Origin of the sequence: Chryseobacterium lathyri, assembly GCF_003290185.1 — a bacterium.
GTDB lineage: Bacteria > Bacteroidota > Bacteroidia > Flavobacteriales > Weeksellaceae > Chryseobacterium > Chryseobacterium lathyri.
In genome coordinates, this window is the sequence record NZ_QNFY01000019.1 from 1 (window position 1) to 57,671 (window position 57,671).

Below are 57,671 nucleotides of genomic sequence, written 5' to 3' on the forward strand. Positions count from 1 at the left end.
TTTCCATCAGATACTCAATCAATTTTAAGTATCAATTATTACGACACATACCCTTCCTACAGCTTCAATCCTGCTTTTCCTTCCACCATATTGGGAGAGCCAGTGATTACCGATACACAAAATGCTCCGGTGAACACCCAGGCAATGCCTACCCTGAGCCTTGTAAAGAATATAGAAGATGATAACTGGACTAAAAATTATGTCTACTACGATAAAAAAGGAAGAGCATTAGGCACGTACAGCATTAATCATTTGGGTGGAACCACCAGAACAGAATCAGAACTGGATTTTGTGGGGGTAGCAAAACAATCTAAAGTATACCATAAAAGACTCAGTACCGATACCGAAAAGGTAATTTCCCAAAGCTTTGATTACGATAATCAATACCGGGTCTTAAAACATCGCCATCAGGTAGACAGCGGTCCTGTGGAACTGTTAACGGAAAATACCTATAATGAGCTTTCACAGCTTTCCAACAAGAAAGTAGGGGGCGGACTTCAAAGCATCGATTACCAGTATGACATCCGTGGTGCGCTTATCAAAATCAATGATCCGGCTGCACTCGGAACCAAACTTTTCGGCTATGAACTAAAGTATTTTAATCCTCTGAATACAACTGTTTCTGGGGGGAAATACGATGGCAATATTACAGAAGTGACATGGAAAACGGCTTTAGACCAGGTTTTAAGACAGTATAATTACCAGTATGATGGACTGAACAGGCTTAAAAAGGGAATTTATTCTGAACCGGGGGCTTCTGTTCCACAGAACGATTTCTTTAATGAAACTTTAGCTTATGATCTGAACGGAAATATGACTTCATTGCAGAGAAATGGGAAAAGTAGTTCAGGAACAGCGCAGCTTATTGATGATCTTACCTATAATTATACAGGGAATAAGCTTAATACGGTTACTGACACTTCAGGAAACTACAGTGGCTATCCTGATACCTCCGGGGCTATCATTTCTTATGATGATAATGGGAATATGACGGATCATAAAGATAAAGGAATCTTACAGATCTATTACAATCATCTTGATCTTCCTAATTATCTAAAGTTTGATAAGGGGTTATCAACACGAACAGGAATGATTAATGAAAATACATCTTATACCTATCGTGCAGATGGAACTAAACTTAAGAAAATTTATAACTATACTCCTCCTATTGTTGATCCTTTAGGTACTACCACCACGCTATTAACCCAAATTACAGAATATGTAGATGGGTTTCAGTATGAAACTCCTACAGGAAAAAAGGGAGGGACAAATCTTATCTTAAAATTTGTTCCTACCGCTGAGGGCTATTACAATTTTGAAAATAATAAGTATATTTACAGCTATACAGACCATTTGGGAAGTGTGCGTTTAAGCTACTCCAAGAACCTGAATGGCGGCGCAGAAGTTCTTGAAGAAAACAACTACTATCCTTTTGGATTAAAGCATGAAGGTTACAATGTTTTAGTTGGGAATCCTGCTTATAATTACCAGTATAACGGTAAAGAGCTACAGAAAGAAACAGGCTGGAGTGATTACGGCGCTAGAATGTACATGGCTGACATTGGCCGATGGGGGGTAATAGACCCGCTGGCTGAAATGATGAGAAGGTATTCGCCTTATAACTATGTCTTTAATAACCCCATAAGCTTTACCGATCCTGATGGAATGGCTCCGATGCATCAGCTGAAGATTGCCGATGAAAGCGAAGGAGGAGGTGGTGGTTCAAGCTGGACCAATCCAAACTGGCTGGGCTTAGGAGGTGGAAACCTTGGGGATAGTTATGGCTTTGGTTCTCTAAGCCCATCAGGAGGTGAAGGAAACAGTGGTGGCTCTGCCCAGGGATTAATTAACACCGCGTTTGGCGTAGGCGGAAGTTGGGGTAATACGGGATCTGGTTTTGCAAATGGAAATAATGTAAGCTTAGGGTATGACGGAAGTTATCAAAGTCTTAATACCAATTATGCTGAGGGAGGTATTGGAGATGCCTTTGTTAATATTCCTGAAATTAAGCTCTCCGGAAGCAGTTTCTTTTGGGCATCACGAATCCGAAGCCATGTTAATAAGTACATGGAAGCATGGAACTTGAATAATGAATCTGTTGATGTTTATAGTTTCCAAAATAGAATTGGTGATCAGGTATTACCTGCTAAGGAAAGCTTTTTAGGTAAAATTTGGTCATTTATGAGCCCCCGAGAATGGTCGGATTCTAATGGACTATCTTATCAGGTAAATTCTGATGGTAGAATTACAAATGTTGCTCCTTTAATGGGAGATGTTCCTCTCGGTTTAAGTGGTGTTAAAGGTATAGTAAAAGTAGAAGCTAGTATTGGAGGACGTTTAGGGAATTCCGCAACTAGAGCTCAGATCGCTAAAATTGCAGCTCGATTAGAAAGTAAAGGATATACTATTACAGGTGGTGGTGGACAAAGAGCCGAAGAATTTTTAAGACCATTAGGCGGGGGCAGAAAAGGTGGCTCTTATTTGGATTTGACAGCAAGCCATCCGAAATATCCAACATTAAGAATAAATACAGTTGACGTATTACGAAACGGAATTACGCCAAGTACTAGAGAGCTTAGAAATGCTATAAGAATCAGAACTCAAATTGGATCGGGAGAACATTTATTATTAATTCCTAAAAAATAAAAATATGAAAAGTAAACAAACGATGTTTTTTATAGTGTTGGATGATATTAAGCAAATACTTCATGAGATTGAATCAGATGTCGATATTTGTTATTACAAGGCAGGACTTCTTGATAGCAGAGAGGTACCTAAATACAATTCCATATTTGATACGCCAAATGTAGGAATTGCATTATCAGGAGATTGGAATAGAATTGATACTTATATGATTTTAAAATCAAGTACAGAACTGAATATTAGAGAAGTACCACAAATAAAAGGAGGGATGAAATTTGCTGTTGATCAAATGGTTAATCGTAAATCAATTGAATTGAAGCTTGGTGGTATTTTTCAGGAAAAGGGCAATATAATAGTTGCTGGTAGAGTCGCGAGCATTTCTGACGATCGTGATTCAAAGGAATTATACAATCTCTTCTCTTCCAAAATAAAAAAGAATTTTAAAAAGATAGACGTTTTTTATGTTGGTAACATAGCAGAAAAGAAATTACAAGAAGGTTGGCGTTTGGTAACAAATGAAAATTCTCCGAAAGAATATGATTTAACTCTAAGTTGAACGGAAATACCATAATTTTCCAGGTGTATTAATGATGATTTAGGGTATTGAAAATCAATGCCCTAAATTTTAAAATCAAATAGAAATTCTAATTTGAAATGATTTTATAGATAGGCTTGTTAAAAGAAATGCAGCATTGTATATCTGACAGATTTGCAACTTGTCACTAGAGCGGCACAGAAAGCAGAAAATGCAATTGGTGGTACAGGGAGATTTGCAGGAACTGCGAAACATACTTACACAAATAATTTAATAAACAGATACCAGAAAATGTTTGGGGACAGAGGGCTTGAAACAAATTTTTACTTTAGGAAAGACGCAGGAAGAGGTTATTTAGATGTTGTTCAACATAATACGTGGGAGTTTCGGCAAAACTGACCCCTTCATTCCGCAATTAAACTGCCGCTCCATTCCGCCCCAAGTTGACCCCCTCATTTCGGGACAAAGTGACCCCTTTTACCTCTCAGGCCACTTTTTTCAATCCAAATGATTCCACTGGTCTTTAAATTTTGAGGCTAAATAATAGCCGCTAGGAGCTGATGTGCCCTGCGGACATGGTGTTAGTCCAGATTGAGAGTTGAGTCGCTTATAGGGGCTTATTTGTGGTGGTCTTGAAATCCCTGTCAGATCGGTCTGATCTAAAAGTCTGTTGAGTTCCAAAAAGGCGGGTGAAAGGAATGATAGTTAGGTTAAGCTACTTTTGCTCGGTGAGAGATCGTGGGATTTTGAGAATTAATTATCTTTGGTAAGACTTCGTGGGGCATTCGCTACCACGCTCGGCAGCTAGTCAGGCGGTCAGTTTGAGCCGAAACAGAGGGGTCACTTTCATTGAAATACGCAATTTTGCCATACTTTGAGGGTAATTCATGTATGTTATGTTCTGCAAGAGGTATAAGTTTCCTATAGATTCCATCCCAAAATTATATGATGAAATTTAGCCGAAATCCGGCCATTTCAAAACTTTGGTACTATTTTCAATGTACTGAGTACTTTCTTCAATGTTTTTTATACTTTTTGACATGTTTTTAGTACTATTTTCAATCTTTTATATTTTTTTATTGGTCAGCTTTACTTCAGGAAAACGAACAAAGCTCCAATGAGAAAACTCATCCAAATATTGCCGGCTATTTTTGCTTACTTTTTTGTCTTGCTATTCTGTTATGCCAGTGTAAGCAAGGTGCTGGATTTTGAGAATTTTCAAGTACAGCTGGCGCAGTCACCATTGCTGAGTGCCTATGCCGGATTTATCTCTTACGCAGTAATTGTTACCGAGCTCATCATTGCAGCCTTACTCTGTATCAAAGCAAGCAGACTACTTGGATTGTATCTGTCACTGGCAATCATGGTAAGTTTCACTGTTTACATTTATCTCATTTTAAATTACAGTGATTTCGTACCCTGCTCATGTGGTGGTATCTTAGAAAAGCTTGGTTGGACAGAGCATTTGATTTTTAATATTGGCTGTATCCTTACCTCAGTTATCGGTATTTTCATTTTAGGTGATTCGAATTCAATTTCCAAATTCACAACGAGTATCAACGCATTGGGCATAGGTCTTGTTTCTGCGGGATTGGTGATCTGTCTATTTCTGCTTTCCGAGAATATTATTAAAAAAGAAAACAACTTTACGCGGAGATATCTTAACCATCCAATTATAGAAGATAAAAGTTATGATCTTAAGGTCAATTCCTATTATTTCGCAGGTTCAGCAGATGGGAAAATATTTCTGGGCAATTATACCGCTCCTTTGACACTCGTTACCTTAGATACAAGTATTCATGCCGTGACGATTTTAAAAGTCGAGCCCGACCAGATAACCCACATTTTTCGTGCATTAAAGTTCCGGGTGAAGGCCCCTTACTATTATCTCTATGATGGCTCTATTCCGGTAATATATCAGGGTAGACTGAGTGAATCCAAAGCAAAAACGATCAGCTACCATGATGGCTATTTTGATGAAATGGTAGTTCTCGACAGCAGCCGTTTTGCCATCCGAACCCAGAGCAGCGCTGCCAGAAATCACGTATTGGGAACTATAAATTCCGCTGCTCAGCCCAGACTATCAATAAATGACCAATTATTAGAAAAACAGCAGGACGGCATTTTTGATACAGATGGTCAATTGCTGAGCGATGATAAGAACGTGAATAATTTTTATTACATCTATTCCTATCGTAACCAAGTTTTGAGCATCGATAAAAACCTGAGTTTGTTGCATAGACAAAACACGATCGATACCAATTCAAAGGCAAAAATCAAAGTAGTCTTACTGTCAGATGGCAAACGCACTATGAACGCTCCACCGCTTACTGTCAATAAGAAAACTGTTGTTCATCAAAATCTTCTTTTCAACGAATCCGGGGTGATCGGAAAATATGAACCGAAAAAGCAATGGAAAAACTCATCGATTATCGATGTTTATAATGTGGACAAGCCGTCTTATGTAGGCAGCTTTTATTTGCCGGATAACGGAAAAAATAAGATTTCCAACATGTTGGTCACAGATAGGTACCTGTTTGTACTCTCCGGAACCATGCTTACAAGATATCACTTTACAAAAAACATGATACAAAACTTCAAGAACCGGGGGAAGCCGAAAACCCGTTGATAGAGAGTAGGCATTAACTTTAAAACTTTAAATTATGAAAAGGTTTAAAAAAATGGTGTTACCAGTTGCTATTGTCATGATTGCCGCTGTAGGTGCTTTTGCAACCAACTCAACCAAAAAAACAGCAATGCATGACGGATACCGTTATGATGAGCTGAGTGAAACCTGTGTTAACACAGAAATTCAATGTAGTGATGTGCAAACCTCGTTTATTTGTACCGATGGTTCTGCAAATCAACTGCGCCAGATCAACGGCACAGGTTGTCCTGATTTCTTGTACAAACCTTAAAAAAGAAAGGTGTCCGAAATTTTCGGACACCTTTCTTATCAATTAAACCAGGGCGGGCGCTTATAATCTTTGAGATAATAATCAAACCATTGTATAAACCTTATTGTTGCCTCTTTCTGGTTTTCTTTTTTCAGGAGCACATGAACCTCTTTTGGAAACAATAATAATTTAGAATCTTTTTTTAGGCTTTGCAGTGCAATAAACATCGAAACACTCTGGTTCCAGTTGACATGATAATCTTCTTTGCCTGCCCAAAGCAGTAAGGGAGTATTAATTTTGTCTGCATGGAAAATCGGATTTGTTTCATAGTATACGTCTTTAATATCATAAAAGGAACCTGTGAACCTGAAACTCTGATCAGTATATCGATAGATATCAGGACGGAGCGAATTCTGATTCATCGAGAAGTACGAGGCAGTGATGTCTGATATGGATGCCCCGCTGATGGCAGCTTTGAAAATATTGGAGTGGGATACAAGATAATTTACCTCAAATCCCCCGAAGGAATGTCCTATGATTCCGATCCGGTTCAGATCAATATTATAGATTGAAGCCATCTTGCTGATTGCTGTTTCTATACCCGATAATGCAGACTGGCCAGGTTCATTTTGCTTATAAATTATACGGGGCAATAGGATAATGTAACCGTTCATGGCAAAAAGGGAACGGTTGAAACCGTTCTGGTTATAGTAGCTTGGATAAACAAAATCCTTGTAACCTTTGGCCTCATTCTCATAAATCCTAACGATGACCGGGTACTTTTTTGACGTGTTGTAATCCGGAGGCAGTACCACCGAGCAATAATTGGATTCCTCATCCTTGCCTTTCCAAAAGTGTACTTTTGTACGGGGGAAAAGTGAAGGTTCAAAAATCTCTTTATTGCTGAGATATACAGTACTCTTTTTTTTGGAATTAAAATTGTACAACTTCAGGACATACGGCTCATTTCCATTTTCGGTTACATAGGTAACTGCGTTTTCTGAATATACCAATTGGCTGATCGTATTTGCATTCAGAGCCTCGATGATATCAATTTTCTGATCTCGGTAGACCGCAAGAGCTTGTGCAGAGCCATCGTCTTTGCTAATATCAAGTAATAGAAAATTCTCGTCTATTTCGCTGGATTTGGTTCCTGCTAATCTTTGAACTGGCTCATTGAAGCTGTTATTAAGTATCCGGTAGGAAATATGCTTATCAACAGAATGGGTGAGCCTAATTGCTTTATTGGTTGTCAGGTCATACTTCCAGATATCATTTTCATCTGTCAAAAATACTTTTTTGTTGTCTTTACTTAGAAACAACCTACTTATTGCAATAGTAACTTTTTCGTTTAGCCTGTTGAACTGATAAAAATTTGTACCGAGATCAACTGTTAAGTTTACTGCTTTTCTTTTATCGTAATCGTACATCCACCAATCTTTGTTCTTAAAATAAAACAATTGGTTAAACTTTTTGGCGACATGAAAATACTGACCGTCTATACGGTCCACAGAAAAAATAGTTTTACCGGACTTTATATCCCGGAGCCTGAAAGTAGGGGGTGTGATCTCTTCCATGAAATCATCATTTTCAAGGTCGTAAAAATCTAAAATTACGTTATTGCCAAAAATGAGCGAACTGCGGGTTGCCCCAAAAATATATGGATTATCGTATTGTTTGCCTGTATTCAGATCTAATATCAAATCAGTATAAGCTTGGGCCTTGTATTTCATAATCTTTGGCTTTAACCCCATGTCCTGCGAAGACCAGACTTCAAGGGTATCAATATTCTTTAGCTGCTCTTTAAAAGGTTGCTTTGAAGCAGTTAGGTGGCTCGATGCAAAGTTATATATCGGATAATTCGCTATTACTGATGGAAGGTTCTTCTCCAATTGAAGGTGCCCATCAAAATCATAGAACCTTGTAAGGAATATACTGTCCTTTTTCAATAGCAATTTTATTAGTTTTTCTTCCGGGCTCACCGTTTCCTTCAGTACGGTCCAGATTTGAAAATTATCTGTAATGATTTTTTCTTTAAGATTTTTTAAATTAAGAAGTGATATTACATTTTTCTTTCTAATCCATAAATTACCTTTTGCAATCACAGTCTTTTCAATCGCAGTTGATTTATAACGGATGGAACCTGTATTGTCTACAATCGAAATATCCTTTCCAGGTGTTGTTAATATAGTATTTCCGGTATCTGGATCATAGGTGAAATCCGAAATATTCTGAAATTGAAGTTCCTCCTGTTTTTTCAAGTTTCTGATAAAAACAGTATTATCGTTATTCCGTAGTATGAAAACTTTATCATCAAGGTAAACGTTGTTCGGATTTTCAAAGACCATCATTTTCAATGTTGAACCATTCTGCAAAACACCTTCCTGTTTCCCATTCTCGTAATATTTTACAAAATATAGCCACTTCCCATTTTTGGTTACTGTTTTATTGAAAACCTGATACCACTGTGAGTTGGTGTTTTGTCCATATAGAAAAAGGGGGAACACTAAATAAAAAACAGCAAAAAATAATTTAGTAGCCTTCATTTTGTGGTTTAAGATTTTGATTAATTAAGATTTCCTGTTCTGGCAAGGGTAGGTTTTTGAAATAGGTTTTCCAATGAGGTTTTTCGGGTAACATCTTCTGGTCTAAAAGCTCATTCCTTTTCAGATCAAAAAAGCGGTGTCCAAATTCAGTGAAAAGTTCATGTCGTCTTTCATCGAGGATGGCTAAGCGCAACTGAGTCTGAGATGATGAACCATCACCCTGCAAGCCTGCTTTTGACCGAATAACATTGAGGTATATCTTGGACTGCGCCACGTTGCCCATCTCGTTTTCTGCTTCCGCCAATATCAGGTAAGCTTCTTCAATACGGAAAACAACGGTATATTCTACAGAAGCAGCCGTTTTGTTATTTTGCTTGTATTTGAAGGGATGGTAAAAAGTACTTTGGCTGTTAGACACTTCTTTAGTCCATTTAACTTTCCGTAAATCTCCATTCTCAAATGAGTTCATGAAATTTGAAGAGAGTACAGCATTAGCCGGTGGCAGGGTTTGAAAAATAAAATATTGTCCTTCTAAGGTATTTGCACCTGTCTCAACAGGCATAAACTGAAGTACAGCACTTTTGGAGTCCTTCAGAAAGGCTAGGTCCAAATTTTGAACAACAGCATAATCCGGATTTGCGATTACCTTTAAAGCATATTCTTTTGCCAACGCCCAATTATTTTGATAAAGGTAGGCTCTGGAAAGAAGCAATTGTGCCGTGGATCTGTTGGCTCTTGTCCGTCCGGTTCCCGGATAGCTATTACCGAGCTTTGCCTCAGCTGCCAGTAAATCCTGAATCAAAAGACTGTAAACTTCCGGAACTGTTTTTTTTGAAATATGTTGGTTAACAATATAGCTGGTTGACTGTACATAGGGAATTTGGCCGTATAGGTTCACAAGATAAAAATGCAGAAGAGCTCTGATAAAGAAAGCTTCGCCCAAAAGTTGGTTTACGGTAGCGGTATCAAGATAAGAGCTGTTTTCCTGTACACCTTCAATGATATTATTTACAGCATATATCTGCTGATAGGCATTGGTCCAAAATCCGTTGACCGCCAAATTATTGGGTTGTATGCCTAATTCGTAAAAAGTCCTAAAGTCTGTCTGCTGGGCGGTGACTGATGTCAGCTCATCGGTGTAGCATCCCAGTAAATAATTCATCCCCGAGGTATCTCCTGTAAGGATGCCCTTGAATCTTAAATTGGTGTATACATCGGTCAGGGCAGCAGTTGCTGTTTCTTTGTTTCTGAATACCGAAGTTTGGGATATTTGGTTTTTGGGGGCATCAACCTCCAGAAAATTTTCACAACTGGCCGTCATTGAAAGGGCAGTAAGCACCAAAAGTACGTAGTAATGTATATAGTTTTTCATGATCAGAATTTTAGTGTAATATTGAATGAATATGTTTTGATAAATGGAAGATAGATTCCTTCAGCTTCAGGCGATAACCCTTTGTAACCCGTTATGGTAAACAGGTTTTGGCCCTGAAGTGTGAGTATCATAGATAATTCCTTTAGGGGAACTGCATATGATAACTGTATATTGTTAAGTCTTACAAACGAAGCATCCACGATTGCCGCATCGCTATTTTGATATAGGGTTTGTGCCTTAACAGCATCAGAATTGAGTCCCGTCGTCGGTAATTGGTAGCTGCCATTGGTATGCTCTGGAGTCCAGTAATCCAACATATAGGTCGGTATATTTCTCATCGTTCCAATTCCGGGCAATGAGTAATCAAGACTATAGAGATTTTGTTTTGCAAACTGCAAAAGGAAGCCTAACGATATTTTTTTGTAAGAAAACTGGCCAGTAAGTCCACCATAAAGTCTGGTGCCATATTTTACCGTTTTTGTTCGGTCGTTGATATCAATTTTTCCATCACCGTTAAGATCGGTAAATTGGTAGATGCCTGTAGTTGGATTTATGCCTTTAAATTCATAGACTTTCTTAATATTCATAGACGCTCCTACGATATATGAATTTGCATAAGTGGTAGAAGCAATATTGTCAAAAGCCAATAATTTACTTTTTGGTATACTGAGGTTTAACGATGTACTCCATTTAAAAGGTGTTTTTTGAACAGGTGAAAAACCAAGATCGAATTCAAACCCCGAATTTTGTACTGTCGCCGGAAAATTACTCAGTATTGTAGGAAATCCTGTGGTAGATGGTAAAGGAATACCTACCAACTGATTAGAAGAACGGTTTCGGTACCAGGATGCCGTAATAGATATTTTATCTTGAAGCAGTCCCAGTTCTAAAGCAGTTTCTAATTTTTTTGTTTTTTCCCAACTAAAATTGGGATTGTACAAACGGGATGGGTATAATCCCGTATTTCCGTCATAAAACGTAGATGAAATGGTATAGGTATTAAGGAATTGGTAGTCTCCAATAAGATCACTGCCTGCAATCCCATAGCTTCCCCTTAACTTGCCAAAACTTACGATCGGATTGTCTTTTAAAAATTCTTCTTTTGAAAATATCCAGGCAGTACCTACTGCCCCAAAATTTGCAAAACGGTTATTTGAACCAAACCTGCTGGAGCCGTCTCTTCTCGCGGTCAGATTAACGAAGTACCGGCCTAAAAAGCCATAATTGAACCTTCCGAAAATGGCCATATACCGATAAGCTGTTTCGGTGTCCTCGTTCACTTTTTGGATCTTTGCATTGGAAAGGTTATAAATCAGGTCATTGGAAGTGAAATCACTGCCTTGTACCCTGAATAGTTCTTCGTTTTTTGATTCAAATGTAGAACCAAGCAACGCATTAAACTGATGTCTTTTCCATTTTTTTGTCCAATGAAGCTGTGGCTCTAAAATCCAGCTGTATCTATTCACATTTCCAAAATAAATTACCGAATTCCGGCTTGTCCTGCCCAGGCTTGGATTAGAGGCTGTGGAAGGATTTGTTCGGACTTCTTTTTGGTCCGTATTGGTAAACCCGCCGCTGAGTTTGAGCATGAAATCTTTTGAGATCTTGTATTCGGTTGTTAATTGAACATACAGGGTATATATTTTATTTTTATATTCATTGTTCAGTTTGGCGAGCGGATTGGCAAATGTATTGTTTGCCCAGTTAAGGGTGCCGTCAGGCAGGTAAATCGCAGGTGCATTTGGCGTAAGGAATACTTGATTGGTAAGATCGGCTTCAAAAAGATTGTTTCTTTGATAAGAATACAAAATAGTCGGACTGATCGTGAATTTTTTGTCTTTTGATTGATGGGTGGCGCTAAAATCGATACCCATCTTTTGATAGCGAAAGCCATTTCCGTAGGCGGTAGACTGTTCCAGATGGTTAACGCTCATGAAAAAGCGGGTAAGCTCGTTACCACCACTGACAGACAATTGTGCCTGTTGGTTAAGAAACGTTTTTCCTATAAATTCTTTATACCAATCAGTATAGCGGTTCCGGTCCCATGTTCCGTTTAGGTCAAAGGTATTGGCCGGATAATTAGTAATACCATCATTTTTGTAGGCATCTTTTCGCATCTGTAGATATTGTTCAGTATTAGCCAGTTCTAAAAAACGGCTCGTTTTGCTTACAGAGGTGTTAAGATCCAACACATAGGAGGTGACTTGATTTTTCCCTTTCTTTGTCGTGATCAATACCACCCCGTTTGCACCCCTTGAACCGTATATAGCCGTGGCATCGGCATCTTTTAGGACTTCAATGCTTTCGATATCGTTCATGTTCAGAGCATTTAAGGGGCTGGCTTCTCCCTTTGGGATAATTCCGTTGGATAAGGAGCCTATGGCATTGGATTGACTATTGGCAGGGACACCATCTATAACGATTAACGGAAAACTCCCGTCATAGCGCAAGCTGTTTTTTCCCCTGATCTGAATATCAAAGCCACCACCCGGCACGCCTGAATTTTGGGTAATGCTGACTCCTGCCATACGTCCCTGTAAGGTAGACAGTACATTGTTTACAGGCTGGTTTTCGATGTCTTTAGCCGTAACTTTGGCAATACTTCCGGTACGCTCTTTATCCTTTACCGAATAATAACCGGCATTGAGCGTAATTTCTTCGATCTTGGTTTCCCTGTTGCTCAAAGCCGTAGTATCCTCTTCTTTTTGATCTATTGCTAAAAGTGGCGTGACTTCCTCTTTATTTGAATCAGCAGATACTTTCTGGGGTTTCTGTCGGATAATAACCGTGTTTTGATAAATAAGAGCCTCGAAAGGTAAGCCTTTGAGTATCTTTCTAAGGCAGTCTAATACGCTTTCATTGTTGCATTTGACACCTTGTATTCTGTAATTTTTTAGGTGATCTGTGGAATAAGCATATGCATTGATTTTGTTTTCCATCAGAAAACCTTTAACGGCATCTATGGCAGAAATTTTCCCTGCTTCGTAATTAACCCTCATTTGTGAGTGGTTTTTTTGCTGTCCGCTTACAAGCGTAATTCCTAATAGAAGGAATAGGACAAGCGTGCAAATATTTTTCATATTTTTGCATGGTATTTAAATTATTAACTCGGTGAAGATTTTGTTATTAGTTTAGTACGTGACCGACGGTTGCCTCCGTCGGTCGTTTTGTACAAACTTTTCCTATCTATCAGGAATCATGGCGGGGGTCATCAGGCACCATAGCCTATTTTTCCAGTTCAAATGTTGAATCATTGCTTTGTCTGGTATTTAGATTAAGCTGTATTCCCAGCGTTTGGATAAATGCATCTGCGGTAGCGTTTGGCACCGTGATCGTAATTTTCGTGTTCTTCAGTTCTGTGCTATATTGTACTTTTATGCCATATGTCTTCTCAATAACCTGTACTGCATCGTTTATTGGGCATTCATTGAATGTTAAGCTTGCAGATTTATCTTTTGATACAGTAGCACTTTTATCCTCAGTTTCACTGACAGAGGTTGCCCCTGAAATCCCATAATTGGTAAATGTTTGTTTGGGTGCCAATGGAACGGGATCTTTGGGACGACCTGTTTTATATACCAAAACCTTTCCCTCAAAGAGATCTACTTTGAAAGTCTTGCCACTTTGAGAGACTTTAAAAATGGTTCCTAATACTTTAGTTTCATATCCCTTTCCGTGAACAATGAAAGGATGTACTTTGGATTTTGCGACATTGAATACGGCATCGCCTTCGAGCAATACTTCTCTTGTATTGGAGGGAAAGGATTTTTCCACCGTTAGTTTAGCTCCTTTAGATAAAGTAACCCGTGAGCCATCGCTCAACAATACATTTTCAAGCCCGGATTGGGCAAAATATACGTCAGGTTTTATGACGGCGTTGTATCCGATTGTACTTCCAATGGATAGGATGATAATAATAGCAGATGCCGAAATTATCTTGATCCGTTGTTGTCTGCGATGCCATATTTCGACTTTCTCCAACAGCAAACGGTCCTCTTGGGGAGTGAGCGGCTGTAAGCGGGGTGGTTTTTCTTCCATGATGAGAGGTCCTTTATATATATTAGGACAGAACTCACAAAAACACACCCCCTTGCAAGTGGAAATTAACTATTTTTAGGAAAGTTTAACTATTTTTAACAGTTTGAATGGTATTTTTTCAGGAAAATCATGGCTTTGGCAATTTGATTTTCGACTGCACCTTTTGACATATCAAGCTGCGTTGCAATCTGCTCATGCGGTATTCCCTGTAATTTACTCATCTTAAAAATTGTCTTGCGCAGCGGAGGGATAATGAGCTCGATGCTTTTTTCGAGGGCTACTAATTGATGTTCTTTCTTTTTTACTGCTTTAAATTCCTGTGCAGAACTATCTTCAAGATCATAAAACAGTTCCTCCGAATATAGTTTCTTATTAGTTCTTCGATAAAATTTTGAGATTTCCTGTTTACAGGTATTAAAAATAATAGCTTCTGCATTTCCGGAAAAAATCTTATCTCTTGATTTCCATAAATGGATACAAACTTCCTGCATTACATCCAATACATCATCCCTGTTTTCCACTTTACGTGTGATACAGGCAAAAATATCATGTTTGTAACGAAAATAAAGTCCTTCATAGGCACTTTTTTCACTGGTCTGTCTGCGGAAAAAAGTCATAAGACCGATTTGGTTAGAACAGCAAATTTAAGTCTTTTTTCAATACCACATGAGTTAAGAGCTTATAAATGTATGCACTGTCATCTAACATTTTTGTATATTTGCCAGTGAGTCAATGGAAACACATTGAAATACAAAGCAATAAGCACCGTTACCAAATCGTTACCCGACAATCTTTGATAACCCTATAAAAGCCTTGTTACTACACAGTTAGGTGTTTTCCTGAAAATTTTAAAATAAAATATCCGTAACTATTTTCTTTATACGCCGACTTATTTGTTAGCATAATTATTACATTTGTAATCAATAAAAAGTTTTATGAAAAAATTAGCACTATTTTCTTCTTTATTTATAGGAGCTCTGGCATTGGCGCAGGGAATTAAATTTGAAGACAGCAATTTTGCGGCTATCCTGGCAAAAGCAAAAAAAGAGAATAAACTGGTATTTGTTGATGCTTATGCATCATGGTGTGGGCCTTGCAAATTGATGGTAAAGAATATTTTTCCGCTTCAGACGGTTGGAGATTTTTATAATTCCCACTTCGTGAATGCAAAAATAGATATGGAAAAAGGTGAAGGAATAGGTCTTGCCAAGAAATACAATGTAAAGGCATTCCCAACTTATCTTTTCATCAACGGTGACGGGGAGGAAGTACACAGAACACTAGGCTATGTAGAGGAAAAAGATTTTATCCAGTTCGCTAAGGACGCTGAAGATCCGAATAAAAGGCTTACCGCATTGAAGCAAAAGTTTGAAAATGGAGAAAAAGACCCTGAGTTTTTAAAAAATCTTGCAGGATTGACAATCTATAATGATTCTGAATTTGCAGGAAAGGTACTTGACCGTTATTTTCAGCAGAAAACAACACTTGACCAGGAAGATGTACAAATGCTTCTTTCAGGAACACAAAGCACAGAAAGCCCACTATATAAAATATTCCAGGCAAAAAAATCTGAAATTATCAAGATTTTCCCGGAAGAAAAGTATGCAAAATTCGACAAAAATATTAAACTTAATACCGTTCTTAAGAAGTCTTACAATGCAGATACAAAATCCTGGAACGACAACTATTTTCTAGCTGAATCTCAAAAATTCATGACGAAAGATGAAGCTGAGAAAATATTAAAAAGAGCAAAAGCAAGCAGAGCTTTAAAGAATAAAGACATTCCGACCTACGAGAAATTAATGCTGGAGCTGTATAAGGATTCTTCTGCAGCCAGTTCTGAAGAATTAAATTCCCTGGCATGGAACTTTTTTGAAAACGTGAGCAACAAAGCTTCTCTGGAAAAAGCGGTAGCCTGGGCTCAGGAATCTGTAAAGAAAGATGAAAATTATGCGAATACAGATACTTTAGCTAATCTTTACAACAAAATCGGAGATAAGAAAAATGCTAAAATCTGGGCTGAAAAATCTGTTCAGCTGGCTAAAAGTACAGGACAGGATTCTTCGGATACTGAAAAATTATTGAAAAGCCTTTAATACAAAAAAAATCGCCAGTAAAAACTGGCGATTCTTTTTTTGTCCTATACTGTTTAGTTAGTTATTGTATACTAAAATCTGCATTTTGGTAAGCATCGCTTCCGTATCGCCGTTATATCCTGCATAAGTGGTAGGGTCAACATTAACTCTTGCAGTATTAGCCCATGCTGTATATTGTACTTTAAATGTATATGTCCCAGCTGGAAGCGTCACCGATTTTAAAAAAGTTACCGGGACAGGGAGATCATTTAATCCGCCACCTGCAGATCCTATTTTAGTTGTATAAGCCGATGATATTTTAACATTATTTTGTAATAAGCTAAATACACCTTGCGAACTAACTCCTCCACTAGGAAAATTAGTTGCATACCCCAAAATCGTAAATAAGAAAGTCTGGGTCATACCTGCCGGAACAGTCAATGTCAATGTAACTCCTGGTACATCTGCTGTATTTCCCGCAGTAATTGTTGCTTCAGTAGTTCCCTGTACATAGTTTGCAGAAGAAATAGTTCCACTTGATGTATTAAGAGTTTTCCAGGTAGGTGCCGCTCCAGCTCCGCTTGATGTGAGAATCTGGCCTGTAGTCCCTGCACTTCCTGTGGTGCTTGCAGTTCCGCCCACATTCAATTCGTTTGTAATCTGTAGTGCTCCGTTAACATGCAGTTTTTTTTGCGGAGTTTGAGTTCCGATTCCTACATCACCAGCTCCGGTTACAACCATTCTATTCGCACCATTGGTAAGCAGGTTGATAGGAGTTGCAGAAGCCGTAGTCAAATTCATGCCTGTACTATTTCCTGATGTAGTAATCTGAGCTGTTAAAGCATTATCCACAAACATACTTAAAATACCTGATCCTCCAGTCGCCTGAAATGCTCCTCTTGAAGAACCTGTTGCCGAAACAATTCCCTGAGTACCCGAAGTCCCTATGGTAATATCATTTGCACCATTCACAAAATTAAGCACATTGCCTGCAGTCGTAACAGTCCTGTTTCCTGCAAGGGTACCATTAGAAGTATAAATATTAACAGGAGCATTTAGTTTGGTCCAGACCGTACCATTGTAATAGTAATATCCTACAGCATCAATATTTACAGCAGTTCCCGTTTGTGTTCCGGTAGCAATACTGTTCACATAAATTAACGTAGAAACAGGAGTTCCCGTCATACTTTGCGCTCTTTGCCTGTCAACTCTCGGAACCAGTAATCCATCCACGTCAGCAGTGGTACCGGTAGCATTTTTGGCTGTTATATCGAGGGTTGAAGCAGGATTTGGGGTATTTATCCCCACTTGAGCATAGATAAATAAAGGGAACAGTAAAGTCCCAAGTAATAAATTCTTTTTCATTTGTTTTTTGTTTATAATTAAGCATCTCAAAGTTAATAAAAAAAAATCATTTTTTCTTATTTTTCAAACAAAACCAACATTATATTACTAAAAACAAAAAGCAGATAGAAAACCACCTGCTTTTATTCACTTATAATTGAAAAACATTAATATTCAAACAATACGCTTCCCCACGTAAATCCGCTTCCGAAAGCTGAAAGAAGGACAAGATCTCCTCTTTTGATTTTTCCTTCTTCAATTGCTTCACTTAATGCAATAGGAATAGAAGCTGCCGTTGTATTTCCGTATTTCTGAATATTATTATGAATTCTCTCATCCGGAAGTCCGAATTTCTGCTGTACAAACTGTGCAATTCTAAGATTGGCCTGGTGAGGAATGAACATATCAAGATCCTCTATTGTTTTTCCGGCTTTATTCAGAGCCTCCATCATAGTTTCAGGGAATCTTGTCACCGCATGCTTGAATACAAAATTACCGTTCATGATAGGATAAACCTCTTTATCGGTCACATTTTCAGGTTCTTTTCTCATTCTGTCGCTCCATCCGAATTTGGAACCCGGGAACTGTGTACACAGTTCATCTGCATATTTACCTTCAGAATGCATATTTACCGCTAAAATATCTCCCGCATTTTCATCTTCCGTTGCTGAAAGTATGATGGCTCCTGCCCCATCTCCAAAGATCACCGAAACACCTCTTCCCTCATCAGAGAAATCAAGTCCGAAAGAATGGATCTCCGCACCTACTACAAGGATATTTTTATAGGTTCCTGATTTAATAAAAGCATTGGCAACACTCACCGCATACACAAATCCGGAACATTGGTTTCTTACGTCCAAAGCACCTATGGTGTCACAGCCCAGCATATCCTGAAGCAAAACACCACAACCCGGGAAATAATAGTCCGGAGAAAGCGTTGCAAAAACAATATAATCTATATCCTGAGCAATGAGGTTTGCTTTTTCAAGGGCTTTTTGAGAAGCTTTGAAAGCTAAATAAGCAGTGGTTTCCTGAGAATCATTTCTGTTTTGTCTGTGTCTTCTTTCTTTGATGCCTGTTCTTTCTGTAATCCATTCATCATTGGTGGTCATCAGTTTTGCTAAATCATCATTCGTAACAACATTATCTGGAACATAAAATCCAATCCCTTTTATTGTACTTTTAATCATATAGTTTTTTTAATTTTGGCAAAGATAAAATTATTTAACACATAGTTTTTCAAAATATTAGTATTTTTATTGTATGCCAATCGACACGATATACAGAGACTCCCAATGTGAATGGGTAGATGTAGAGGCTCCCACTGCGGAAGACCTGAAATTTCTTCACGAAAGATATGAAATCAACAATCTTCTCCTGGAAGATACGATGGATCCTAACCACCTTCCGAAATATGAAGAGGATGGCAATATAAGATTCTTTCTCCTCCGGGAAAGTACAGAGCTGGAGCGTAAAAATCTCAATACCATAAGCGATATCAGCACCAAGATTGGGATTTTTCTCCTGGAAAATACTATTATCACCATTCACAGGATGAAGACCAAAAGTATTTCGGAGACGAAGAAGCAGATTGCCGGTATGCAGACAGAAGTCCCGCCTTCAAAAATAGCATTAATGATCAGCCTCCTGATCATGAAAAGTTTCGATGACGAATCGGTAAGCCTCCTGGAAACTATGGACAACATCGAAAACGAAATTTTCCTTAAAAACACCAACCATACCAATCAGATCAGAAGACTGTATAAGCTGAAAAGAAAATCAGGACTGAATTCAAGGGTACTGACTATTTCCACAGATGCTGTAGATAAGTTTAAATTATTAAACCTTCAGGATTCCGAGATCGTCGATTTAAAAGACAAGCATAAAGATGTAGTGGCAGATTTCGACCATTTGAATATCCAGATCACCAACCTTATTTCGATGTTCCTCGCATTATCGGATCAGAAGGCCAACCAGGTTATGAAAGTCTTGGCTATTTATTCAGTGTATTTCTTGCCGATCACCTTTATTGCCGGTGTTTATGGGATGAATTTCGATAATATGCCTGAGCTGCACCATAAGTATGGGTATTTTATAACCATAGGGATTATGGCATTGGTGGTGATCTGTACATTTATTTATGCGAGGAGAAAACAATGGTAATGGAATTAAAAAAAATCAAATAAATGAAAACACTCAAGGAAAAAATGAAAGATTGGACGGATATTGACATTGCAATGCATGAGATTGCATTGAAATTAGAGCTCATACCTGAAGACAATTTTCCCAAATTTAAATCATATTATTGGTCAGGGACAGAAAAAAGCAAAGCTTTAAAAAATATATTATATGAATTAACAAATATTGGATTTCTGGACTTTAATTCAGATGAAAATATTGTCAAAGTAAATCAAGAGTTTTGTTTTGAAAAATAGTTTATAAGCTTATCAAGAAATGTTTTTTCGTTGTGTAGAAGAAACTTTTTCAAGATTGACTGTTCAGTCACAATAAACACCAAACCACCATGAAAACTGAAATTCTAAATAAAATCCTCACGGAAAATGTACTTTCCCGGGAATCTAAAGAGAAGCTCTCTGCTCTGCATGAGAATATATCTTCCAGGGAATTTTCTGACCTTCTGGATGCTCAGGGAAACCAATATGTAGAGTTTGTTCAGGAAGGAGGTGGTGTCTGGGGCAGTGCTCTGGTTGGTTATCTTTATGGTCTGGAAATTTTTGGAGTCCGTTTTCTGAAAGTAGCAGGAACCAGTGCCGGAGCAATCAATACCATGCTTATTGCCGCCTGTAAAACCAAAGAAGAGGCTAAAAGTGAAGTGATTAAGGATATTCTCTTCAGCTGGAATTTTGCAGATTTTATGGATGGAAAAACCTACGTTAAAACAACCATTCATGCCATCCTGAACAACAAAGATTTTTTTAAGATCAATGCTATTATTGCAGCAGTTGTTATGATTATCCTTGTTATCATCCCTTTTGCAGCTCAACCTGCAACAACCCTTAATACCAAACTGCTTTTCCTGATTCCTTTGATTCCTGTAATTATTACTTTTTTTTGCATTAAAAAGTTCTATAATGATTTCCGGAAACAGAACAGCGGATTTAATCCGGGCAATACATTCTTAAACACCATGCAAAATGTTCTGGACGGTTTCGGAATTAAAACAGTAGCTAATCTTAATGAAAAATTTATCCAAAAAGAACTGGATCTCAATCTTAAGTACCGTTACGGAAATGGCCAGGAATATTATACGATTGCGCTGAAAAGCATAGAAGCCATTAAAGACAAAAATCTTGAACATATTGACCAGACGCGTTACAGAATATTCTATGAAAGTGCCGTCAGCAACGATTATTATAAGAACAATCCCTTCTATCAGCTCCGCTCAGAATATGTTGTGATTACTACCGATATTAATGCAAAAATAAAAGTAGAGCTTCCTACAATGGCCAATTTATACTGGTCGGAAGAGGAGCTGAAGCATGTAAGTCCTGCTGAGTTTGTACGGGCATCCATGTCTGTCCCGTTCTTTTTTGAACCCTTCCAGAAAAGAATCAACAAGGATGATGATTCCGTGAAATATGCCTGGAAATTCTGGATGAATACGAAACCGGAAGGCATCTACCCTGCCGGGCTGTTCATTGATGGGGGAAGCATTTCCAATTTTCCCATTGATATTTTCCACGCCAGTGATGTATTTTATCCGAGAATGCCGCTTTTCGGGGTACAGCTTACAAGTGATTCTGATCTTCTTTCTGAAAAAGGAAAAACCAGTGAGGAAATCCTCAAAACTCCTTTTTCTTATGCGGGAAACATTATCAGCACATTAAAAGGGTTTAACGACAAATCATTTTTAACCAAGCACAGTTTTTACCGTCTTTACAGCATCCAGTCCGTTAATTGTGGCACAAGCAGCTGGCTGAATTTCTTCATGAAAAGAGAGGAAAAAGAGGATCTTTTCAACAGAGGTTTTCAAGCTGCACTTGATTTTCTGAATCAATTCGACTGGGAAAAATACAAATACGAAAGAATGATGCTTTCGATGAAGGAGGAAAAAATATTGAAGGAAGAGGATACGAAGACGGTGGGGTAAGGAAATTGGGGGGCTTTAACGCATATTTTGGGGTTCGGAACCCCAAAATATACGTTGTGAAATCCTCCGGTGGGGTTCCGTAACCATCTTACGGGGTTGCTTTACCTAAACAACGGGGTTCTGTACCGCTTTAGTGAGGTTATTTTAAGGGTCATTTAGGTTGCTGAACCTAAAAATAAGGGTAAAATACTCCATGGGAGCAGTGAATAACCCCGTGAGATGATTTCGGAACCTTAACCGATCTATACATAACTGGATCGCTTCATAAAAACCCTTTAAATATTATGTATAAAGGGGACTTTTATTATCTATTTTTTAAGCAAATTCTCTATAAGCTTGCCTTGTAATTCTATCAGTTTTGTAATTTGTTCTTGGTTTTTTAATATGCTCTCTATCAATTCTGGTGATTGCATATTCACAGTACCATTAACTAGATTAATTCCTCCTTCAATCTTTTCTATTTGATTATAATTTGTAAACTTTTCTTCAAATAATTGATTCATATCTATTCCTAATTCCTTTGCAATTCTACTAAGCAACATCGAATTGGGAATGCTTTTATCAGATTCAATATTAGAAATAGTGCTTTGTGTAACATCTAATCGAAAAGCTAAATCGTCCTGTGACCAGCTTTTTGCTTCACGATATTGTCTTACTTTAGTGCCTAAACTCATTTTATTAATATTTTAATCAAAAATATTAAAATATTAATGATATAGAAAATAAATATGTTTTAGTTTTGTTCAAGTTCTCCATGAGGTGAGAATTATTTTATTATATTTAGCAACTTAAAAAACACAACCAATTTATGAGAAAAAATTTATTTCTCCGGCTGTTTCTATTAATAGCCCTCGGCACTTTGCTGTACTCCTGCCGGACAGAAGAGGAGCTGAACCCCAAAAACAGTGAAGCCGGAAATTTGCAGTATGGCATATCCAAAGAGGCCTTTATGGGCAGCCTGTTTGTAACAGGCCTGAAAAGCAGCAGCTCTAAAAACGTGGCCTCTGCCCTCACAGCAGAAGAACTGGTAGAAAGACTGGACCTGGAAAAAGCCCATCTGAATTCGGGTAACGGGAAAGAAGTTTTTCATGTGCCTGTAAGAACATTCGGCAGCTACAAAAGATCGCTCCTATCTATATCTGGAAACGGAAATTCCATAGCTGTTCTATTAACCTATCCCAATCCGGAAGATTACAGACTTTTTTATATAACGGATCTCAACGGAAACCTTCTGAAGGAAGTGAAGATAGGGGACAATGGGAAAGAGCTTCCAACTTCTCCCAATTCAAAAGAATCCGGTATGGCAAGTAAAAGCGGAGATGTATGCGAGGAAGTGGTGTATGAAACATGTAGTTCAGGGCAGCACAGTTTTGAAACAGGAAATGCATATCAGTGCGAGTTTTGGAATAACCTTCAGGGAGGCACGCCCCCAAAATTATTTAAAATAAACGGCATATGTGGCGACACAGGAAGTGGCGGGGGTGGCACTACAATAGGCGGGGATGGATCTTCCGGCGGGCATTCAGCCGGTGGAAGCGGCACTTCTCCTGTAGGGGGCGGAGGCCCTCCCAAATATGATTTTTCCTCAGCTGATTGTGTGCAAAATCTTGATTGTGAAAACTGTAATATCCCGGGGGATACTAACAATGACTGTAAGCTGAGTTATGATGAAGCAATAGCCTTTAATAATAATCCCTGTGAGAAAACAAAGAGTATGCTTACCAAACCTAATGTGCAGCAAGGCATTAATAATATAAAAGCACAAGCATTGGCAACACTTAGTAACGTGAATGCTGGAGAAATTGGCTTTAAGGAAAAAAAAGATGGTACTTTGGCTCCGGCAGATGTCAACTCTGCGCATCAGGTAGTGTTTAATGATGTTACAGATTCTTATGGTGGTTATCATAATCATACAGCAACAGGAACGCATATGTTTTCTCCGCCGGATATTGTGGATGCATTATTTGGGTTTGCTACTGCACAAAACATACAGGATGGCGTAGGAAATGCATATCTTGGTATGATAGCTGGAGAATGGTGTAATACTTGCCCTAATAATGTTCAGTATATACATTATGTAATACAGTATACAGGAGCTGCTGCAGAATTGGGAGGCTATGTTTATACAGAAGCACAAATGAAACAATTTGAAAAAGATTATCGAAAAAAAGTCAATAAATTATTAAAAGATCCTCTAAATTCGAACAATAATGGAGCAACTCTTAATAATGTTGGATTAGAAAAATTATTCTTTGATACTTTAAAAAATATAGGAATAGATGGAAAAGTAAATTTACAGCGTATAGAGAGTAATGGAACGATAAATAATGTAACTTTAAATAGCAATGGTAGTATAAATGCTAACCCGTGCCCATAGATATTAATTAAATAATAAATAAAATATGAAAACAATATATTTAAGAATAGTAATTTTCACTTTAATTACAAATTTTATTTCTTGCAAAGCACAACAAGTCTATCCATTAAATGCAGACTATGAAGAAGTTCCTCAAAATTCATATTTAAAAGATTTAGATAATGAACTCACGCCTTATATAGGAATTTACAAAACAAATTTTAATGGAAATGAGGTCACTCTTTACATTACTAAGCAAGAACAAAAATTAGAAAAAACGGGACAGAAAACTTATTATATGGATGCTTTAGTAATAAAGTATATTGTAAAAAGTTCTACAGGAGCTGTTTTACAGGACACTAAAAATGATGTTAATAATCCAAACATAGAATTTTATAGCATAGGAACGAAACCAACACAAAATACCATAGTATTTTATTATAGTGGAACTAATTGTAGTGTGGGTTGGGGAGATATTTTCTTAAAGAAAATCAACTCAACTCAACTATCTTGGGAATACCGTCCGGATGATATTGTTACAACAGCAGCTAAATGCCCTCCAACATTGGACACAAAAATCTATCTTCCAGAGACAAAAGATTTAATTTTTACTAAGCAATAATAGCAAAGCCTCTTCGGAGGCTTTTCCCAAATGATGAAATATGAATATAATGCAATCAAAAATGCTATTAGCATTGACATTAATTATAAGTTTAATGTCTTGTAAAGCTCAAACCTTGCCTCTCAACACTGCTTTATTAGATATTCCGAATGGTTCTTATATAAAAGATACAAATAATGAATTAGCTCCATATGTAGGAACTTATAAAACTAACTTCAATGGGAATGAAATTACTTTGTTTATTACCAAACAGGAAGACAAATTAGAAAAAAGCGCTCATAAAAATTATTATATGGATGCATTAATTGTAAAATATATAGTTAAAAATTCTTTAGGTGCTACACTACAAGATACACAAAATAATAATATATATAATATTGAATTTTACAGTATTGATATACCATCTCCAAATACAATAGGTTTTCTATATAGTGGAACTAATTGTAGTGTGGGTTGGGGCGAAATTAATTTAAAAAAGATTAGTTCAACTCAAATCTCATGGGAATACCGTCCTAATGATATCGTTACAACAGCAAGTAAATGCCCTCCTAATTTGGACACAAAAATTTATCTTCCAGAAACAAAGGATTTGATTTTTACTAAACAATAAGTAAAGAGGTTGTCTCACTTTTGAGGCAACCTCTTACTTTTTTAGTAAAAAATCACAAGTTATCCAAAAACTCCAGATACATCGGCACACTCCTTTCCACCCATTCTTCGGAAGGATCGTTTTCGATTCCGTAATAGACGAAAGGCTCTTTATATTCTGCTCTGATATAATCAAAAGTGAGTTCATACGGACGGAAAAGCTCATTCATGGTATATTTATATTTTCCGGATGCGCTGTAGCCTTGTTCATCAATCCCAGCTGTAACCGCCAGGGTTATCTTCTTCCCTCCTAATTTATAGCCGCTTTTGCTCCCGTAGGCCCAACCGTAAAGAAGCACCTCATCGAACCATTTTTTCAGAAGTGGCGGACTGCTGAACCAGTAAAATGGAAACTGAAAAACGATTCTGTCATAAGATTCTATCAGCTGCTGTTCTTTGGCTACGTCAATTTTTTCGTCCGGATAAGCACCATACAGTGAACGAACAGTATATTTTTCCGGATGTTTTTTCAATTCCTCTATCCATCTTTTATTGATCGCTGATTTTTCTATATCCGGGTGAATGACTATTATTAATGTTTTCATTTCTATTTAAATTTCTTCAGCAAAAATAATATACGTAACTTACATTTTCAATAGTAGTGCCCAATTGTACGGTACTATAAAAAATGTAAGTAATGACTAAAATAAAGGAAACATCCACCAATTTTGCCAATAAAAAAGCCCTTTCCGATGAATGTCCCGAGATCTATGCATCCAATACTATCGGCGGACAGTGGGCGCTTGCCATCTGCTGCTACCTCATCAACGGAAAACTAAGATTCGGAGAGCTTAGGAAAAAGCTAAACAATATTACAGAACGTATGCTCACGCTGCAGCTCCGCAGACTGGAGGAAGACCGTATCATCACCAGAACTGTCTATGCTGAAGTCCCGCCACGCGTAGAATATGAACTGACCGAGATCGGATATAAGCTGAAACCGATCATCCTGGAATTTGAAAAATGGGGGAAAGAGCATAAGGAAATTATGAATGATAAGCATTCTGTCTCTGAATCTGAAAAGGCATAGACATTGACGAATTTAAATTTTAAGCAAAGTCATTCCTCTGAATTTTCATTAAACGGTTAAGGCCCTTTTCTATTGAGAAAACAAATTTACCCCTTTCAGAAATGTAATGATGACTTAATGAATACGAGAAGGGTATTGATTTCGACTATTTTTATAAGGAAGGTGAAGAAAATAATTTTCTCATTTACTTCAGTATACAGGGATAATAATTATTAAATTTAATCCGCCTTAAATCACCAAAAACTAAACTATGAAAAACTTAACCTTTTTAATCAGCTTATTAGCAGTACTCTTTTTTGGAATTTCAGTAAAAGGACAGAAAATCTCCGATGGCCAGACCATAGAGGTCAACGGAATGAGTGTCACATTTAATATTTTAAACAAAGAAAGTGTTGAAGCAGGCGGAAAGCCATATGACCGTTATAAGGTTTCGGCATCTGTAAAAAATACCTCAGATAAAGCGTACAACATCCGTTTGGCTTCTTATCCTCAGATTGTTACCAATACTGGTCTTGTAGAATTAGACTGTATCAATGCAACCGGTGCAAAACTGACCTCTAAAAAGATCGAGCTTAAAATGAAAGCGCAGATGATCAACGTGACCTACTCAGCATATGACAAATCCGGAAAATTTGCAACCAGCACTATTCCCGTAATAGGAAGCTATTATTTCGATCAGGGAGATACCATCAGTGACAATGCTATTTTTATTGTTCCACAAGGCGAAAAACCAGATGTTTCAGTAAGAAGTCTGAGATAATCTCATAAAATCCCGGAACTCTCAAGCTCCTTTAACCCCTACTCCTTCCAAAGCGGCTTCTGTTCCAGTATCTGATGATAAACAGGGCAGCTTTCGGTATGAGCACCTTTCAGATATCCTGTACTCATTAAAAATTCATTAACAATTTCTCCGCCCGTAAACTTGAATGTTTTTTTGAACAGCTTCATCCATTCCGGAAGGGTTTTCGGATGATGATGTTCCAGCCATTTTTCAAATGATCCAAATTCTTCCTGTAAAGTCAAAATGGTTTTAGCATTTTCAATGGCAGCATTCACTTTCAGCCGGTTTCTAATAATTCCGGGATCATTCAGCAATCTTTCCCTGTCCTTTTCGGTATATGCTGCAATAGCCTGAATATCAAAATTGTTATAAGCTTTTCTAAAGCTTTCCTCTTTCTTTAAAACGGTCTCCCAGCTCAGTCCTGCCTGGTTGATCTCCAGGATCAGTCTTCCGAAAAGTTCGTTGTCATCATGAATCGGGAATCCATAATAATGGTCGTGGTAGTTTTTATGCAGTTCTTTTCTGCTTTCGGGCTGCATCCCTTCTATGGCTAAACAATAACTCATTTAAATAAATTTTCTGTCTTGGTTAAAAATTGCTCTAAAGCTACTTTAATATCAATTCCCGTACGATCTGCCAACACGATCAGCCACCAGATATTTTCCCCTAGTTTATGTTCCAGCTCTGCAGCAGAATCTTTTTTCAACCATCTTTTCTGATGCGACATAATATCTCTTCCTACCAATCCGGCATCCGTAAGGTAAGCAAGCGCATCTTCTTCTAAGGTCCATTCTGTACCGTTGTGCTGACGTTCCAGCTCATGATACTTCTCCCTGATAGCCAAAGAACGTTTGATGATTTCGTCAAGATTATTTTGATCCATTGTTTTGTTTTCTTGAAATTGATGATTCTGAACAATTCAGGCAATAAAGATAAGGCAGGTTTGTGACAACTGTTTGTCAGTGGCATTTTAATTTTGAAATTAATGATATAAAATTTTAAAGAAACATCATAAATTAGAGACTCCAAAAAACAATCTATGAAATATCTTCTATCTCTGCTTTTTACCCTGCTTTTCCTTTCCTTTAATGCCCAGAAAATCTATTCCAAGGCTTACGGCAATTCAAAAAACACACCCATTATTTTTATCCACGGCGGACCGAGTGGAAATGCCACTTTATTTGAAGGAACTACAGCTCAAAAACTGGCAGAGAAAGGTTTTTATGTTATCGTATACGACAGACGCGGAGAAGGCAGATCTAAAGACGAGAATGCCTCTATGACTTTTAAAGAAAGTTTTGAAGATCTTAGTCAGATTTATAAAACCTATGGAATTAAAAAAGCAAACATCCTCGCCCACAGCTTCGGAGGAATCGTTGGAACACTCTTTACAAAACAGTTTCCTGAAAAGGTAAGCTCATTGACGTTAATCGGAGCTTTATTTTCCCAGCAGGAAACCTACGACCATATTTTAAAACAGGCTAAGAAAAAATTTAAAAACAATCCTTCTAAACTGAAAGAGATCTCTGAGATTGAACATTTGAGTAAAAACTCTGCAGATTACAGGAAAAGATGCTACAATCTAGCAAGTGATATGAATTTTTTCACCATGCCTTTCCCTACATCTGAAAGTCAGCAATTAAGGAAGGAATATGAATCCGGTGAGTTTTACGCAGTCAATTTCAGAAACCCGGAATCGCCTTTGAAATTTTATAAAAATGAAGTTCAGAACAATCTCGACAATACTGCCATTTTGAAAAGAATAAAAAAACATGGAATTCCCATTTTTGCTATTTATGGAAAAGATGATGGCATATTTTCAGAGAAGCAGCTCAACGATATGAAAACGATTGCCGGAGAAAATCATTTTAAGGTTATTGACAACTGTTCGCACTACTTATTTGTAGACCAACAGGATGAATTTCTGCAATTCATAAGCTTACATCTAAAATAAAGTGTAGTTTTGTGAAAATGCCCATACCAGGAACCCATATGAAAAATTACAAAGCACTCATCATGATGCTTATTTTGGTGTTTTCATTATCACCGTGTTCCGTAAAAAGAGATTTTCTAGGTATTTTTGATATCCAGCACATCAGTGGTTTAAATAAAATAAAAATAACAGCCGGGTCAGTATCTACATGTGATCTTTCTGCAAGCGCTTCATCTGCCCGAAGCATCTTTTCAAAAGCTGGTGTAAAACGTAAATGGGAAGGGACTCTTTTCAATTCAAATACAGTTCTCAGTTTTAGAGGGACAAAAAATACTTTCAACAAATATTCCGGACAAGCTTCCGGGAACAGTCCTCCGAAATATATTCTATTTAAAAGGTTGAAATTAAATCTGGCTTAAGTTTTAACCGGATCAAATTTTAATTAACAATCTTTTAATACTATACAATTTCAATGAAACATATTTCAGACAGCCGGTCTTATGACCTGGCCGGACTCTATACATTATCACTCCGCCTCGTTATCGGATGGACCTATTTTTCAGCTTTCTGGCGAAGGCTGATTCTCGAAAACAAACTTATTCCGGATGAAGCCGGATATATCGGGGAGAAATTCAATCATTTCCTGCCAAATGCTTTAGGAATAAAACCTCTTATAGAGTATCTGGTTACTCATCCGGATGCTCTGCACACTTCCATGGTTATTTTTACTATCGTTGAAGCTGTTGTAGGGCTCTTTATTATTCTGGGATTATTTACAAGATTAATGAGCATCGGGATTTTTGGCCTTGCAATGGGCATCTTATTAGGCTCCGGCTGGATCGGAACAACCTGTCTTGATGAATGGCAGATCGGTATCCTGGGAATTGCAGGAGGATTTGTTTTGTTCCTTACCGGGAGCGGGCCTTTTTCCTTCGATCATTACTTCATTAAGAATAATAAAAATTTCACCCGCAAAAAATGGTTTCCATGGCTGGGATCAGGTATCCTTCCTCTATCGAAGCCAAAAACAATTGTACTCGCAGGGTCAGTGTTCATTTTTGGACTTACGCTGTATACCAACCAGTATTTTCATGGTGGGGTCTGGGGAACGCTGCACAATAAATCTGTAAAACCTAAGATTGAAATTTCAAATATTTCCTTAGTCAACAGAGATCTATCATTTGAGATTTACAGAACAGAAGGTGTGGATGTTTACGGCTCTTTCCTGATCGGCATCCATATTCTGGATAAAAACGGAAATATTGTGAAAGCTTTAAACCATGCAGAACTTTCAAAATTCCCAAAAGAAAACATCAGGAATCATTATGTAGCTAAAGTAAAGCCGGGAAAGCACAGCCTGGTTATTCCTCTTGGCTCAAAGGCTGATCTTACCCTGAATCTTAATGATATTTTAGTGGAAAAAGAAGAAATCCATACGGTAAAACTGATCGACATTAGTGGTATAGAGTGGACGGCGAGGATTATAACTTTTAACCATTAAGGGTTTTTAAGTTTTTAAGAATAATAAGTGAGATGCTTCGAACTCTGCTCAGCATGACAATGTTAAAAGAGATTGTTAAAAAAAGTTCATATTTGAAATATCATGCTGAGCATAAACTGAAAGTTTACGAACGTAGTTCACGAAGCATCTTTAGTAAGAATATTTGTATTATTTCCACAAAAAACCTCCGGAATATCCGGAGGTTTTGTATTGAATTCGATTTAGTGCATGGCTTCACTTAAATCTATTTTTTCTTTACTTTTCCTTTCTTTAATGAAAAGGATAAACGGTATACATACGAGGAATATGACTCCTAAATAAAGGAAGACATCCATATACGAAAGCACGGTAGCCTGTTTTGTGACTGACATATCCAGCATTTTATAAGCAGCATTCATGGCTGCGTCGGGAGTCATTCCTTTTGCGACAAAACTGGCTTTTAATGCGTTCAGGCGTTGCTGTACATCAAAACTGTTTTCATCCAGATGGGAAATCAGATTGAGCCTGTACTTCTGGCCTGCATTGGCAATAAACGTAGTGATCGCCGCAATCCCGAATGAACCTCCGAGCTGCCTCATCATTCCTGTAAATGCTGCTCCCTGACCAATCTCCTGTCCTTTCAGTGTACTTAATGACAGTGAAGTGATCGGGATAAACAGAAGTCCTAACCCGGCTCCCCTTACAATCAGCATCCAGAAAAAGGCGTCTTTACTCGTATCTGGCGTCAGGATCTTGTAACCCCAGAAGCTATAGACAAAGAAGATGAAGAGTCCTAAAGATACCAAGATCTGCTGTTTTGCCCCTTTTGAAAGGAGCCTTCCGATAATTGGCATCATAAAGGCCGTCGTCAGGGCTGCAGGAATCATCAAAGCTCCCGACTGCAAAGCCGTCCAACCTAAAATACTCTGCGTATACAGCGGTACAATAAATGTAGAGCCATACAGTCCGAATCCTAAAACGAACGACATCACCGTTCCGATTCTTAAGTTCCCGTTTTTCAGTACCCTGAGTTCCACAATGGGATATTTGAAGGTAAGTTCCCGCCATAGGAAAAGGATGAAACCTAAGATGGCCGATACGGTAAATGTTACAATCATTCCACTTTCAAACCAGTCTTCTTCGTGTCCCCTTTCCAGGATAAACTGTAAAGACCCAACGGTAACAGCCAGCAAGGCAATTCCGATCCAGTCTACATCCGAAGCTTTCCGTTTTTCAGCATATTTCGGACTTTTTACAAACTGTAAAGTCATCAGCGTTGCTGCAATCCCAATCGGAATATTAATATAGAAAATATATGGCCAGCTGAAATTATCTACGATATATCCTCCCAAAGGCGGACCTAAAGTTGGGCCAATAATTACCCCCAAACCATAAATCGCCTGTGCCATACTTCTTTTCTCAATAGGATACGATTCTGTAATAATCGTCTGTGAGGTTACCAAGAGTGCTCCCCCGCCTATTCCCTGCATCAGCCTGAAAAATACAAGCTCCCAGATATTGGTGGCATTTCCGCATAAGAACGAAAATATGGTAAATATAATGATGGAAGCCGCGAAGTAATTTCTACGTCCAAACTGCTGTGACAGCCAGCTCGTCATTGGCACCACAATTACGTTACCAATTGCATAAGCTGTAATCACCCAGCCTACTTCAGAAAGTGTGGCTCCAAGGTTACCCTTCATCTCATTCAGGGCAACGTTCACAATCGTGGAATCCACAATTTCAAGCAGAGCACAAAGGATTGCCGTGATCGTGATGATCACTCTCCGGGCTCCATATTCTACTAATGAATCTTGCATAGTTTTTTACGATGTAAAAAGGTGAATTGTCAATAATTAATCATCTTCGTTGTCAATTTTCAACTTCATATTATCCTCATTCATTGACTTGCATCAGCAAAATTGACAATTCACTTATTTCACAGTTTTAATATTATTTAAGCGATACTTCTGCCTTCACGTTCATTCCTGTTCTCAGTCTTTTTGCAATATTCTTATCAAGATTTACAAAATCGATTTTTACAGGAAGTCTCTGAACCACTTTTACAAAGTTACCGCTGGCATTATCCGGAGGCAGGATTGAAAAAGTAGCTCCTGTTGCCGGAGAGAATGAGCTTACAACTCCATCAAATTCCTGGTCAGGGAAAGCATCAATCTCAATTTTCACTTTCTGACCTTCTACCATTTTATCTACCTGTGTTTCCTTGAAATTGGCTACTACCCATTTCTGGTCGTTTTTAACCAAAGCAAAAAGTTGTGATCCGGCCTGCAAGTACTGACCTGCCTGAGTGGAAACTTTTCCTACATATCCGTCTTCCGGAGCAAGAATCACTGTGTATGATAAGTTTAATTTAGCATTTTCCACATCTACTTCTCTCTGTTTTGCTACTGATCCTGCAACACTGATCTGTTGGGAGCTCGCTGCAGTCTGAGAAGACGCAATAGTAGTCTGCTGTGCAATCTGGTTTCTCTGATCCACCAAAACCTGAAGCTGTCTGTCCGCAGACTGTTTAGCCGCTAAAGCCTGTTCGTACTGCTGTTCTGTAATAGAATGGTCTTTTACCAGATTGGCATATCTTTTCAGATCCTGTGATGTTTTCCAGACGTTTACTTTTGCCGCTTCTATCTGGGCATTGGCCGTTGTTACCGCTGCTTGGGAAGAACTTATATTTTTTGAAGTTGCTGTAGTAGTTGCTTCCGCATTTGAAATGTTACTTTTAGCTGTTGATAAAGCAGCCTGAGCCTGCTCAAGGGCCATCTTCTGATCTCTGTTATCCAGAATCACCAAAGTATCTCCTTTTTTTACGAACTGATTGTCTTTTACTTTTACCTCTGCTACATATCCGGAAATTTTGGAAATTACCGGCGCCATATTGGATGTAATCTGTGCATCATCTGTTTCTTCGTGATACTGTCCGTAAGTAAAGGCTCTGTATCCATAGATCCCTCCACCGATTACTACAGCGGCTAAGATGATAGGAAAAACAAAATTTTTTTTCTTTTTAGGTTCAAGTTCAACGGTTGGTTTATTATTATTTTCCATTTTGGTTTCAGTCTGATTATTTAATTGTTAAAGTTCCTGTTGTCTGTAATAGTTTTCTGTACGCTAAAGCGGCATCTGCTTTCGCATTGATCACGCCTACGTTAGCTGATATCTGAGCTGCGTCCGCATCCAGAAGCTCTGTCATGGTTGCAAGACCGTTGTCGTATTTATTTTTGGTAATTCTGTAGTTTTCGTTAGCCTGTTCAGCAGCTTTTTCATATACTGCGATTCTCTTTTTAGAGTAATCCGTATTCTGATATTCTCTGTTAACGTCAAGCTTAATGTTATCATTCAGTAATTCATCGTTTGCTGCTAACTGCTTTTCTCTTGCCTGAGACTGTCTCAATGAAGAGTTTTCTTTCCAGATATTGGATAAATTGTAAGAAATTCCAACTCCTACGTTTACAGCATTGTATATGGTAAGGAATTTTGGAATGTCTGCGGCTACATATCCTCCGGTAAATGCTATGGAAGGAAGGTTTTCAGCTTTTGCGGATTTTGTTCCCAGTTCTGCCGCTTTTCTTTGCTGAGCCAAAGCCTGCAAATCTTTACGGTTTTCTTTAGCTTCATTTACATAGTAATCAACTGTTTTTACTTCAGAACCTTCATCAATATAATTCTGGTCTACTTCAATTTCTGTAGTTTCCGGAATACCCAGCAGCAGATCCATATTGATGTTGGCAATATTGTAGTTGTTTTTAGCTTCCAATAGCTGCAGCTCGATATTTGAGGTCTGAAGATTTGCTTTTAAACGGTCATTTCTAGCAATAACCCCGTTATTTTCAAGTTTAAGAAAAGTCTCATCCCTTTTTTGAGAAGCTGTAAGATTTTCTTCTAAAACTTTGATGGATTGGTTGGCTTTAAATAAATTATTATAAGCCTGAGCAACATTATAAGCGATGGCTATTTTATCATTTTCGGTGCTTAGTTTTGATGCTTCCACCAAATATTTTGCAGACTGGATACCGTATTTGATTCTTCCGCCACTGTAAATCGGTACACTAAGGTTAACCGATCCATAAGCAACCTGATGCACTTCCGGGCCTCCTGCTCCTGCTTCCGAAGCACTGGAAAGCTTTAGATCAACAGTGGGCTTAGTGGGTAGGTACATATAGCTCCCCGAAACTTTCAGTTCCGGAAGCTGCCTGTTTTTGGCTTCCAAAAGATCTGCCGTAGCTTCTTCGATCTTGGCGGCATCGATCTTAAGATTTTTACTGTTCTGGATTCCCAGCTGCACGGCTTCATCGAGAGTGAGCTGTTTTTTCTCCTGAGCATTTATGGCTGCAACTCCCATAAACAGGGATAATGCCAACACCGAGTTATTTATTCTCTTCATAACCTAAAAGGTCTTTTAGTAAATATTTTATATGTTTATTAAGTTCTGTGTAGTACTTTTCATCAAAAACTTCCTCATCATTTGTATCGTTGAGGAATTCTTTGTACATCTCTTTAGCATTGGATGCATAAAATAAAGTCCCGCTTACGGTAGCATGAAGTAAATAAATCGGAGGGTTTTTAGTGAAAATTCCTTTTTCCAGTCCGCTTTCAAGGACCTGCGAATACATGGAGATAAAGCCCATCTTGGTCTGCTTCAGAAATTCCACGATCTGCGGGCTTTCCGTGTGAAGCTGCTCACGCTGCATGATTCTGTAAAAACATTTTTGATGTCTTACTCTTCCGGAAAACTGGTCTACGATCTTTTCTATCTTCTGCCATTCATTGATATCTGTTCTTTCGAGAATATCTTTAGCAAAGAACTGACCTTCATTCATTCTGTATTCCACTAATTTCTCATACAGCTTTTCCTTGGATCCGAAATAATAAGAAATCATAGAGATATTTACATTCGCCGCTTTGGAAATCTCCCTCGTGGAAGTCCCTTCGAAGCCTTTTTCAGCAAAAAGCTTCTCTGCAGCAAATAATATATTTTCTTCTTTTGAAACCATAGCAATTCTATTTTTCAGGGCGCAAATTTACATAACATTTTGAATAAATCAAACGATTGATTGATTTTTTAATCAATATTTAATATTTGCTAATATAAACAGCTGAATATTAATTTCTTTTAAACAAAAATATTTTAAAGAAACTTAGGCCGCTATAAAATTCCATACACTATAAAGTCCGGAAAGGATCGGGACTTTATCATGTTATTTAAAATTTCAGAATGAATCTGTCTTAATTATGAGTTTTTGTGAATGTAACGGGATAGTTTGATTCCAAGGTCTGTCCATACAATTTTAGGATTTCCATTTCGGGTGAGGTGCAGATCCGCAGTGCTGATCTCTTCCAGAATACTTTCAATATTGGCCCCGCTGATGAATTTTGAGAATCCTGCCCAGTTGAAGCCGTCTGCATCAATCTTTTTATACACCAGATTTTCGGACTGGTAGTTTTGAAGCAGGGCAAGTCTGAAGATCTCGGAGCAGTAGTTCAGAAAGTTTTTCTGCTTTTCACGATTCCAGCCTGCAATTTCTCTGGCCCAGAGGATAATACTTTTCAGAAACTGAGGCTTCTTTTTTACCATGAATGCATCTCTTACCCATTGTATAAAAAGCTTTTCAAATTCATCGCTTTTATGTCCGGAATTTAAAATCTTCAGGGCTTCATTGAGATCTCCCTGTGCTTCATGAACAATTTCCCTAATCTTTTCTTCTGAAATTTGAAAATTCTTCTTAAAATAGTTTTCAAGATCTTCATCACTGATTCTTGGAACTTCCACAATCTGTGTCCTGGAAAGAATGGTGGGAAGAATATCATTGGCCGTTTCAGCAGTAAGAAGAATGAGCGTTTTTGCCGGTGGTTCTTCCAAAAATTTCAGAAACTTATTCGCGGCAGCTATATTCATTTTATCAGCTCTCCAAACGATCAGGATTTTGGTTCCGCCTTCAAAACTCTTTAAAGCGAACTTCTGGTTCTGGTCATCAATTTCATCTGCAGAGATAAAAAGCTGTTTGTTTTCAGATTCCAGAAAAGCGGTCCAGTCGTCATAGCTTGCATAGGGAGAAGCCATAATCATTTCCCTGAAATCCTCAAATTTATTTTTACTTAAAGAATTTTTGTTATCGGTAAAAACGGGGAAACTAAAGTGCAGATCAAGATGATTCAAGTGTTCCACTTTCGAAGCAGCATGCTCATTTTCCTGGCTGAAGATCTCTTTGGCATACGCCAAAACCATAGGAAATGTCCCATATCCTTCTTTTCCTAAAAAAAGTTGGGCATGGCTTACCCTGTTTTCAGCAATGCTTTCACGAAGAAGTTTTTTCAGATTTTCCTGTCCGGCGATGTTCTCCCAATTCATGGCTCAAAGATAAAGAATTTTTGGAACGGATGATTTGTGAGATGTGAATTTTGCTTCGCAAGTGAATGGCGGATTTTAGTAATATAATTTATAAATAAGACATAAAAATCATGAACAAAGCGGATTCACAATTGACAATTCATCATAATTATGGCTATTCATCCCCCTTAACAAACTTTAACCACATATAATTTTTACAATTCATTAATATTTAAGATATTTGCGCATTGTTTTAAAAATAAAGAATGAAAAAAATCTTTGCCGTATCATTCATATCAGTTGGATACTTCCTAAATGCACAGAGTATCAGTAACTCTCCGTATGCAGCTTATGGAATTGGAGATGTAAAATATGATAATACGATTGAAACTGCCTCTATGGGTGGTATATCTACTGCTTATATCAGTGATTTCACGAGCAGCTTCAATTTCGCAAACCCTGCGAATAACTCTAATTTCGAGCTTACAAGCATCAGGCTGGAAGCTACCAACGAAAACAATTACTTCAAAACCGATTATAACGATACGAAGTCTACCAAGCACTCTACGTATCTTTCTAATATTGCATTGGCATTTCCATTGTCTCCAAAGGTAAAGATGGGATTTTCTTATCAGCCGTACAGTTCTAAGAGCTATGACATTGTAAATACTATTAAAACCTACGAAACTGTAGATGGAGTTCAAGTATTAAACGGATATTATACTAACCGTTTTAAAGGTAGTGGAACCTTGAATACTGCGCAGGCTGCGATTTCATACAAAATCGACCAAAACTTTGCGGTAGGTTTGAGAGCTAATCTTTATTTTGGAAATCTTTATGATCTGAACGAGCTTAGATCTTATGATAAAGACGGAGCTTCCAACGCTGAATACATCAACGGTTATGAAACCAAAAACAAGATCAAAAACTTTAACTTCACTCTTGGGGGTAGCTATCAAAGTCTGAATACCCGTACAGACAGAAAATTAACCATAGGGGCTACAGCTACATTTGGTAATACCAGCAATATGACTACTGATTACACCAACAGTACTTATGTATATGCTGATGCAGCACAAACGGTTAAAGCTTTGGAAACGATTATAGATCAGAAAAGCACAAGCTCTAAAAATCTTCTTCCATTACAGGCATCCTTAGGAGTTGGATATGGGAGTGAAAACCACTGGTTCTTTTCAGGACAGCTGGATTATAAAAAAGGAGAAGACATTTCTTATTTTGGAAAAACTTTTGACTTCCAGGATACCTACAGAATTTCTGCCGGGGGATGGTATCTGCCGAATTATAACAACTTCAGAAGCTATTTCTCAAGAGTAACCTACAGATACGGGGCGTTCTATGAAAGAGGAAATCTTAAAATAAACGGTACCAGCATCAATAAGTTCGGAGTATCTGCGGGAGTATTGCTTCCATTCAAAACCAGCAGTATTACAAGAATGAGCGGTCTTGAACTTGGCTTGGAAGTTGGAAAAAGAGGAACTCTTAATAACAACCTGATCAACCAGAATTTCATCAACTTAAAAGTCGGCTTCAACTTTGCTGACAGATGGTTCAGAAAGACTCTGTACAACTAAAATGAATTTTTCAATAAAAATATCATATAAAAATATAGCATGCCTTTTTAGTTGTGCTATATTTTTTATACTGACATCCTGTGAAGAAGATCTCACCAAAGCCAATGGAAACAAAAGCAAGAACTTCCCATCGCAGATCATCAATAACGCTAATATTATACAGAGGGATTCAGGTTTTATATCTTTAAAGGCCAAGGCTCCGATCATTGAAAAATACGAGCTGATCGACAGCCCATATGTTGTGGCTAAAAGAGGGATCAACATAGAGTTTTATGATAAAAAAAAGCCAAAGGTACCTGGTAAAATTACCGCTAAATATGCCCGTATTTTTGAATATAAAAGATTTTACGAAGCTAAAGGCGATGTAAGGATTACGACCAATGAAGGGCAGCGATTTGCGATGCAGAGTATTTATTGGGATCAGAAAAAGAAAAGGATCTATACAAAAGATACGGTATATGTCACTATGGAAGACGGCTCTACCCTGGTTGGTGCCAATGGGATGACAGCCAAAGATGATTTCTCCGAATATACTTTCTTCAACAATTCAGGGGATTTCAGTACAAAAAGACTTGAAGAAAAAAAAACACCGCAGTAATATGAAAGTTCAGGCTATTGGACTCATGTCCGGAACCAGTCTGGATGGTCTGGATATCTGTTTTGCCGCTTTTGAAAAAAAGAAGGATTGGAATTTTCAGATCATAAAGGCTGAAACCCTTCCCTATTCTCAAAACTGGGAAGAAAAACTCAGAAATTCGATTCATTTACCTTCGGAAGAATTACTGGAACTTCATTCGGAATATGGTTTTTATCTAGGACAGAGTGTCAGGGAGTTTATTGACCGTAATCATCTTGAAAATATTGATCTGATCGCCTCTCATGGCCACACTGTTTTTCACCAGCCTAAAAAGAAATTCACCCTCCAGATTGGAGATGGAAGAGCCATCAAAATAGAAACAGGGCTTCCTGTTATTTATGATTTCAGAAGCCAGGACGTGTTGATGGGAGGAAACGGAGCACCTTTAGTTCCCATCGGGGACGAACTTCTTTTCTCTGAATATGATGCCTGCCTGAATCTTGGCGGATTTTCCAATATTTCTCTAAAGCAGGAAGGCAAAAGAATAGCTTTTGATATTGCTCCTGTCAATATTGTCCTGAACAGGCTTGCTCAGAAATTCAATAAAAACTTTGACGAAAATGGTGATTTTGCAAGAAAAGGCAAGCTCCACGATGATCTTTTAGCCAAGCTTAATTCCTTAGATTTTTACAAGCTGTATCATCCTAAATCTTTAGGAGTTGAATGGTGCAATGAGACTATCTTCCCACTTTTGGAAGGCATTAAAACTGAAGATGCCATAGCTACTTTCACTGAGCATGTGGCCCAGCAGATCTCAAATGTTATTAACTTAAACCATTTACAAAACGTCCTATGCACCGGTGGAGGCAGCTATAATATCTGTCTTATCGAAAAGATCAGGGAAAAAACAGAATTTACGGTTATCATTCCGGAAAGGCAGATCATTGACCACAAAGAAGCGCTGATCTTTGCCTTTATGGGAGTTTTAAGGATGAACAATGAAATCAATGTCCTTTCTTCTGCAACCGGCAGTACCAGAGATCACAGCTCAGGTGTGTGGGCATAAAAAAACCTCCATTGCTGAAGGTCTTCATATTATTTGTAAGCTTCGATTTTATCTGTCAGTGTATTGATAAAGTTTTGAAGCGGTTTTTCTACCATCATTTTTATAAAAGGATTAAATTTCCCTTCAAAAAGCATCTGAACTTCAGTTTGACTTTCATTGATAGAGTTTAAAGCCGCTGTTAAGGTAAAATCCAGACTTGAGCTTGCAGACTTTAAAACGGCTTTCTGCTCATTCACTTCATCTATTTTCAGAGCAATTTCAGGCATTCCCTGAAGACCGAATTTGAATCCATTATCTCTGGTTTCAAATTTCTGAAGACCGTCCGGCATAAAATCTTTATAGTTTTCAGGCGATTTCAATATTTCAGACAAGTCTTTAGATGATTTATTGACAATAATCTTTCGTCCTTCTAAATTCATTTTTTATTTTTGTATTTAAATTCTTAATTCTTACAAATATATGTATAAAGTTTTTGTGAACGAAAAAAAATTATTAGTGTCTAAGCATCCCGAGCCTCTTGAAAAAGAACTTAGGTACGAAAGTTTCACAACTTTAGAGATTGCATTGGATCTTTTGGAAAATACTTCTGTGAAAGAACTTAATGTTTTCGGTGAGAATATTGAAGAAATCTGGAGCGAATTCCAGAAGCTTTTCAGAATCATAGAAGCGGCAGGTGGCCTGGTCAGCAACCCTGATGGAAAGCTACTTTTTATTAAGAGGTTAGGTAAATGGGATCTACCCAAGGGTAAAATGGAAAAAGGTGAATCCCGAGAAGAGTCGGCGGTAAGAGAGATTGAAGAAGAAACCGGACTAAAAGATGTGGAGCTGGTAAAATTCATCAATACAACTTACCACATCTATATTGAAAGAAACGGTGAAAAAATCCTTAAATGCACGCATTGGTTTGAAATGAACTTCAAGGGTGAAGACACCTCAAAACCTCAGATAGAAGAAGGAATTACAGAAGTTGCCTGGAAAAACACCACTCAGATCGAAAATGAAGTTTTCCCAAGCACTTTCCAAAATATTAAGCTGATCGTAAAAGAATTCTGGAATTCAAAGCTTAAATAAATTCGATAGACTTTTCAAGAGCAATTCCCCTTGAACCTTTTAACAGAATATTTTCAGCGTGGATTTTATTCTGTTTAAGGTATTCTATCAATTCTGCCGTATTTTCGAAAGACAGCGATGAAGAATTGACTGCTTTAAAATGCTTTCCTACCGTAATGATTTGGTCAAAAGCTAATTCCTGGGCAAGCTTTAAGATATTTCGATGTTCTTTTTCACTCTCCTCACCCAATTCAAGCATATCACCAATAATGATGGTCTTACTGCCTTCAAAAGTTACAAAATTATGCAGTGAGGCAGTCATAGAGCTTGGATTGGCATTGTAGGTATCCAGAACTAATGTTGTATTTTCTTTTTTTACAACCTGCGAACGCATATTGGTCGGAGTATAGTTTTCAACAGCATGTTTTATTCTTTCAAAGCTGATCTCAAAATAAAGACCAAGACTGGCTGCTGCACATAAATTGGTAAAATTATATTCTCCAGTCAGTTTAGAAACAGCTTTCATACCCTGATAGTCTAGCCCTACAAAGTGTTCTTCGGAAAACAACCCGAACTGATAATCAGAAGTACCTTTCCCAAAGGTAATTTTGGGTGTATAGTTTTCTGTTTTTTCTGCCTGTATCGGATCATTTTCATTGACAACAATAGTCTGATTATGATTTTTCAAATAATCATACAGCTCAGATTTCCCTTTGATCACGCCATCAAATCCACCGAAGCCTTCCAGATGGGCTTTTCCAAAGTTGGTAATATATCCAAAATCCGGCTGTGCAATGGTACATAAAAGCTCAATCTCTTTCTGGTGATTGGCTCCCATTTCTACCACTGCCATCTCATGCTCAGGCTTAATGGAAAGAATCGTTAACGGAACTCCAATGTGGTTATTTAAATTTCCGGAAGTATACTGTACATTGAACTTCTCAGAAAGCACTGCATGGATAATCTCCTTGGTCGTTGTTTTTCCATTACTTCCCGTAAGTCCGATAACAGGGATTTTAAGCTGATTTCTATGGTGAACTGCAAGCTGCTGCAGAAACTCCAGCGTAGAAGGAACATAGAAAATATTTCTATCCTTATTTTCAAATTCCTGTTTCTCCACAATCACTGCCAGAGCTCCGTCATCAGCAGCTTTTTCTGCCAGGGTTGCAGCATTGAAATTTTCACCGGAAAAGGCAAAGAAAATATCATTCTTGCTGACTTTTCTACTGTCAATCGTCACTTTATCTGACTGTAAAAATAAAGGATAAAACTGTTCTATATTCATAGTTCAAAAATAAAAAAACCTTCCGGAAATCCGGAAGGTTTTTTATAAGTATTTTTTGATAATATTATCTTCTAGTTCTGCCTTTATCGTTAGCTCTAGCATCCTGTGCAACACGGAAGCCAATCCATCCATAAGCCTTACCTTCGTTTTTATATCTTCTTTGTCCCGGATCCAACCAATATGCTGTATCCTGCCAAGAACCACCTTTTACCACTCTTACGTCATTAGACACTGCAGAGGTTCTGTCTCTGGTATCTTTCTGAAGTTTCACTCTTCCTCCTGCATCTACAACAAACCTTCTCTGAGGAGCATTGTACATATCAAATGAAGAAGCCGAATCTGAAGCTCTGTAATATTCTAAAGAAGACTGTCTGTCACCATCTCTGTAGTTTCTGTGATCAGCAACGGTTTCTCTTTCAAACTGTCCTGGAAGACCTCTGTATACTAATCTACCATCTGATAAGGTATCATACTTGATTGTACCTTCGTCGATCATTTTGTAAGTTCCGTCACCGTTTCTTACAATAGCCTGAGGCATATTTCCTCTATAGTAGTTGAAATCGTTGAAGTCTTCATCAATAATTGGTCTGTACACGTCAGCCGTCCATTCAGAAACGTTTCCATACATACCGTAGATTCCAAGATCATTAGAAGGATATTGTCTTACGTCTGCTGTTTGTGCAGCTCCGTCATTTTTCCATCCTGCAATACCGGAATAGTCACCTTTTCCCATTTTGAAGTTTTCAAGGAACATTCCTTTATCTCTTCCTTTGGTACCTCTTAATCTTTCGATTTCAGGCTTTTTACCAAGGTATTGATTGTATTCTCTGTTTTTAGCCATACCAAGAGCAGCATATTCCCATTCCACTTCTGTAGGAAGTCTGAATTTCTGAACCATTGAAGCATTTGGGGCTCTGTTTGCAGAAAGAAGTCTCTGGTTGGTTGTTTTCATACCAGATTTTTGCTGCATTCTTTTCTCGTTGATGTATCCCTGCATTTCCGGATCATTCGCTTTGAATTTATCCATATTGAATGCAGTTCCACCCTGGTTATTGGATTCGTTGATATACAAATCTTTAGCAATAACTCCGGCTTGCATTAAAGCTTTTTCATTCGCTCTGTCTGTAAGCCATTCACAGTATCTGTTCGCCTGAGTCCAGGAAACGCCTACTACCGGGTAGTAATCGAATTCCGGGGAACGAAGATACGTTTCATTATAATCGTTTCTAGCTAGTTTGTTGTCCCATAAGAGAGTATCTGGCAAAGCGCCGTTATAGATCTCCTTGAAGCTAGGGTCACTTGGTGGAAATACATACTTCAACCATGTAAGGTATTCGCGGTATTCGTAGTTAGTAATTTCTGTTTCTCCGATGAAGAATGAACTTACCTGCATTCTGCGCGGTGTGTTATTCCAATCATGCATAACATCATCTTTCACTAATCCCATTGTAAAAGTTCCACCTTCTACATATACCATTCCTGGCCACCCCTTCTGTTTTTGTTGCTTTCCTGCAAAAAACCAACCTTGTTTTTCGTTTGGTTTCCAACCCGTCTTGCTGACAAATTTTTTAGTACCGCCTCCTTTGCTGGTCCCGGATCCGCCACAGCTGGTTAATGCAAGTGTAGAACTTAATGCTATTAATGAAAACAACTTTAGTTTTTTCATAGTCGATATAAATATTTTCAAAGTACAAAGAAAAAATAAATTATTCAATAAATCAAGTAAACATTTGATTTTTTTGAAAAACGTTAACAAATTAATTTTATTGTATCACAATTTAATTCTAAAATTTTCATTTTATTTGTAATTCAGAAATTTCAATAATAAACATGAAACAAAAAATCACCTTTTTATTACTAATCTCTTTTGTGTCAACACTTTGGGCCCAGAGAAAAGCCATAGAATGGGAAGGCTCTAAAATCCAAGATTTTGGTGACACAAAATTAAATCTTCCAAATTTCAAAAATGAAGGTTTTTCGTTCAGCCAAAATAATGTTTTTATCATCACCAAACAAAAAATAGGAGAAAAGCAGCTGAAAGTTTCGGATCTGGCCTGGGAAAGTGTTTCCACTAAGGATTTATATGATCTTGACAAAGGCAGACTGCCGGATTATGACATTGCAGATGTTGCTTACTATACGCTGGAAGGAGAAAGATATGCGAGCATCAGTGTGTCCTTATTTAAGAATGTAAAGGGACGTATCCAGAGACTTTCTTCATTTAATATTTCTGAAACAGCAGCTCCCAACAATTTCACATCCGGAAATGCAAACAAGGTGGGAAGCACTGCAAATCCTCTTTCGAGTGGTGGCTTTTATAAGATTAAAGTAGACAAATCGGGAATATTTAAAATTACAACACAGTTTTTAAAAGATAACGGCATTAATCCGGCTTCTGTAAATCCGAAAAATTTCAGAATTTATGGAAACGGTGGTGTAATGCTTCCTGAATATAACCTGGACACCAAATACAGCGCACTTCAGGAAAATGCTATTCAGGTAGTGGGTGAAGAAGATGGTGTATGGAATGACGGGGATTATGCTTTGTTCTATGCTCAGGGGCCAAACGGATATAATCTTTATGACGCATCCAACGGAAATGGTTTTAAGAGAGTGGACAATAGAATGGACAGAAGCAATAATGTCAAAAATATATATGAAGATTTTTCTTACTATTTTATCAATTTTGACAAGGGTGCAGGCAAAAGAGTTCAACCAGTCGACGTTAATCTTCCGGCCGGTAATTTAATAACAAGGTATGACAATTACCAGGTGATTAACAATGACCAGAAGAATCTTTTAAAAGTAGGACGAATCTGGGTAGAAGAAGCACCATTTACCACGGATAAAGCAGTAACTTTTACAACCAATTCACCAATACAGGCTGGTGATGTCATAAGATACAGGACACAGGTGATAGGCTATAGATCTCAGCAGAATACCGTTGAATTTAAAATCAACAACCAAAATCCTATCCCTCAGACGGTTCCTGCCAATACCAATAATTATGTATTTGATTTTTATCAGCTAAGATATGACGGAACGATATCCAACCTGAGCGGAAATCAGATTACTCTTAATTACGCTCCCAATATTTCTGTAAACCCTAACGGGGTTTTCCATTTTGATTATGCGGAAGTACAGTATAAAGAAAATCTTGCCTTCAACGGATCTCAGATGAATTTCAGGGATTTCTCACTTACCAGCGGAACCAATATTAATTACGGCTTTGGTATTTCCAATGCAGCAAACCTTGAACAGGTATGGGATGTAACTGATATTACGAATGCCAACAGAAGAGTAAATAAAGCGGGTGCCGGCAGTTTTAATTTCGGCTATTTTACTTCTGACCCAAATTTCAATAATGAATTTGTGGCTTTCCGTGCTGATGCAGCCTATAACCCTCAGTTTGTAGAAAGAGTTGCCAACCAGAATCTTTCCGGGCTGCAGAATGTGGATTACCTGATCATCACGGTTCCTGAAATGATGGGTCAGGCACAGAGACTGGCCAGCTACCACCAGACTAAAAACAATTATACGGTAGAGATCGTAGATGCGGCTAAGATTTATAATGAATTCGGAAGCGGAAGCAGGGATCTTACTGCAATAAGAGATTTTGTAACAAAACTTAATAACAGCGCAAGACTTAAATATGTATTTATTTTGGGAGACGCTTCTTATGACTACAAAAACAGGATCTCTGGCAATTCCAATATCGTTTCCGGCTATCATGGTGAAAATTCAGCAGATTTTGTCGGTTCTTTTATAACCGATGACTATATCGTAATGACGCAGCCGCAGACTGCTTCTTCTATTGAAAATAACCTGCCTGATATCCCTGTAGGAAGAATTCCTGCAGCCAATGTGACTGAAGCAGGAAATATGATCAGTAAAACCCTTGCCTATTACAATGCTCTTCCCGGCCAGTCTTCTCCTTTCGGAGAATGGCGTATGAAGCTTGATTTTGTAGTAGATGATGATAAAGATGGAGGAAGTCCCTTCCATGAGGTAATGAATAATACGCTATCCAGTGTTTTTGAAGCTCCCGGCCAGCAGGATCTGAAAGAATATAATGTGAGAAAATTATATCTGGATGCTTTCCCGGCCCAAAGTACAGCGGCCGGACAAAGGTTTCCTCAGGTGACTCAGGCCATTTCAAATGATATCGGGAACAGTCTTTATTTGTTCTATTTCGGACATGGAGGAATCAACGGATGGGCACAGGAAAGAGTGCTGACGAGTACTGAAATTCAAAATTCCAATAACTTCTCCAATGTATACAGCAGATTTCCGTTTGTATCTACCATTACCTGTGAATTTACATTATGGGATGAACCGGCTACTTCTTCTGCAGGGGAGCAGTTCATTAAGCTTAAGCAAGGAGGTGCTGCTGCCATGATTACATCAAGCCGTGCCATTGGGGTAGATTACGGACGTAACTTCACAGATCTTTATACGAAGAATATTTTCAAACTGACCAGCGACGATTTTGAAACTTTAGGATATGCTCATTTAAATGCTAAAAAACAAAAAGGAGCCAATATCGACCATCTGAAAGTAAATTTACTTGGGGATCCTGCAATGAAACTGAGCAGACCTCAAAGACAACTTGTTATCGACAATATTGAATCTCCTGTTCCGGGATTGATCAGAGGTCTGGATTTTATTAAAGTAAAAGGCCATATCAACAATCCTAACGGAACGGTTAATACAACCTTCAACGGAAGGGTTTCTATCAATATTTTTGATAAAAGATTAAACAAAAAAACCTTGAATAATGACGGAGCATTAGCGCCTGTCATGGATTACACAGAAGAAGGAAGTGCTATTGTTAAAGCTTCAGGCACCGCAGTAAACGGAGTATTCACTGTAGAATTCTATGTACCAAAGGATATCAACTATGCTGTGGGACAAGGAAGAATATTGGGCTACGCAGACAATAAAGTAACGGACGTATTCAATAACCAGGCAGTACAGGTGGGAGATATAAACCCTAACGGAATCAATGATAACGAACCTCCAAAAGTAAAATTGTACATGAATAATACAAATTTTGCTGACGGCGGAATCACGAACCAGAATCCAATGCTTTTGGCCTGTGTTACGGATGACACGGGAATCAACTCTACAGGATCAGGTGTGGGCCATGATATTACCGTTTATCTTGACGGGCAGATCATCAACACGGTTGTTCTGAATGATTTCTTTGCATCAGGCGAAGGAAACGGATGTCTGAGCCCGAGTCTTGCTGATTACCAGAAAGGAAATGTAACCTACCCTTTCAGGAATTTAGCAATAGGACAACACCAGTTAACATTTAAAGTTTGGGACATAAACAATAATTCTACAACGTCTACGTTAAACTTTGAAGTTAAGGATGAAACCGATCAGCATTTGATCATTAACAGACCGCTGAACTGGCCGAATCCGTTTACCAATAAAACGTACATCCAGTTTGAACATAACTGCGATGATATTTTAGATGTAAATGTTCAGATCTATACAATAACAGGAAAATTAGTGAGAACATTATCTCAGCCTGTGGTTGCAGAACCGTTCCTACAGGGCTTTAGAACGCCTCGTCAGGCAATAGAATGGGACGGAAGAGACGATTTTGGGTCAACTGTTGCAAAAGGTACGTATATTTTTAAGATATTTGCAAAAAGTCAAAATCAAGAAAAATGCAAAGGAAGTGCTACAGCTGTAGAAAAAATGGTACTTTTGAAATAAATTAAATAATACATAGACAATAATTGTTATAAAAAACTGATAATATATAAAAGACAACATATGAATTTAACTACTAAACTGCTTTTGGGATTTGGTTTAAGTGCTGGTTTTTTAGGCTATTCGCAAGATTTAAGTAAAATAAATCCAGTATTAACCGGAGCTCCTTTTCTAAGAATTGCACCAGATGCAAGAGCTGGAGGTATGGGAGACCAAGGGGTGGTAACTTCACCGGATGCATTTTCACAATTCTGGAATGCGGCAAAATATCCTTTTAGCAGAACAAGTTCTTCCATAGGTCTTAACTATACGCCTTATATGGGGAAACTTACCAATGATGTATTTTTACTATATGGTGCATTCCATAAATTTTTAGGCCAGGAAGAAAGATCCACTATTTCTGCAAGTATCTATTATTTCAACATGGGTGAGGTAGACCTTACTCAGCTGGTAGGTTCAGAAGTCACTTCTATGGGGACGTCAAAGCCTAATGAATTTTCCATTGACGTTGCTTACGGTCTGAAACTTTCTGACTCTTACTCAATGGCTGTTACCGGGAGATTCATCCGTTCGGATTTAGCCGGAGGCTTCAACACAGATACTACCCTTAAAGCTGCTAACTCTTTTGCAGTTGACGTTTCAGGATACTATACCTCTCCAAGATTTTCAAGTTTCGGAGGATATGATGGTAAAGTGAATGCAGGTTTTGCTATTCAGAACCTAGGTCCGAAATTAGACTATACAGGAAATGAAGAATCAAGATCTTATTTGCCTACGATGGCAAGATTAGGGCTTGGATATGATATGTATTTGGATGACATGAACAAGATCGGCATTAGTGTAGAAGGCTCTAAGATTTTGGTTCCGGGATCAGAATATGTAGGAATAGATCCTAACACAAGACAGCCAAGATATGAAGTCCCTAACGTAGGAGTAATGGCAGGGATCGGAAAGTCGTTCAAAAATAAAAACTCTATCATGATGAGTGGTGCTCTAGAATATTCTTATGACAATGCATTTGCCGTAAGAACAGGTTACTTCCACGAAAGTGAAGAGCAGGGAGCAAGACAGTTCGCTACAGCAGGTATCGGATTGAAATACCGTTCTTTCGGGCTTGATATTTCTTATCTGATCAATATGTCAAAAATCAATACTGCTTTAGATAATACCCTTCGTTTCGGTCTTACCTGGAACATTGGTGATGAAACATCTAATGTAGATTATTAAGATATTTAATACCCAAATACAAAAAGCCTCATTTTTATGGGGCTTTTTGTATGCACCGAATCGACAACCGGTCAATGGTGAATTTTGCTTCGCAAGTGAATAGTGAATTGAGGGATAAAAAAATTCACTGCAAAGCAAATTGACAGCGCAGCTTATTCATCATTCACACTCCTTTGGCAAATAGTACAATCCCAGCACTAAATTTGTGTTAGACTCAACCACAATCTATTACCAATTGAAAAATTATTAAAGAAATATAATATATAAGTTTGCAAAAGTCTCATTTTTATAAGGCATTTCTTGTTTTCAATAATTAATTTTGTAGTATGAACTATTCAGCAGAACTCAAAAAATTTGTTACCAGCCAATATGTATATTCTGCGATCAGAATTACGCTGGCAACCGTTCTGCCTTGTTTAGTCCTCGCCCACTTCGGAATCCTGAAAGAATACTTTTTATTTCCTCTAGGAACCAGCTTTGTAGCACTTTGTGACCAGCCCGGACCTTTTATCAGAAGGAGAAATGCGTTGACCTTTGCTATTTTTTGTTTTGTGTTCGTTGCATTTATTGCCAGCATGGTCATGAATTTTAAAGTCCTGGTCATCCTGGAGATCATTGTGTTCGGAATGTTTTTTTCCCTTATCGGGGTTTACGGACAGAGACTTGCCGCCGTGGGTTCGTTATCTCTTGTTGTGCTGGCGATATTTATTGACGGGCATCTTACAGGAGGTAATATTTTTAAAAGCCTGCTGATCTTTGCATCCGGCTGTATCTGGTTTTTATTGATTTTCCTTGTGGTTACCACCATCCAGCCTTATAAACTGGCAGGACAGATGATCGGGGAAAATTATCTGCAGCTCGCAGAATTTTTAAAAATCAAAGCTAATTATTACCAGAAAAACCCTGATTTTGATAAACTGACCACTCAGGTTATTGCCAAGCAGGTCGGGATCAAAAACCTTCAGGAAGAAACCAGGGAAACCGTTTTCAAGACGAGAACCATCGTTAATGAATCAACAACAACCAGCCGTCTGCTGATGCTGATGTTCTTGAATTCCATGGACCTTCATGAAAAGCTGATGACCTCTGAAAGTGATTATCAGAAACTGCAGCAAAGCTTTGAAGACAGTATGATCCTGGTCAATATCCATGATTACCTCAACCTGCTCGCCGAAGAAATTACCAATATTGGAATCTCGCTTCAGATCGGAACAAGGGCAAAATCCATTTTTGATCTGGAACATGAACTGAAAAACCTTAACGTTCATTATTTTGATTTACGCAATAAGCAGCTGACTCCGGATAATCTGGAAAATTTCATGATCCTCCGTCAGATCCTGATGCGCATCAATGAGATTACAAAAGAGATCAATGAAATTTATAAAGTATTTTCCCAGGATGTGAAACTGGCCAAAAGCCTTTCTACAGGGTTAGATTTAAAAAAGTTCATGCCTAATGAGGAAAAGCTCAACTTCAAAGTTTTAAGGAATAATATTTCACTTTCCTCCTCTCATTTCAGACATGCAATAAGAATTACAACTGCTCTGCTTGTGGGCTATCTTTTTTCTATGTTCGATTTTCTGGGCCTGGGCCATACCTATTGGATCCTGATCACGATTACAGCAATATTAAAACCCGCCTATTCCATTACGAAAAAAAGAAATCTACTCCGTTTATACGGAACCATTGCAGGCGCAGTTATTGCCTATACGATTCTACATTTTATACACTTCAATGGTCTTTTATTTACCATTCTGCTTTTGAGCATGATTATGTGTTTCAGCTTTCTGAAAGGCCGCTATTTCTGGGCGGTGCTGTTTATGACGATCTATGTATTTCTGAGCTTTAACTTTTTAAATCCCGGAAATGTAAATGTGATTTTTAAGGACAGAATTCTGGATACCATTATAGCCGGAGTTATTGCTTTTGCCGTATCCTATATTGTTCTGCCTGTATGGGAGCATACTCAGAATCTTGATCTGATGAAAAAATCTGCGGCAGACAACCTGATCTATTTTGAAAGTGTCATTTCCAAGTTCTTACAGGGAAATTTTGACATTGAAGATTATAAAGTAAAGCGGAAAAATGCCATTATTTCGCTGGCCAACCTTTCCGACAACTTCCAGAGAATGATCTCTGAACCGAAGAACCAACAGAAAAAACTGGAAGTGGTACACCAGTTTGTCGCAACTTCACACCTGATCACAGCTTATACCGCTTCCCTTTCCCAATACTCTAAAAACAATGAAAAGTATCCTGAAATAGATGCCGAAAGCTGGAGCAGAAAGATTGAAGCCGAAATGCAGCAAACGTCCGTTTTATTACATGGAAACGAGATCAATGAAGCTTTAAAAATGGAAAGCCGTCTGGAACCGGAAGATTCTTCCATTGAAGATCTGATTTCAAAAAGAAAAACGGAGATAGAGGAAAATGATCTGGTTGACAGAAGAGATCCTGATAAAATTTCACATTTAACAGAACTTAAAAACATCCACGATATTCTGGAACTGATCTACGACGTAGCCAAAGAGCAGAGAAAAGTAATTGAAAAATACAGAAGCGAAGCTGATTCTATTCCTCCACGATCGTAAAGCAGTAGTCATCAAAAAATTCCACTCTCGCCTTGAATTCGTCTGAAAACTGTTCATCATAAACCCTGCAGCTTATTTTATAAAGATGCTTGAGCTCAAACGGCTTTACTTCGTAATTCTTCTTAAGAGACCAGTATTTGGAATGATGGATCTTGTACATGCTTTCCTTTACACTCCATATAATAGTATAGAAAGCGGGGGCATTATCTTCAGGAATAAATCCTCTTTCATTCTCGTAAGTGAATTTATCAATAACCCTTAAAATTTTTGGATTGAATTTTTCAATATCAATACCTATTTTATTTTTAGAAACTGCTATAGCTGCGAAAGGAAATGAATGAGTGATAGAAATTTCCGCATCTTTAGGAGAAAGGAAAGGTTCCCTTTCTTTATATAGTATTTTGGAATTCGGTTTTAAACCTTTCAAAAGTTTACGGACCATGAGCACCTCCAGAAGCTTTTTCGGATGGTAGTCTTTTACCTTTTCAGCATTTTCCGGTTCCAGAAGCTCATTGATGTCAAGTTTTTCGCTTTCATCATATTTCCATACAAGAATCGTGGCATTGTCATCTGAAAAATCTCGGTAAAGGGGCATCGTTTTTTTATTCGATAAAAGTAGTGAAAAGATGTGGAAGATAAAAGAGGATGGGAGTAAGGAAGCACGAAGATGGAAGTTACTATTCGTTTGTCCATTAACTTTAAAGTTTTGATTACAAAGAATCTATTAAAAAAGAATTCTTCTTTACTTAATCATTATAAACTTCCATCTCCCCTCTCCCATTCTTATCTATTTATTTCGGCTGATGGTTCACATCATTTCTATGCTCAAGAATTTCAAGATTCTCATCTACAAAATAAGCGCTTCCAAATCCGTTCACATAAGAACCCTTTACAGGCTGCAGGGCAATAAGAATAAAATCTCCCATTTCTGAAATAACTTCAACCACTTTTCCGTGATTTTCTTTAAGCTTAGTAACAACAGTGTTCCAGGTTTCAGAATCTCTTTCTATCTGGGAAGCTGATGCCTCGATGGTGAGACGTTCACGGGCATAGATCTGCTTGGTTGCAGATTCGTCTTCAATAAACATCACTGAGGTTTTTCTTCCGTCCGCAAGATTTTTAGTATGTCTTGCCATAAAAGATACCAGAACATATAACGTGTTTCCTACCTGTACAAAGGGTGCATAGCTGGAATTAGGAGTTCCTTCCGCATCTACCGTGGCCAAAATCACACTTTTGGTACGTTCTATCAGTTCCTTTACTTTTGGAGCAACCGGCTTTGCTTTTCTGTTAGCCTCTCCCTGGATATTCGTATGGTTCATAGTATAAAATTTATCTGAACAAAAATAGTTATTTATATTAAGACTAAATAATATTAAATCATGTATAATCTCATAAACTCTAACCCCTTCTCCCGTTTTTTTATCTTAATTATTAATTGTAATTTTGCAGTTCGTTATCAATTGAATTTAAACTTATTCATTACATATGAGTACTACAACACAATACGTTCCTTACAAAGTGAAGGACATATCCCTAGCAGAATGGGGAAGAAAAGAAATTACCCTTGCCGAAGCAGAAATGCCAGGTTTGATGTCTATCCGTGAAGAATACGGACCATCTCAACCCTTAAAAGGTGCAAGAATTGCCGGATGTCTTCACATGACGATCCAGACAGCTGTTCTTATCGAGACATTGGTGGCTTTAGGAGCTGAAGTTACCTGGTCTTCTTGTAATATTTTCTCTACACAGGATCACGCTGCTGCGGCTATTGCTGCTGCAGGAATTCCGGTTTATGCCTGGAAAGGTCTGAACGAAGAGGAATTTGACTGGTGTATTGAGCAGACTTTATTCTTCGGTGAAGACAGAAAACCATTGAATATGATTTTGGATGATGGTGGAGATTTAACGAACATGGTTTTCGATAGATACCCTGAATTCACAAAAGATATCAAAGGACTTTCTGAAGAAACCACGACAGGTGTACACAGACTTTATGAAAGAATGAAGAATGGAACTTTAGTAATGCCTGCTATCAACGTAAACGATTCGGTAACTAAATCTAAATTCGACAACAAATACGGATGTAAAGAATCTGCAGTAGATGCTGTAAGAAGAGCTACAGACGTTATGCTTGCCGGGAAAAGAGTGGTAGTTTGCGGATACGGAGATGTTGGTAAAGGTACTGCTGCCTCTTTCAGAGGAGCTGGTTCTATCGTGACGGTTACTGAAATTGACCCAATCTGTGCACTTCAGGCTGCCATGGACGGTTATGAAGTAAAAAGACTGGATACAGTTGTAGACAATGCAGATATCATCATCACTACTACAGGTAACTTCAATATTGTAAGAGGAGAACATTTCCTTAAAATGAAAGATAAAGCGATCGTTTGTAACATCGGTCACTTCGACAATGAAATCGATATGGCCTGGTTAAACAAAAACTACGGTCAGACAAAATCTGAAGTTAAACCTCAGGTAGACATCTACACCTTAGAAGGCGGGAAAGAAGTAATCATTCTTGCTGAAGGTAGGTTGGTAAACCTTGGTTGTGCAACAGGACACCCAAGTTTTGTAATGTCTAACTCTTTCTCTAACCAGACTTTGGCTCAGATCGAACTTTGGAACAATTCTGCTGCTTACAAAAACGAAGTGTATATGCTTCCTAAGCATTTAGATGAAAAAGTAGCTGCTTTACACCTTAAAAAATTAAGCGTTGAACTGGAAACTCTTTCTCCAGAGCAAGCTGAATATATCGGTGTAGATGTAAAAGGGCCATTCAAGCCTGAGTACTACAGATACTAAGATTTATTTTAATCTATATACAATCCCATTATTCAATATAGTGGGATTTTTTTGTTTACTATATTTTCAAACCTAACAAGTATTCCTTATTTTTGAAAAATAAAAAAGAGAATGAAAAAATATTTATTTCTGGGGTTAATGGGCTCAGCGACAATTTTTACAAGCTGCAGCAGCGATGATAACGAAATTACAAATGATCCTTCAGAAAAAAAATTGTTATTAAGTAAAGTCACTACCATTTACTACGACAATCCTTCCAATCCTGAAACCACTGTATCTACATTCGAATACAACAGCCAGGGAGAGCTCATAAAAATGCTGTCCGGAGGGAGATCTTCCGTTTTCGAGTATAGCAACGGAAAACCGACAAAGGTAAATTACTACACAGCCACTCAGACTTTAGAGTATTATGCTGTATTTAATTATAATGGCGATCAATTAGTTGATATCAAAGCGATCTATACGAACCCGGATTTCAACAGAAAAAGCACTTATACATATAATTCAAACGGTAAACTCGTATCTTCCACCCTTTGCCAGTCAGAAGACTGCTCCAATCCCAGTACTTCCACATATGCTTATAACGGAGACAACATTTCCGTGGAAACTTCCACCATCGGAGGAACAATAAGCTCTGCTTATAAAAGAGAGTTGTCGTATGATGATAAATTAAGTCCGTTCACCAATACAAACAAGTACATGAGAATTATGATGGAAAGAGCCTATTCTTTAAGCAAAAACAATTATACAGCAGAAAAAATAAGCTACAGAAACAGTGACGGAAGCTGGACCCAAAATCAGAATATTACCTATACCATACAGTACAACAACGCTCAACTGCCCATTCAGGTGGTTGGAAAAGAAGCCAATGGAAACAATTACGTGCAATACAATTACGAATATATTACACAGTAACGGTTACAGAAAACTTTCCATTAGGAGAGTTTTTCTTTTTTGAAGCTATTCCCGCTATCCGCTTGTACTCCTCGCGCCAGACTTAAGCCTCACTGCTGTGGGGTAACCGCTTCTATCGGGGCTAATGGAATCCCAATTACTGCCGTATCCGTATTTTACCCATATTTTGGGTACAACGACTGTTAAGTTTAGAAAAAATGAATATATTTAGCCCCTAAAACAAAAACATTTAATTAATGAAAAAACAAAGGGTATCAAACGCGTTTGTAGCCGCATCTTGGGTAGCATTGGGAGCAGGAATGATAGGCTTCATCGTAGGTCTTGCCAGAGCAGAAATGCTGCTGAATGAAAAAGGATATTATTTTACCATACTTCTTTACGGGCTATTTGCCGTAGTTTCTCTGCAGAAAGCCGTCCGTGACCGTTTGGAAAATATCCCGGTAACGGATATCTATTATGGGATCTGCTGGTTTGCCACCCTTTCTTCCATCGTGCTGTTGGCAGTTGGGCTTTGGAATGCCACCATACTTCCAAGTGAAAAAGGATTTTATGCATTTGCATTTCTCCTCGCCCTTTTCGGAGCCATCTCCGTCCAGAAAAATACACGGGACAATATGATCCAGGAATAATAAAAAAACGCTTCAAATATTGAAGCGTTTTTTTATTAAAAGCAATATAATGAGAATACAGGAATAGATTTTCCACCATTTGCAGAATTTTATTAATTTACATATATTTATTTCCAAAAAACTAATATATGATTAATAAAATTCTATTATTTATTTCAATAATATTATTATTTCAACCTATCAAGGCCCAGGATGAATTTATTACAATCTGGAAGCCCAACCTCCAACCACTAAACTCCGTCACTATAGATGCTCCTGTGCAGGCAGGGGTTAATGAAATATGGTTTCCCGGAATTGGTGAAAACTACACCATTACTTGGGAAGAAGTAAACTACCCCCAGCATAATGGTACAATGGTGAATGTCAATTCGAACAAACAGGTACTGATTCAGTTCGGAGCTCCTCTGAACCCCATTCCTGCCAATGCCACTTATAAAGTAAAAGCAAGCAACGGAAACGGTCTTTTCAAACAGATTCAATTCAGCAGCAACATAGGCAACTCATGGACTAATTACGGAAATATTGATAAGATTATGGAAATAGTTCAATGGGGAAATATCCAATGGACATCTATGAAGAGTGCATTTGCAAACTGCCCTTCTCTCCAGCTGACTGCATCCGACGCACCTGATCTTTCCCTGGTTACTGATGCATCCTATATGTTTTACAATATCAGACAGTTTGCGGGAAACCCATCAATGGACACCTGGAATACATCGTCCATAATAAATTTTGAATATATGTTCGCCTGTCCTCCTTTTTTATCACAGGATAATTTTGATGCACCTATAGGTTCTTGGGATACTTCATCTGCCGGGAATTTCAGTTACATGTTTTACAATAACAAAAAATTTAATCAGAATCTGAATAACTGGAATACATCAAATGTTACAAATATGCAGTATATGTTCGCTGAAACACTTAATTTTAATCAGCCCTTGAACAACTGGAACACTTCGAATGTGACCAATATGACCTTCCTTTTCCATTTCAACCCCAATTTTAATCAGCCGCTCAACAATTGGAATATCTCCAACGCCACTGATATTTCCCATATGTTTCATGGCTGTACCGCATTCAACCAACCTCTTGATTCATGGAATACCAGCAAAGTGACTACTATCAGTACGATGTTTACAGGAGCGGTTCATTTTAATCAAAGTCTGGAAAACTGGAATCTTCCATTTCTTACCGATGCGCACACGGCTTTTTATAATTCGGGGATTAACTGTACAAATTACAGCAAAACCCTTTCCGGATGGGCCATAAATATCAATACAGCAAATAATATTAATCTGGGCCCGCTGCAGCCCCTTTCCTATTCTCCGGATATTATTGATAAAAGAAATATCCTGATTGCCAAAGGCTGGATTTTCACTTATGATCTGCCTGGAGATTGCCGTGTATTATCTGTTTCAGACTCACATTTGGAAGAAAGCGGATCTATCTATCC

48 protein-coding genes (1 of these 48 running past the window's edge) are annotated in these 57,671 nt (G+C 37.9%); 27 read left to right on the forward strand and 21 right to left on the reverse strand.

Features of this window, described 5'->3' with window-relative positions; translation table 11 throughout:
• The 4 genes from DRF61_RS20505 to DRF61_RS20525 all read left to right on the forward strand — a co-directional run.
• The coding region (locus tag DRF61_RS20505; protein WP_167409452.1) for an RHS repeat domain-containing protein at window positions 1–2,646 on the forward strand (2,646 nt) is incomplete at its 5' end.
• 4 nt (window positions 2,647–2,650) lie between these two features.
• A complete protein-coding gene (locus tag DRF61_RS20510) occupies window positions 2,651–3,199 on the forward strand; it encodes a hypothetical protein (protein WP_111960575.1) in 549 nt (182 codons plus the stop codon).
• A 1,096-nt stretch (window positions 3,200–4,295) separates the two neighbouring features.
• On the forward strand, window positions 4,296–5,807 hold the full coding sequence (locus tag DRF61_RS20520) for a MauE/DoxX family redox-associated membrane protein (RefSeq protein ID WP_111960579.1): 1,512 nt from the start codon (window positions 4,296–4,298) through the stop codon (window positions 5,805–5,807).
• Between the two features lie 34 nt (window positions 5,808–5,841).
• Window positions 5,842–6,096: a DUF6520 family protein gene (locus DRF61_RS20525; protein WP_111960581.1), complete on the forward strand. Its 255-nt coding sequence runs from the start codon at window positions 5,842–5,844 to the stop codon at window positions 6,094–6,096.
• A gap of 38 nt (window positions 6,097–6,134) precedes the next feature.
• On the opposite strand, the gene DRF61_RS20530 is transcribed toward DRF61_RS20525, so the two are convergent.
• The 5 genes from DRF61_RS20530 to DRF61_RS20550 form a co-directional block, all read right to left on the reverse strand.
• Window positions 6,135–8,621 carry an alpha/beta hydrolase family protein gene (locus DRF61_RS20530; RefSeq protein ID WP_111960583.1) on the reverse strand — a complete coding sequence of 829 codons (2,487 nt, stop codon included), beginning with the start codon at window positions 8,619–8,621 and terminating at the stop codon, window positions 6,135–6,137.
• A complete protein-coding gene (locus DRF61_RS20535; protein WP_111960585.1) occupies window positions 8,608–9,993 on the reverse strand; it encodes a RagB/SusD family nutrient uptake outer membrane protein in 1,386 nt (461 codons plus the stop codon). Before DRF61_RS20535 ends, DRF61_RS20530 begins: the two co-directional genes overlap by 14 nt.
• Window positions 9,994–9,995: 2 nt before the next feature.
• Entirely contained in the window at window positions 9,996–13,073 is a 3,078-nt protein-coding gene (locus tag DRF61_RS20540) for a SusC/RagA family TonB-linked outer membrane protein (RefSeq protein WP_111960587.1), read from the reverse strand.
• Between the two features lie 145 nt (window positions 13,074–13,218).
• Window positions 13,219–14,031: a FecR family protein gene (locus tag DRF61_RS20545; protein WP_111960589.1), complete on the reverse strand. Its 813-nt coding sequence runs from the start codon at window positions 14,029–14,031 to the stop codon at window positions 13,219–13,221.
• Window positions 14,032–14,126: 95 nt separating this feature from the next.
• The gene (locus tag DRF61_RS20550; RefSeq protein ID WP_111960591.1) at window positions 14,127–14,648 is read right to left on the reverse strand and encodes an RNA polymerase sigma factor; all 522 of its coding nucleotides are present in this window, start codon (window positions 14,646–14,648) and stop codon (window positions 14,127–14,129) included.
• A 318-nt stretch (window positions 14,649–14,966) separates the two neighbouring features.
• Between DRF61_RS20550 and DRF61_RS20555 the strand changes: the two genes are divergently transcribed.
• Entirely contained in the window at window positions 14,967–16,127 is a 1,161-nt protein-coding gene (locus DRF61_RS20555) for a thioredoxin family protein (protein ID WP_111960593.1), read from the forward strand.
• Window positions 16,128–16,184: 57 nt separating this feature from the next.
• Here DRF61_RS20555 and DRF61_RS20560 read toward each other — a convergent pair whose 3' ends face one another.
• Both DRF61_RS20560 and DRF61_RS20565 read right to left on the reverse strand, forming a co-directional pair.
• Window positions 16,185–17,471 carry a hypothetical protein gene (locus DRF61_RS20560; protein ID WP_111960595.1) on the reverse strand — a complete coding sequence of 429 codons (1,287 nt, stop codon included), beginning with the start codon at window positions 17,469–17,471 and terminating at the stop codon, window positions 16,185–16,187.
• 146 nt (window positions 17,472–17,617) lie between these two features.
• A complete protein-coding gene (locus DRF61_RS20565) occupies window positions 17,618–18,640 on the reverse strand; it encodes a 3-oxoacyl-ACP synthase III family protein (protein ID WP_111960597.1) in 1,023 nt (340 codons plus the stop codon).
• Window positions 18,641–18,713: 73 nt separating this feature from the next.
• Here DRF61_RS20565 and DRF61_RS20570 point away from each other — a divergent pair, with 73 nt between their 5' ends.
• The 3 genes from DRF61_RS20570 (at window position 18,714) to DRF61_RS20580 (ending at window position 21,561) form a co-directional block, all read left to right on the forward strand.
• Window positions 18,714–19,613 carry a magnesium transporter CorA family protein gene (locus DRF61_RS20570; protein WP_111960599.1) on the forward strand — a complete coding sequence of 300 codons (900 nt, stop codon included), beginning with the start codon at window positions 18,714–18,716 and terminating at the stop codon, window positions 19,611–19,613.
• A gap of 23 nt (window positions 19,614–19,636) precedes the next feature.
• Complete coding sequence (locus DRF61_RS20575; protein ID WP_111960601.1) at window positions 19,637–19,885, forward strand: hypothetical protein; 249 nt, start codon at window positions 19,637–19,639, stop codon at window positions 19,883–19,885.
• A gap of 89 nt (window positions 19,886–19,974) precedes the next feature.
• Window positions 19,975–21,561 (forward strand): patatin-like phospholipase family protein, encoded by a 1,587-nt coding sequence (locus DRF61_RS20580; protein ID WP_111960603.1) that lies wholly within the window; start codon window positions 19,975–19,977, stop codon window positions 21,559–21,561.
• Between the two features lie 308 nt (window positions 21,562–21,869).
• On the opposite strand, the gene DRF61_RS20585 is transcribed toward DRF61_RS20580, so the two are convergent.
• Window positions 21,870–22,235 carry a helix-turn-helix domain-containing protein gene (locus DRF61_RS20585; RefSeq protein WP_111960605.1) on the reverse strand — a complete coding sequence of 122 codons (366 nt, stop codon included), beginning with the start codon at window positions 22,233–22,235 and terminating at the stop codon, window positions 21,870–21,872.
• A gap of 134 nt (window positions 22,236–22,369) precedes the next feature.
• On the opposite strand from DRF61_RS20585, the gene DRF61_RS20590 reads away from it, so the two are divergent.
• From DRF61_RS20590 to DRF61_RS20600, 3 genes are read left to right on the forward strand one after another with little or no spacing between them, the layout of a single operon-like run.
• Entirely contained in the window at window positions 22,370–23,938 is a 1,569-nt protein-coding gene (locus DRF61_RS20590) for a hypothetical protein (RefSeq protein WP_111960607.1), read from the forward strand.
• A 25-nt stretch (window positions 23,939–23,963) separates the two neighbouring features.
• On the forward strand, window positions 23,964–24,539 hold the full coding sequence (locus DRF61_RS20595; protein ID WP_111960609.1) for a DUF6705 family protein: 576 nt from the start codon (window positions 23,964–23,966) through the stop codon (window positions 24,537–24,539).
• A 40-nt stretch (window positions 24,540–24,579) separates the two neighbouring features.
• Window positions 24,580–25,149 carry a DUF6705 family protein gene (locus tag DRF61_RS20600; protein ID WP_111960611.1) on the forward strand — a complete coding sequence of 190 codons (570 nt, stop codon included), beginning with the start codon at window positions 24,580–24,582 and terminating at the stop codon, window positions 25,147–25,149.
• A gap of 52 nt (window positions 25,150–25,201) precedes the next feature.
• On the opposite strand, the gene DRF61_RS20605 is transcribed toward DRF61_RS20600, so the two are convergent.
• Window positions 25,202–25,732: an NAD(P)H-dependent oxidoreductase gene (locus DRF61_RS20605; RefSeq protein ID WP_111960613.1), complete on the reverse strand. Its 531-nt coding sequence runs from the start codon at window positions 25,730–25,732 to the stop codon at window positions 25,202–25,204.
• 92 nt (window positions 25,733–25,824) lie between these two features.
• Between DRF61_RS20605 and DRF61_RS20610 the strand changes: the two genes are divergently transcribed.
• Together DRF61_RS20610 and DRF61_RS20615 are read left to right on the forward strand one after the other, a co-directional pair.
• On the forward strand, window positions 25,825–26,217 hold the full coding sequence (locus tag DRF61_RS20610; RefSeq protein ID WP_111960615.1) for a winged helix-turn-helix transcriptional regulator: 393 nt from the start codon (window positions 25,825–25,827) through the stop codon (window positions 26,215–26,217).
• Window positions 26,218–26,467: 250 nt separating this feature from the next.
• A complete protein-coding gene (locus tag DRF61_RS20615) occupies window positions 26,468–26,977 on the forward strand; it encodes a hypothetical protein (RefSeq protein WP_111960617.1) in 510 nt (169 codons plus the stop codon).
• A gap of 38 nt (window positions 26,978–27,015) precedes the next feature.
• On the opposite strand, the gene DRF61_RS20620 is transcribed toward DRF61_RS20615, so the two are convergent.
• The gene (locus DRF61_RS20620) at window positions 27,016–27,564 is read right to left on the reverse strand and encodes a DNA-3-methyladenine glycosylase I (RefSeq protein ID WP_111960619.1); all 549 of its coding nucleotides are present in this window, start codon (window positions 27,562–27,564) and stop codon (window positions 27,016–27,018) included.
• Window positions 27,561–27,881, reverse strand: a complete 321-nt coding sequence (locus DRF61_RS20625; protein WP_111960621.1) for a nucleoside triphosphate pyrophosphohydrolase family protein — start codon at window positions 27,879–27,881, stop codon at window positions 27,561–27,563. The genes DRF61_RS20620 and DRF61_RS20625 overlap by 4 nt, the downstream gene beginning before the upstream one ends.
• Window positions 27,882–28,037: 156 nt before the next feature.
• Here DRF61_RS20625 and DRF61_RS20630 point away from each other — a divergent pair, with 156 nt between their 5' ends.
• From DRF61_RS20630 to DRF61_RS20640, 3 genes are read left to right on the forward strand one after another with little or no spacing between them, the layout of a single operon-like run.
• Window positions 28,038–28,952, forward strand: coding sequence for an alpha/beta fold hydrolase (locus DRF61_RS20630; protein WP_111960623.1), 915 nt, complete (start codon window positions 28,038–28,040; stop codon window positions 28,950–28,952).
• 38 nt (window positions 28,953–28,990) lie between these two features.
• Window positions 28,991–29,350, forward strand: coding sequence for a hypothetical protein (locus DRF61_RS20635; RefSeq protein WP_146897206.1), 360 nt, complete (start codon window positions 28,991–28,993; stop codon window positions 29,348–29,350).
• Between the two features lie 53 nt (window positions 29,351–29,403).
• A complete protein-coding gene (locus DRF61_RS20640) occupies window positions 29,404–30,432 on the forward strand; it encodes a TQO small subunit DoxD (protein WP_111960627.1) in 1,029 nt (342 codons plus the stop codon).
• 221 nt (window positions 30,433–30,653) lie between these two features.
• On the opposite strand, the gene DRF61_RS20645 is transcribed toward DRF61_RS20640, so the two are convergent.
• From DRF61_RS20645 to DRF61_RS20665, 5 genes are all read right to left on the reverse strand, one after another.
• Window positions 30,654–32,231, reverse strand: coding sequence for a DHA2 family efflux MFS transporter permease subunit (locus tag DRF61_RS20645; protein ID WP_111960629.1), 1,578 nt, complete (start codon window positions 32,229–32,231; stop codon window positions 30,654–30,656).
• Window positions 32,232–32,364: 133 nt separating this feature from the next.
• A complete protein-coding gene (locus tag DRF61_RS20650) occupies window positions 32,365–33,474 on the reverse strand; it encodes an HlyD family secretion protein (protein ID WP_111960631.1) in 1,110 nt (369 codons plus the stop codon).
• Between the two features lie 16 nt (window positions 33,475–33,490).
• Window positions 33,491–34,810: a TolC family protein gene (locus DRF61_RS20655; RefSeq protein WP_111960633.1), complete on the reverse strand. Its 1,320-nt coding sequence runs from the start codon at window positions 34,808–34,810 to the stop codon at window positions 33,491–33,493.
• A complete protein-coding gene (locus DRF61_RS20660; RefSeq protein ID WP_111960635.1) occupies window positions 34,794–35,420 on the reverse strand; it encodes a TetR/AcrR family transcriptional regulator in 627 nt (208 codons plus the stop codon). Before DRF61_RS20660 ends, DRF61_RS20655 begins: the two co-directional genes overlap by 17 nt.
• A gap of 236 nt (window positions 35,421–35,656) precedes the next feature.
• Window positions 35,657–36,775, reverse strand: coding sequence for a DNA polymerase III subunit (locus DRF61_RS20665; protein ID WP_111960637.1), 1,119 nt, complete (start codon window positions 36,773–36,775; stop codon window positions 35,657–35,659).
• A 245-nt stretch (window positions 36,776–37,020) separates the two neighbouring features.
• Here DRF61_RS20665 and bamG point away from each other — a divergent pair, with 245 nt between their 5' ends.
• From bamG to DRF61_RS20680, 3 genes are read left to right on the forward strand one after another with little or no spacing between them, the layout of a single operon-like run.
• Window positions 37,021–38,346: a BamG family beta-barrel-assembly machinery protein gene (gene bamG / locus DRF61_RS20670; RefSeq protein WP_111960639.1), complete on the forward strand. Its 1,326-nt coding sequence runs from the start codon at window positions 37,021–37,023 to the stop codon at window positions 38,344–38,346.
• Between the two features lies 1 nt (window position 38,347).
• Window positions 38,348–38,944 carry an LPS export ABC transporter periplasmic protein LptC gene (gene lptC, locus DRF61_RS20675; protein WP_111960641.1) on the forward strand — a complete coding sequence of 199 codons (597 nt, stop codon included), beginning with the start codon at window positions 38,348–38,350 and terminating at the stop codon, window positions 38,942–38,944.
• A gap of 1 nt (window position 38,945) precedes the next feature.
• The gene (locus tag DRF61_RS20680; protein ID WP_111960643.1) at window positions 38,946–39,989 is read left to right on the forward strand and encodes an anhydro-N-acetylmuramic acid kinase; all 1,044 of its coding nucleotides are present in this window, start codon (window positions 38,946–38,948) and stop codon (window positions 39,987–39,989) included.
• Window positions 39,990–40,018: 29 nt separating this feature from the next.
• Here the strand turns inward: DRF61_RS20680 and DRF61_RS20685 are convergent, their stop codons facing one another.
• The gene (locus DRF61_RS20685; RefSeq protein WP_111960645.1) at window positions 40,019–40,408 is read right to left on the reverse strand and encodes an SRPBCC family protein; all 390 of its coding nucleotides are present in this window, start codon (window positions 40,406–40,408) and stop codon (window positions 40,019–40,021) included.
• Between the two features lie 40 nt (window positions 40,409–40,448).
• On the opposite strand from DRF61_RS20685, the gene DRF61_RS20690 reads away from it, so the two are divergent.
• On the forward strand, window positions 40,449–41,060 hold the full coding sequence (locus DRF61_RS20690) for an NUDIX hydrolase (RefSeq protein ID WP_111960647.1): 612 nt from the start codon (window positions 40,449–40,451) through the stop codon (window positions 41,058–41,060).
• Here DRF61_RS20690 and DRF61_RS20695 read toward each other — a convergent pair.
• Together DRF61_RS20695 and gldJ are read right to left on the reverse strand one after the other, a co-directional pair.
• Window positions 41,053–42,324, reverse strand: a complete 1,272-nt coding sequence (locus tag DRF61_RS20695; protein ID WP_111960649.1) for a UDP-N-acetylmuramoyl-tripeptide--D-alanyl-D-alanine ligase — start codon at window positions 42,322–42,324, stop codon at window positions 41,053–41,055. The two genes, DRF61_RS20690 and DRF61_RS20695, sit on opposite strands and share 8 nt — an antisense overlap.
• A gap of 64 nt (window positions 42,325–42,388) precedes the next feature.
• Window positions 42,389–43,990 (reverse strand): gliding motility lipoprotein GldJ, encoded by a 1,602-nt coding sequence (gldJ, locus tag DRF61_RS20700; protein ID WP_111960651.1) that lies wholly within the window; start codon window positions 43,988–43,990, stop codon window positions 42,389–42,391.
• A 164-nt stretch (window positions 43,991–44,154) separates the two neighbouring features.
• On the opposite strand from gldJ, the gene porU reads away from it, so the two are divergent.
• The 3 genes from porU (at window position 44,155) to DRF61_RS20715 (ending at window position 51,869) form a co-directional block, all read left to right on the forward strand.
• Window positions 44,155–48,054 carry a type IX secretion system sortase PorU gene (gene porU / locus DRF61_RS20705; protein ID WP_111960653.1) on the forward strand — a complete coding sequence of 1,300 codons (3,900 nt, stop codon included), beginning with the start codon at window positions 44,155–44,157 and terminating at the stop codon, window positions 48,052–48,054.
• Window positions 48,055–48,114: 60 nt separating this feature from the next.
• Window positions 48,115–49,278, forward strand: a complete 1,164-nt coding sequence (porV, locus tag DRF61_RS20710) for a type IX secretion system outer membrane channel protein PorV (RefSeq protein WP_111960656.1) — start codon at window positions 48,115–48,117, stop codon at window positions 49,276–49,278.
• A 326-nt stretch (window positions 49,279–49,604) separates the two neighbouring features.
• The gene (locus DRF61_RS20715; protein WP_111960658.1) at window positions 49,605–51,869 is read left to right on the forward strand and encodes an FUSC family protein; all 2,265 of its coding nucleotides are present in this window, start codon (window positions 49,605–49,607) and stop codon (window positions 51,867–51,869) included.
• On the opposite strand, the gene DRF61_RS20720 is transcribed toward DRF61_RS20715, so the two are convergent.
• Together DRF61_RS20720 and DRF61_RS20725 are read right to left on the reverse strand one after the other, a co-directional pair.
• Window positions 51,850–52,464 carry a 4'-phosphopantetheinyl transferase family protein gene (locus tag DRF61_RS20720; RefSeq protein WP_111960660.1) on the reverse strand — a complete coding sequence of 205 codons (615 nt, stop codon included), beginning with the start codon at window positions 52,462–52,464 and terminating at the stop codon, window positions 51,850–51,852. The two genes, DRF61_RS20715 and DRF61_RS20720, sit on opposite strands and share 20 nt — an antisense overlap.
• A gap of 196 nt (window positions 52,465–52,660) precedes the next feature.
• Window positions 52,661–53,191: a HugZ family pyridoxamine 5'-phosphate oxidase gene (locus tag DRF61_RS20725; protein ID WP_111960663.1), complete on the reverse strand. Its 531-nt coding sequence runs from the start codon at window positions 53,189–53,191 to the stop codon at window positions 52,661–52,663.
• 166 nt (window positions 53,192–53,357) lie between these two features.
• On the opposite strand from DRF61_RS20725, the gene ahcY reads away from it, so the two are divergent.
• From ahcY to DRF61_RS20745, 4 genes are all read left to right on the forward strand, one after another.
• Window positions 53,358–54,674 carry an adenosylhomocysteinase gene (ahcY, locus tag DRF61_RS20730; RefSeq protein WP_111960665.1) on the forward strand — a complete coding sequence of 439 codons (1,317 nt, stop codon included), beginning with the start codon at window positions 53,358–53,360 and terminating at the stop codon, window positions 54,672–54,674.
• 111 nt (window positions 54,675–54,785) lie between these two features.
• Window positions 54,786–55,589 (forward strand): hypothetical protein, encoded by an 804-nt coding sequence (locus tag DRF61_RS20735; RefSeq protein WP_111960667.1) that lies wholly within the window; start codon window positions 54,786–54,788, stop codon window positions 55,587–55,589.
• Between the two features lie 236 nt (window positions 55,590–55,825).
• Window positions 55,826–56,218 carry an inner membrane protein YiaA gene (gene yiaA / locus DRF61_RS20740; protein ID WP_111960669.1) on the forward strand — a complete coding sequence of 131 codons (393 nt, stop codon included), beginning with the start codon at window positions 55,826–55,828 and terminating at the stop codon, window positions 56,216–56,218.
• 128 nt (window positions 56,219–56,346) lie between these two features.
• A protein-coding gene (locus tag DRF61_RS20745) for a BspA family leucine-rich repeat surface protein (protein ID WP_111960671.1) crosses the window boundary here: on the forward strand, window positions 56,347–57,671 show its 5' portion. It continues 202 nt past the right edge of the window; only the first 1,325 of its 1,527 coding nucleotides appear in the window; its start codon is at window positions 56,347–56,349; its stop codon lies off the right edge, out of view.

What these genes read in the sequence shown, in the direction of transcription:
- DRF61_RS20635 (WP_146897206.1), top strand. Translation starts at nt 28,991, where the DNA reads ATGAAAAATTACAAAGCACTCATCATGATGCTTATTTTGGTGTTTTCA.
- DRF61_RS20610 (WP_111960615.1), top strand. Translation starts at nt 25,825, where the DNA reads ATGACTAAAATAAAGGAAACATCCACCAATTTTGCCAATAAAAAAGCC.
- DRF61_RS20715 (WP_111960658.1), top strand. Translation starts at nt 49,605, where the DNA reads ATGAACTATTCAGCAGAACTCAAAAAATTTGTTACCAGCCAATATGTA.
- DRF61_RS20665 (WP_111960637.1), bottom strand. Translation starts at nt 36,775, where the DNA reads ATGAATTGGGAGAACATCGCCGGACAGGAAAATCTGAAAAAACTTCTT.
- DRF61_RS20540 (WP_111960587.1), bottom strand. Translation starts at nt 13,073, where the DNA reads ATGAAAAATATTTGCACGCTTGTCCTATTCCTTCTATTAGGAATTACG.
- DRF61_RS20685 (WP_111960645.1), bottom strand. Translation starts at nt 40,408, where the DNA reads ATGAATTTAGAAGGACGAAAGATTATTGTCAATAAATCATCTAAAGAC.
- porV (WP_111960656.1), top strand. Translation starts at nt 48,115, where the DNA reads ATGAATTTAACTACTAAACTGCTTTTGGGATTTGGTTTAAGTGCTGGT.
- DRF61_RS20690 (WP_111960647.1), top strand. Translation starts at nt 40,449, where the DNA reads ATGTATAAAGTTTTTGTGAACGAAAAAAAATTATTAGTGTCTAAGCAT.
- DRF61_RS20645 (WP_111960629.1), bottom strand. Translation starts at nt 32,231, where the DNA reads ATGCAAGATTCATTAGTAGAATATGGAGCCCGGAGAGTGATCATCACG.
- DRF61_RS20655 (WP_111960633.1), bottom strand. Translation starts at nt 34,810, where the DNA reads ATGAAGAGAATAAATAACTCGGTGTTGGCATTATCCCTGTTTATGGGA.
- DRF61_RS20525 (WP_111960581.1), top strand. Translation starts at nt 5,842, where the DNA reads ATGAAAAGGTTTAAAAAAATGGTGTTACCAGTTGCTATTGTCATGATT.
- porU (WP_111960653.1), top strand. Translation starts at nt 44,155, where the DNA reads ATGAAACAAAAAATCACCTTTTTATTACTAATCTCTTTTGTGTCAACA.
- DRF61_RS20680 (WP_111960643.1), top strand. Translation starts at nt 38,946, where the DNA reads ATGAAAGTTCAGGCTATTGGACTCATGTCCGGAACCAGTCTGGATGGT.
- bamG (WP_111960639.1), top strand. Translation starts at nt 37,021, where the DNA reads ATGAAAAAAATCTTTGCCGTATCATTCATATCAGTTGGATACTTCCTA.
- DRF61_RS20580 (WP_111960603.1), top strand. Translation starts at nt 19,975, where the DNA reads ATGAAAACTGAAATTCTAAATAAAATCCTCACGGAAAATGTACTTTCC.
- DRF61_RS20565 (WP_111960597.1), bottom strand. Translation starts at nt 18,640, where the DNA reads ATGATTAAAAGTACAATAAAAGGGATTGGATTTTATGTTCCAGATAAT.
- DRF61_RS20585 (WP_111960605.1), bottom strand. Translation starts at nt 22,235, where the DNA reads ATGAGTTTAGGCACTAAAGTAAGACAATATCGTGAAGCAAAAAGCTGG.
- DRF61_RS20725 (WP_111960663.1), bottom strand. Translation starts at nt 53,191, where the DNA reads ATGAACCATACGAATATCCAGGGAGAGGCTAACAGAAAAGCAAAGCCG.
- DRF61_RS20735 (WP_111960667.1), top strand. Translation starts at nt 54,786, where the DNA reads ATGAAAAAATATTTATTTCTGGGGTTAATGGGCTCAGCGACAATTTTT.
- DRF61_RS20570 (WP_111960599.1), top strand. Translation starts at nt 18,714, where the DNA reads ATGCCAATCGACACGATATACAGAGACTCCCAATGTGAATGGGTAGAT.
- DRF61_RS20555 (WP_111960593.1), top strand. Translation starts at nt 14,967, where the DNA reads ATGAAAAAATTAGCACTATTTTCTTCTTTATTTATAGGAGCTCTGGCA.
- DRF61_RS20595 (WP_111960609.1), top strand. Translation starts at nt 23,964, where the DNA reads ATGAAAACAATATATTTAAGAATAGTAATTTTCACTTTAATTACAAAT.
- DRF61_RS20510 (WP_111960575.1), top strand. Translation starts at nt 2,651, where the DNA reads ATGAAAAGTAAACAAACGATGTTTTTTATAGTGTTGGATGATATTAAG.
- DRF61_RS20535 (WP_111960585.1), bottom strand. Translation starts at nt 9,993, where the DNA reads ATGAAAAACTATATACATTACTACGTACTTTTGGTGCTTACTGCCCTT.
- DRF61_RS20560 (WP_111960595.1), bottom strand. Translation starts at nt 17,471, where the DNA reads ATGAAAAAGAATTTATTACTTGGGACTTTACTGTTCCCTTTATTTATC.
- lptC (WP_111960641.1), top strand. Translation starts at nt 38,348, where the DNA reads ATGAATTTTTCAATAAAAATATCATATAAAAATATAGCATGCCTTTTT.
- DRF61_RS20550 (WP_111960591.1), bottom strand. Translation starts at nt 14,648, where the DNA reads ATGACTTTTTTCCGCAGACAGACCAGTGAAAAAAGTGCCTATGAAGGA.
- DRF61_RS20575 (WP_111960601.1), top strand. Translation starts at nt 19,637, where the DNA reads ATGAAAACACTCAAGGAAAAAATGAAAGATTGGACGGATATTGACATT.
- DRF61_RS20520 (WP_111960579.1), top strand. Translation starts at nt 4,296, where the DNA reads ATGAGAAAACTCATCCAAATATTGCCGGCTATTTTTGCTTACTTTTTT.
- gldJ (WP_111960651.1), bottom strand. Translation starts at nt 43,990, where the DNA reads ATGAAAAAACTAAAGTTGTTTTCATTAATAGCATTAAGTTCTACACTT.
- DRF61_RS20695 (WP_111960649.1), bottom strand. Translation starts at nt 42,324, where the DNA reads ATGAATATAGAACAGTTTTATCCTTTATTTTTACAGTCAGATAAAGTG.
- yiaA (WP_111960669.1), top strand. Translation starts at nt 55,826, where the DNA reads ATGAAAAAACAAAGGGTATCAAACGCGTTTGTAGCCGCATCTTGGGTA.
- DRF61_RS20660 (WP_111960635.1), bottom strand. Translation starts at nt 35,420, where the DNA reads ATGGTTTCAAAAGAAGAAAATATATTATTTGCTGCAGAGAAGCTTTTT.
- DRF61_RS20640 (WP_111960627.1), top strand. Translation starts at nt 29,404, where the DNA reads ATGAAACATATTTCAGACAGCCGGTCTTATGACCTGGCCGGACTCTAT.
- DRF61_RS20590 (WP_111960607.1), top strand. Translation starts at nt 22,370, where the DNA reads ATGAGAAAAAATTTATTTCTCCGGCTGTTTCTATTAATAGCCCTCGGC.
- DRF61_RS20630 (WP_111960623.1), top strand. Translation starts at nt 28,038, where the DNA reads ATGAAATATCTTCTATCTCTGCTTTTTACCCTGCTTTTCCTTTCCTTT.
- DRF61_RS20625 (WP_111960621.1), bottom strand. Translation starts at nt 27,881, where the DNA reads ATGGATCAAAATAATCTTGACGAAATCATCAAACGTTCTTTGGCTATC.
- DRF61_RS20545 (WP_111960589.1), bottom strand. Translation starts at nt 14,031, where the DNA reads ATGGAAGAAAAACCACCCCGCTTACAGCCGCTCACTCCCCAAGAGGAC.
- DRF61_RS20650 (WP_111960631.1), bottom strand. Translation starts at nt 33,474, where the DNA reads ATGGAAAATAATAATAAACCAACCGTTGAACTTGAACCTAAAAAGAAA.
- DRF61_RS20720 (WP_111960660.1), bottom strand. Translation starts at nt 52,464, where the DNA reads ATGCCCCTTTACCGAGATTTTTCAGATGACAATGCCACGATTCTTGTA.
- DRF61_RS20615 (WP_111960617.1), top strand. Translation starts at nt 26,468, where the DNA reads ATGAAAAACTTAACCTTTTTAATCAGCTTATTAGCAGTACTCTTTTTT.
- ahcY (WP_111960665.1), top strand. Translation starts at nt 53,358, where the DNA reads ATGAGTACTACAACACAATACGTTCCTTACAAAGTGAAGGACATATCC.
- DRF61_RS20605 (WP_111960613.1), bottom strand. Translation starts at nt 25,732, where the DNA reads ATGAAAACATTAATAATAGTCATTCACCCGGATATAGAAAAATCAGCG.
- DRF61_RS20620 (WP_111960619.1), bottom strand. Translation starts at nt 27,564, where the DNA reads ATGAGTTATTGTTTAGCCATAGAAGGGATGCAGCCCGAAAGCAGAAAA.
- DRF61_RS20600 (WP_111960611.1), top strand. Translation starts at nt 24,580, where the DNA reads ATGAATATAATGCAATCAAAAATGCTATTAGCATTGACATTAATTATA.
- DRF61_RS20530 (WP_111960583.1), bottom strand. Translation starts at nt 8,621, where the DNA reads ATGAAGGCTACTAAATTATTTTTTGCTGTTTTTTATTTAGTGTTCCCC.